The following is a 57,671-nucleotide window of genomic DNA, read 5'->3' as shown; positions in this document are numbered from 1 at the left end:
TGCATGGAAATGCCCTTGCGCCCTTGTGCGAAGACAGCATGGAGCAAGGCCCTGGGGCCGCGGATGGCAATCTCGTTGCCCTTGCGCGACAAGGTCGAGGCCTTGCCGTAGACCTCCTGCAGGTGGGTCGTGCGGGCATCGAGCTTGCGGGCATCGGAGGAGCCCAGAAGCGCCGCGTCGATGGTCGAGACCTCCTTGACGCCGCGCACGGTGCGCTCGAATTCGAGGTCGCCGTTTTCCAGCACCTTGCCGACCCAGCCACGCTCGAAATCATCGGCGAGAATGTCGAGACGCCGGGCGATATAAGCCGCGGCGTCATTGGCCTTTTCGCGGTCGCGCAGCACCTCGTCGTTGAGCGCGCCGGCAATCGCCGCCTGCTCCACCACGTCACGGTCGTAGCGCGCGTGCAGGCCGTCGAGCACATAGGCCACCTGGCGGGCGCGCTCGACCACGTCGTGCAGATCGGCTCCGGTGCGCACTTCGCCGTTTGCCAGCGTCAGCGCGCTTTCTTCAAGTCCGCCGTCGATCAGGTAGCGCTCCAGCGCCTCCTGATCCTTCAGGTACTGCTCGGAGTTGCCGCGCTTCACCTTATAGAGCGGCGGCTGGGCGATATAGATATAGCCCTGCTCGATCAGATCCGGCATCTGGCGGAAGAAGAAGGTCAGCAGCAGCGTGCGGATGTGGGCGCCGTCGACGTCGGCGTCCGTCATGATGATGATCTTGTGGTAGCGCAGCTTCGCGAGGTTAAACTCCTCCTTGCCGATGCCAGTGCCAAGCGCCGTGATCAGCGTGCCGATCTCGTTGGAGGAGAGCATCTTGTCGAAGCGGGCCCGCTCGACGTTGAGGATCTTGCCGCGCAGCGGCAGGATCGCCTGATTCTCACGGCTGCGTCCCTGCTTGGCGGATCCGCCAGCCGAATCGCCCTCGACCAGGAAAAGTTCGGCCTTGGACGGATCGCGCTCCTGGCAGTCGGCAAGCTTGCCCGGCAGCGAGGCGACGTCGAGCGCGCCCTTGCGACGGGTCAGCTCACGCGCCTTGCGGGCGGCCTCGCGGGCGCTCGCGGCTTCCACCACCTTGGAAACGAGGATACGCGCAGGGGCCGGATTTTCCTCCAGCCACTCCGACAGCGCCTGGCTGATCGCGCTCTCGACCACCGGGCGAACCTCGGAGGACACGAGCTTGTCCTTGGTCTGCGACGAGAACTTCGGATCCGGCACCTTGACCGACAGCACGCAGGTAAGCCCCTCGCGGCAGTCATCGCCGGTCAGCGAGACCTTTTCCTTCTTGAGCAGGCCCGACTGTTCGGCATAGCTCGTCACCTGTCGCGTCAGCGCGCCACGGAAGCCGGCCAGATGGGTGCCGCCATCGCGCTGCGGGATGTTGTTGGTGAAGCACAGAACCTGCTCGTGATAGCTGTCGTTCCACCACATCGCCGCCTCGACGGTGATCCCGTCGCGCTCGACGCTCATCGTCACCGGCGCCTCGATCAGCGGATGCTTGGCCCGGTCGAGATAGCGCACGAAGGCTTCCAGACCGCCCTCATAGAAGAGCTCGACGGCATTCTCCTCGACGCCACGACGGTCGGTCAGCAGAATCCGCACGCCGGAATTGAGGAAGGCGAGTTCGCGCAGCCGATGCTCGAGCGTGCCGAAGTCGAACTCGATCCTGGTGAAGGTCGCCGGCGACGGCAGGAAGGTCACTTCGGTGCCCTTGCGCCCCTCGCTCGGGCCGACGACGGCGAGCGGCGCCGCTGCGTCGCCGTCGTAAAACCGCATCTTATGCTCGAACCCGTTGCGCCAAATCCGCAGGTCGAGCCAGGTCGACAGCGCGTTGACGACGGACACGCCAACGCCGTGCAGGCCGCCCGACACCTTGTAGGAGTTCTGGTCGAACTTACCGCCGGCATGAAGCTGGGTCATGATGACCTCGGCCGCCGAGACGCCCTCTTCCGGATGCAGGTCGGTTGGAATGCCGCGCCCGTTGTCGGTCACGGTCACCGAGCCATCGGCGTTCAGCGTCACGGTCACACGGTCGGCGTGACCGGCCAGCGCCTCGTCGATGGCATTGTCGACGACCTCATAGACCATATGGTGGAGGCCCGAGCCGTCATCGGTGTCGCCGATATACATGCCCGGGCGCTTGCGCACCGCGTCGAGCCCCTTCAGGACCTTGATCGAGCCGGCGCCGTATTCGTCGGCGCCCTCGGACGATTGCGGATTGGGCTCGCCGGTCATCGGTGTGTCACTCATTCGAATCAGATGCTCGCTGGGTCTCGGGTGTCAGACTGTTATACGGGGTTGAACGGCACGTTCAACCAACCGTCACGAAGCGTCCTGGCCGCGGGTTTCCGCACGCCCCTGCGGGATCGCCGCCGCGCCTCGCGCGCGGCGCCAAAGGCGAACCCGTGCTTTGCTTGTCGCACGGCTTTCGGGCATTTTTTAGCGCGCGGCGATCGCCACCGCCGCGCCCGCCATCATGGTTCCGGCACCGCGGTTCAAAAGGCGCACCGCGCGCGGGCTGGCAAAGAGTTTGCGTGCCCGCTCGGCCGCCACGCAATAGCCGCCGAGCACCACCGCCAGCACCGAGAAGGTGACCAGGCTAAGCTCGAGATAGCCAAGCACTGTCACCGTCTCGAGCGCGATGATGTTGGGCAGCAGCGCCAGATAGAAGACCATGGTCTTGGGGTTGCCGAGCGTCAGCGCAAGACCGGCCAGCGTGAGGCGCAGGTCGCTCTCGCGCGGTCCCGCGGGCACATCGGTGCGAATGCCGGCCGCCGGGGCGCGCCACATCTTCCAGGCAAGCCAGACGAGATAGGCAGCTCCCAGATATTTCACCAGCAGGAAAACCGTGCCGAACGCCTTGGCGACGACGGCAAGTCCGGCCACGGCAAAGCCGAGCCAGACCAGATCGCCAATGACGATGCCGAAGCAGAAGGCGGCAGCGCCCTCGCGACCGCGCGCAAGCACGCGCGCGACGATGGCGGCGACGCCCGGACCGGGAATGACGGCGGCCACGAAAAGGGCGCCGGCGAAGAACAGAAGAGGAGCGAGATCCATGCGGGAAGGAACCTTGAAACGATCAGCCGGCACCATACTCCGAAACGCCGGCATTGGCGACATGTAGAAGCATGCTTCCCGCCGGAAGATCGGCGAAAAGCTGCGGATCGGTGCCGGTCATCAGCACCTGCAGGGAGAGGTCGTGCAGCCTGGCGAACAGCGCCCGGCGGCGGTCCGGGTCGAGATGGGCGGCCACCTCGTCGAGGAGCAGCAGCGGCGTCATGCCGGCGGTTCGCGCCGTCACGTCCGCATGCGCCAGAATGAGGCCGATCAGCAACGCCTTCTGTTCCCCGGTCGAGGCCATGGCCGCCGGCATGTCCTTGGCCAGGTGGGTGACCACGAGGTCGGAGCGATGCGGCCCCATGAGCGTGCGCCCGGCGGCGCGGTCCCTGTGGCGCGAAGCCGCCAGCGCCTCGCGGTAGCGGTCCTCCAGGTCTCCGGCGGCCAGGCCCTCGGCCTCCTCCTCGAAGGCGCCGGAAAGCACGACGCCGGCCTGCGGAAACGGCAGTCCGAGTTCCGCCTGGGCGATGATGCGGGCGGCGAGAAGCGACACCGTCTCACGCCGGGCATAGCTGACGGAAATCGCCAGCGGCGCGAGCTGTGCCTCCAGCGCATCGAGAAAGCCTGCAGCCCCGCCTTCGTCGAGCAGTCGGTTGCGCGCGCGCAGGACCTTCTCCAGATCCGCCACCCGCCGACCGTGACCCGGATCAACCGCGAGCACCAGACGGTCGAGAAAGCGCCGCCGGTCGCCCGCCGGCCCGGTGAAGAGCCCGTCCATCGCCGGCAGCAGCCAGAGCACCCGCAGATAGTCGAGAAGCCGGTCGGAGCCGCGCACGTCCTCGCCGTCGATGCGCACGCGCCGGCCGGTGTCCTGCGGCCCGTGGCCGACGCCAAGGCGCGTCTCGCCCGCCGGACCCTCGAGCCTTGCCGACACCGCGAAGCCGCCTTCGCCGCCCTTGCGGATGATGTCGTCAAGCTGCGCCCGTCGCAGGCCGCGACCGGCGGTCAGCAGCGACACCGCCTCAAGCAGGTTGGTCTTGCCAGCGCCATTGGCGCCGACAAACGCGACGAGCCCCGCGCCGAGACGCAGGGAGAGGCTTTCGTAATTGCGGAAATTGGACAGGTTGAGGCTGCGGAGCGCAACCCGCACCGGCTCGCTCATCGCGGTGTCGCCTTCCTGTGGCGGCCCGCCCGGTCGCCCGGCCGGGCCTGCCCGTCGCATGGGATCTCGCTGTCGCCGCGACGTCAGACGCGCATCGGCATCAGAACGTAAAGCGTGTCCAGCGACCCCTTGTCCTGGATCAGCGTCGGCGCGCCGGCATCGGCGAAACGGAATGTGGCCGTGTCGCCGCGAAGCTGGCCGGTGATCTCCAGCAGGTAGCGCGAGTTGAAGCCGATCTCGAGCGGATCCGCATCATAGTCGATCGCCAGTTCCTCGGTCGCGGAACCGGAATCCGGGTTGACCACGGTCAGGATCATCCGCCCCTCGGACATGGCGAGCTTCACAGCGCGGCCGCGCTCGGAGGAGATCGTCGAGACGCGGTCGACCGCGGCCTTGAACTCGTCCCGGTCGACAAGCATTTCCTTGTCGTTGTTCTGCGGGATGACCCGGCCGTAATCCGGGAAGGTGCCGTCGATCAGCTTCGAGGTCAGGACGACATCGCCCGTGGTGATGCGGATCTTGGTGTCGGAGATCTCGACGCGCGTCTCGGCGTCCGGCGCCTCGAGCAACTTCTGGATCTCGCCGACGGTCTTGCGCGGCACGATGACGCCGGGCATGCCCATGGCACCCGCGGGAGCCGGCACCTCGGCACGGGCCAGACGGTGGCCGTCGGTGGCGACGCCGCGCAGCCGGTCGCCGTCCTCGCCCGCCACCGCGTGCAGATAGATGCCGTTGAGATAGTAGCGCGTTTCCTCGGTGGAGATCGCGAACTGGGTGGCGTCGATGATGCCGCGCAGGTCGGACGCCGGCAGCGTGAAGCCGTGGGTGAACTCGCCGGCGGTGATGTCGGGATAATCCGCCTCGGGCAGCATCTGCAGCGCAAAGCGCGAGCGCCCGGCGCGGATTTCCAGAGTGGCGTTGTCCGACGATGTCTCGAGCGCCACCTGCGCACCCTCGGGCAGCTTGCGCACGATGTCGTAGATCATGTGCGCCGGCACGGTGGTGCCGCCGGGCTGCTCGACGAGCGCGGCGACGCGCTCGGAAATCTCCAGATCGAGGTCCGTCGCCTTCAGCAGCAGCTGGCCGCCTTCGCAGCGCAGCAGGACATTCGACAGGATCGGGATCGTGTTGCGGCGTTCGACGACACGGTGAACATGGGTCAGGGACTTCAGGAGGTCGGTCCGCTCAAGAGTCACTTTCATTGCGTCGTCCATTGTCGAGAAAAAGGGCACGAAAGCCGGAAATCACGCGAAGTTACGCGACTGCGAAATGGGCGATGACACTGCCCCGTGAAACATCAAAATGCAAGAGGCCGGACACGGTTCGCACCCGTTCCGGCCCCGCCTGGATGGTGGATTGCGGGGGCGAGGCACGCCTCGCCCGCCGGCATGCGCCGATCAGCTGTCGAGCATCCGCTTCAGCAGATCGAGCTCCTGCGCCAGCGCCGCGTCGTTGCGCGCCAGATCCTCGATCTTGCGCACCGCGTGCAACACGGTGGTGTGGTCGCGGTTGCCGAAGCGGCGGCCGATCTCCGGCAGGGAGCGCGGCGTCATCATCTTGGCGAGATACATCGCGATCTGGCGCGGACGCACGATGGTGCGGGTGCGCCGGGCAGACAGAAGATCCGCCTTCGAGACGTTGTAGTGCTTCGAGACGACCCGCTGGATCTCCTCGATCTTGACCCGGCGCGGCTCGGTGTTGCGCACCAGATCGCGCAGCGTGGTCTCTGCCATCTCCTGGGTGATGGGCTGGCTGGTCAGCTGGTTGTGCGCCATCAGCCGGTTGAGCGCGCCTTCCAGATCGCGGCCGGAATTGCCGACGTTGCGGGCGACGTAGTCAAGCACGGTCTCGGGCACCGCGAAGCCGGGATGATTGCGGCGCGCGACGTCGATGCGGCTGGTCAGGATGGCGCGGCGCAGCCCGAAGTCCGGCTCGGAGATGGCGACAACCAGGCCGCCGGCAAGGCGCGAGCGCATGCGCTCGTCGAGCGTCTCCAGATCCGCCGGCGGACGATCGGCGGCGACCACCACCTGACGCGCGCCGTCGATCAGCGCATTGAGCGTGTGGCAGAACTCCTGCTGAACCTGCTTGCCGTGCAGGAACTGCATGTCATCGATCAGCAGCAGATCGATCTTGCGCAGCGTGTCCTTGAAGGCGAGCGCCGACTGCGCCTTGAGCGCGGCCACGAAGCGATACATGAAATGCTCGGCGGTCAGATAGAGCACCTTGCGCCCGGCCGCCTTGGCGGCGCTGGCGATCGCCTGCATCAGATGCGTCTTGCCGAGGCCGACCGACGCATGAACGTAGAAGGGATTGAAGGTGACGCTTGCGGCGGTCGCCACCTGGCGGGCAGCGGCCAGCGCAAGCGCGTTGGACTCGCCCTCGACGAAGGAGGTGAAGGTGTACTTCGGATCGAGCGCGGCGCCCTCCAGGCTGTCCTCGCTCTCACGCATGCCCTGAGCGGCGGAGGGCGTCATGGCCTGGCCGGCCGCGCTCTGGCGCGGCTCACCCTTGGCGGCGAAAGTGTTGTCGACGATCTTCACCGGCGCGGACGCCGGACGCGCGGCGGCGGTGCGGGCCGCCGCAACGCTTGCCGGACGGGCGCGCACGGCACCGCGAACGGTCAGCTCGATGCGGTGCACATCCTCGCACTCGCGCTGCCACAGCCCCATGAGGCGATCGCGGTAATGCGACTGGATCCACTGCTTGAGGAACCGGGTCGGCACGGAAAGGCGCACCGTGCCATCGATGTGATCCTCGAGATCAACGCGGGCGAACCAGCTGCTGAAGACATCCTCGCCAAGTTCGGCGCGCAGCCGCTTCTTGACGCGGGTCCATTGGTCGATGCCTGCGGTCTCGGGTGCCGGCAGTTCCTGCAAGTTCATCGTGATCGCCTCCAAAAAACCCACGGAACCGTCCGCCGCCGCAGCGCCCGTGGCTTTTGTCCTGTTATCCGGTCGTAAGACCGGTCTTTTGTTGTTCGGCCTTTTGACCGTTGTCGCGTTCCCGACCGCCGGGCGGACGGGACGCAAAAGCCCTGCTCCGGGGCGCAAGCGAATGCGTCCCGTTTCGTCTTCCGGCATCTGCTGGCCTGTCGGTATTGCGCCGGCGTCTTCCGCCTCGCAACCGCAGGCTCGCGAGAATGCGGAACCCTCGATTGATTTTTGAGAACCCGCTCCCGGCGATGCCGTGAGCGGCTGGCGCGGTCGGGGTCAGAGCGCCTTGCGCCCACCACCCCATCGCGCCGGAGCGGCACAGAAAGTCGATTGTGCTCCCATCGTCAAGCCCCTCAATCCCGTCTTCTTCACCCCACAGCCGGACTGTGTCGGCGCGACCACCCTGGAACCGCCGATTTGTGCCATCGACAGCGCTCTCACCACTCCGCCCACCGGCGGCGTCGGAGCTCACCTGGGGCCAAAGGCCGCAAGCCGCGCCGACACGACATCACATGGCAACAGACAAGAACTTCCCTCACCGCCGATCTTCATCGACAGCTATTCATGCCTGCGATTTGCCGGATTTCGCTACTCTTTACTCAAGAGTACAAAGTCTCTCGACGGAAGAAACAGTGGAAGCGACAAAGCCGCCTGGCACAAAGCGCCTATATCTGTCCAACACCATATTTTGGCGCAAATATACCATCGCTCTACAAGAGGCCCTGTCGTTTTTGTTTTCCGATTTAGTCAGGCGGGCGCCTGATGAAGAGACCATACACAGGGGCCATGCGGCCCGCAACATGGACTCTCGCCATTTCGCAAGGCCGCTCCGCCGCAGGCCGAAGCCGCCGCAAGGGAATGCCCGGCGGAGCCGTTTGGAAGGCGTTTTGACTCAACGTGTTTTGCCGACGGAAGAGGCGTGAATACCCAATTTGCTGTGCACGAAAAAAAATTTTTACCCATCAATCTTGACAAGCGCCAACGGCGAAGACAATCCGCTCGAGCCTTCCAACATGACGCTAGATTATTGTTTTTAATAAGATTTTCGTGCCATGAGGCCGACCGCGGCAATTTCTCGAATCATGCCTAATTATTAGTCGGATGGGCGCCGCGCATGAGTACGGCGGCTAAAGAAAAACCCGACCAAAAGGCCGGGTTCTGTAGCTCGCAACAGATCCTGAAACGGATCTCGTCAGGCACTCAGCGCCTTCACCCGCGCGTTAAGGCGGGAGATCTTCCGGGACGCAGTGTTGCGATGGAAGACGCCCTTGGTAACAGCGCGCATCAGCTCCGGCTGCGCAACCTTGAGTGCTTCGCCCGCTGCAGAGTGATCGCCGGAAGCAATCGCTTCCTCGACCTTGCGCAGGTGCGAGCGCACCCGGCTGCGGCGGGCCTTGTTGATGGCCGTGCGACGCTGGATCTTCCGCGCCGCCTTCTTGGCCGAAGGGGTGTTGGCCATGGTGGTTCCTGATCGGTTATGTGAACAGTCCGCTCGCCGACATCTCGACAACCGCGGCTGTCCCAGTCAAACGAAAGCGGCGGCGGAACGAGCCGCCACCGGTCGATGAGGTTTATAATCGCCGCCCCTCGCCCCGTCAACGTGAAACTCGCAGTTTTTCGGGGATCGACACGGACGACCTGTTCAGCGGTTCTTGAACTGGGGCGCACGCTTCTCGACGAAGGCGGTCATGCCCTCGCTTTGATCCTCGGACGCGAACATGGAGTGGAACACGCGGCGCTCGAAACGCACGCCCTCGGCGAGCGTCGTCTCATAGGAGCGATTGACGCTTTCCTTGGTCATCATCGTGATCGGCATCGAGAAGTCGGCGATCTTTTCCGCCACCCGCAGCGCCTCGTCGACCAGGTCCGCGACCGGCACGACCCGGCTCACAAGCCCGGAGCGCTCGGCCTCCTCGGCGTCCATCATGCGCCCGGTCAGGCACATCTCCATCGCCTTCGACTTGCCGACGAAGCGGGTGAGGCGCTGGGTGCCGCCGGCACCCGGCATCACGCCGAGGGTGATCTCGGGCTGGCCGAACTTGGCATTCTCCCCGGCGAGGATGAAATCGCACATCATCGCAAGTTCGCAGCCGCCGCCCAGCGCGTAGCCGGCGACGGCAGCGATGATCGGCTTGCGGAAGCGCGACACCTGATCCCAGGAGGTGATGAAGTCCTTGGTGTAGGCTTCGATATAGGAGAGCGAGCTCATTTCCTTGATGTCGGCACCGGCCGCAAAGGCCTTCTCCGATCCGGTCAGAACCACGCAACCGATCTTGTCGTCCTTCTCATACTGCGCCAGCGCTTCGTTCAGTTCGGCGATGAGCTGCGAGTTGAGAGCGTTCAGTGCTTTGGGACGATGCAGGGTGATCAGGGCAACCCGACCACGCTTCTCGACCTGAATATTCTCGTATCCCATGGGACCTCCCCCGAGAGACTGGCAATGCGCGTTTCGGCCGCGCCGCCTTCCGGGATCAAGGCGTAGCCGAAGCGACAGCCCCCCGCAACCGGGCATTCCTCCCGCCACCGGCAGCCCGCAGGGGTTGCCACGCCGCCCGACTGCTATTTCTGGCAGCGCGGGCAGTGGAAGGTCGAGCGCCCGCTCTGGACGATGCGCGCGACGGCGGCGCCGCAGCCAGGCGTGCGGCACGGTTCTCCCTCGCGGCCATAGACGGAGAAGGAATGCTGGAAATAGCCAAGCTCGCCATTGGCCTGGCGATGGTCGCGCAGGGTCGAGCCGCCGGCGGCGATCGCCTCGTCGATGACCGAGCGGATGGCGTCCGCCAGCCTTTCGGCGCGCACACTCGCCCGCCCCGCCTTCGTGGCGATCGTGCCGGCCGGCGCCACCGGCGACAGGCCGGCACGGTAAAGGGCCTCGCAGACGTAGATGTTGCCGAGCCCGGCGACCAGGCGCTGATCGAGAAGCGCGGCCTTCAGCGGCGCCGCCTTGCCGGCAAAAAGCCGGGCCAGCAGATCTCCGTCGAGCGCGTTTCCGGCCGGTTCGACTCCGAGGTTCCTGAAATAGGGGTGGCTGGCGATCGCCTCGCGGCGAACCATGGTCATGAAGCCGAAACGGCGCGGATCATTGTAGACGATGCGCATCGGCACACCGCCGGCGGCGGCCTTCAGGCGGAAGACGACATGGTCATGGGCCCGGGCTTGCGAGCGCGGATAGACAAAGGCGTGCGCGGCGACGGTTTCCGCCTCGCCTCCCACGGCCTCGCCGTCCGTCTCGATGCGAAAGGCGCCCGACATGCCGAGATGGGCGACAATCACCTCGCCATCGTCGAGATCGGCAAGCAGGTACTTGGCGCGCCGTCCGAGCGAAAGCACCCGGCGCCCGGCGACGCGCTCGGCGAACCGCTCGGGGAAGGGAAAGCGCAAGTCCGGGCGGGCGAGGTCCAGCCCGAGAATCTCGGCGTTCTCGAAGACCGGCGCAAGGCCGCGCCGGACCGTTTCCACCTCGGGAAGTTCAGGCATTCCGCGTTTCTCCAGGGTCAGTGAAATCGCGGCAGCGCCGCCCAGACGGTCTTTGCAGCCGCACCGTCTTTCGTCAATGGCACCCCCTCCCCCGACCGATTGCCGCATGCCCGTGCAGGCGGGCGCTGTGACCGTGACCTGCCTGCGAAAATGCTGTAAGGCAACAACCGAACGCGACCAGCGCGCGCAAGCGAAACGGAGACGGACATGACCGGCAGCACAGGATCGGATCGGGCACGCACGCAAGGGCCCGAGATGGCGACGAGCTTCGGCTTCCGCAACGTTTCGGAAGGCGCCAAGCAGCCTCTCGTCAACGACGTCTTCCATCAGGTGGCGCGTCGCTATGACCTGATGAACGACCTCATGTCAGCCGGCATGCACCGGGTGTGGAAGGATGCGATGATTTCTGTCCTCGCCCCCCCGCGCAGCGACGCGCGCGCCTACAAGGTGCTGGATGTGGCGGGCGGCACCGGCGACATCGCCACGCGCATCGTCAACCGCAGCGGGGCGCGCACCGAAGCCGTCGTGTGCGACATCAACGGCTCGATGCTGGCCGTCGGCCGCGAACGCGCGGAAGCTGCCGGGCTCGGCGAGCGGCTCACCTTCATCGAGGGAAATGCCGAGGACCTGCCCTTTCCCGACCGATCCTTCGACGCCTACACGATCGCCTTCGGAATTCGCAATGTGCCGCGGATCGACAAGGCGCTGAGCGAGGCGCGCCGGGTGCTGAAGCGCGGCGGCCGGTTCCTCTGCCTCGAGTTCAGCCAGGTCGACGTCGCCGGGCTCGACCGGGTCTATGACGCCTTCTCCTTCAACGCGATTCCGACCATCGGCCGTTTCGTCACCGGAGACGGCGAGCCCTACCGCTATCTGGTGGAATCGATCCGCAAGTTCCCCAATCAGGAACGCTTCGCGGAAATGATCCGCGAGGCCGGCTTCTCGCGTGTCGACTATCGCAATTACACCGGCGGCATCGCGGCGCTTCATTCCGGCTGGGCGATTTGAGGACCTGATGGCCGTCGTTTCACTCTTCCGGCTCGCGCGCGCCGGCTTCGTCATGGCGCGCGAGGGCGTGTTCGGCATCGTCGACCTGCCCGACCTTCCGCCGGCGCAGAGGCTTGGCGTTCGCCTCGTCAGACTGTTCGAGCGGCGCGCCGCCAAGACCAAGGCTGCCGACAAGCGCCTTTCCGACGCGCTGTCGCGGCTCGGCCCCTCCTACGTCAAGCTCGGCCAGTTCATGGCGACCCGCCCGGATGTCGTCGGCCGTGAAATGGCCATCGACCTCACCGCCCTGCAGGACCAGATACCCTCGTTCCCGATGGAACAGGCGCGCAAGGTGGTGGAAGACCAGCTCGGACGGCCGGTGGAGGAGATCTACGAGAGCTTCGGCGAGCCTGTCGCCGCCGCCTCCATCGCCCAGGTCCATCCGGCAACGCTGCGTGATCCCGACGGCACACTGCGCAAGGTCGCGGTGAAGGTGCTACGCCCGGGCGTCGCGGAGCGGTTCCGGCGCGACCTCAAGAGCTACTATCTGATCGCACGGCTGATCGAGCGCTTTCACCCGCCCTCCCGCCGGCTGCGGCCGGTGGCGGTGGTCGACACGCTCGCCCGCTCCGTCGAGCTGGAAATGGACTTCCGCCTGGAAGCGGCCGCTCTGTCGGAAATGGGCGAGAACACCGCCGACGATCCCGGCTTCCGCGTGCCTGAGGTCAACTGGCCGCGCACGGCCAAATGCGTCCTGACGATGGAGTGGATCTCCGGGCGCAAGCTCTCCGACGTTGCCGGCATCGAGGCCGACGGGCACGACCTGCCGGCGATCGGCGCAACCGTGATCCAGTCGTTCCTGCGCCATGCGGTGCGCGACGGCTTCTTCCACGCAGACATGCACCAGGGCAACCTGTTTCTCGAGCCGGACGGCACGCTCGTCGCGGTCGACTTCGGCATCACCGGCCGTCTCGGACGGGCGGAGCGCCGCTTCCTCGCGGAAATTCTCTTCGGCTTCATCACCCGCGACTATCGACGGGTGGCGGAGGTGCACTTCGAGGCCGGCTACGTGCCGGCGGATCAGGATGTCGAGGTCTTCGCGCAGGCGATCCGCGCCATCGGCGAGCCGATCCACGGACACGACGCTTCCGAAATCTCAATGGCCCGGCTGCTGACCCAGCTTCTCGAGGTCACCGAGCTCTTCAACATGCGCACCCAGACACAGCTCATCATGCTGCAGAAGACCATGGTGGTGGTCGAGGGCGTGGCGCGCACGCTTAACCCGCATCTCGACATGTGGCGCACCGCCGAGCCGGTCGTTCGCCAATGGATCGAGCGCAACCTCGGACCGGCCGCGCGGCTGCAGGATGCGGCAGGCGGCCTTGGCGCGCTCGGCCGGCTTGCCGCCGACCTGCCGCTGATGGCCGAACGGGCGCAACGGCTTTCGGGTGAGATCGAGCGCATGGCGGAACACGGCCTGCGCTTCGACCGGGAAACCGCCGAGGCCATCGGCCGGGCGGAAGCCCGCCATACCCGCTCCGGAAGGCTGGCGCTGTGGGTGATCGCCGCCCTTCTCGCCATCGCCATCTTCACCTGAGACCGCCCGCACCTGGGATGTGACGCCTCAGTCGGTCACCCGGCGCAAGGTCAGGTTGAGACGGCCGTCGTCGCGCAGGAGCGTCGAACTGCCGGCCAGGATGCGGTCTATGCCGTGATAGGCGAGCCGCGCCGCGCCACCCAGAACCACGACATCGCCGGACGCCAGCCGCAGCGATCGGGTGCGCGCCTTGCGCGTCGTCCCGCCGAGGCGGAACATTGCCGTGGCGCCGAGCGAAATCGAGATGACGGGAGCGGAGAAGTCCGCCTCGTCCCTGTCCTGATGCAGGCCCATGCGCGCTTCGGGACCGTAGAAGTTGACGAGACAGGCCTGCGGGTCCCTGGCGCCCGGGGCAAGCGCGCGCCAGAGCGCCAGCAGCGTGTCCGGCAGTGCCGGCCATGGTCTGCCGGTGACGGGATGCGCCGGCTGATAGCGGTAGCCCGAGACATCCGAAACCCAGCCAAGTGGCCCGCAATTGGTCATGCGCACGGAGAAGGGCCGGGCCGTTCCCGGCATCACCGGCGTGAAGAGCGGCGCCTCAACCACGACGGCGCGGATCTCGTCGAGAAGCGCCTGCTGGGCGCTCCTGTCGAAATGGCCAGGCAGCAGCCGGAAGCCCTCCGGCGCAACAAAGCCGCCAGCGCCCTCGCCGTTTCCCGCCGCCCGCGTATCGTTCATCGCCTCTCCCCGCCGTGCCTTTCCTGCCTCGCGCGGGCTCCCCGCCCGCCTGCCTGCCTGCCTTGGTCAGAAGCGTGCGCCCGCGCATCTAGCGAATGCCACCCGAAAACGGAGAAAGGCGGGCAAATGCCCGCCTTTTCCGAAAACCGTCGTCCACGCAAGGCGTCGTTCAGACGCGGCGCTCGACCATCATCTTCTTGATCTCGGCGATGGCCTTGGCCGGATTGAGGCCCTTCGGGCACGCCTGCGAACAGTTCATGATGGTGTGGCAGCGGTAGAGGCGGAACGGATCCTCGAGGTTGTCGAGACGCTCGCCAGTGGCCTCGTCGCGCGAATCGATCAGCCAGCGATAGGCCTGCAGAAGCACGGCCGGGCCGAGATAACGGTCGCCGTTCCACCAGTAGCTCGGACAGGAGGTCGAACAACAGGCGCACAGAATGCACTCGTAGAGACCATCGAGCTTGACGCGGTCCTCGTGGCTCTGCAGCCACTCCTTCTCGGGGGCCGGCGTCGTCGTCTGCAGCCACGGCTCGATCGAGCGATGCTGGGCGTAGAAGCGCGTCAGGTCCGGCACGAGATCCTTCACCACCGGCATGTGCGGCAGCGGGTAGATCTTGACCACATCGCCGGCGACCTCATCCTCGCCCTTGGTGCAGGCGAGCGTGTTGGTGCCGTCGATGTTCATGGCGCAGGAACCGCAGATGCCCTCACGGCACGAACGGCGGAAGGTCAGTGTCGGGTCGATCTTGTTCTTGATGTAGATCAGCCCGTCGAGAACCATCGGCCCGCAATCGTCCATGTCGACGAAATAGGTGTCGATCCGCGGGTTGCGGCCGTCGTCAGGGCTCCAGCGGTAGATCCGGTATTCCCTGAGGTTGGTCGCTCCGGCCGGCTTGTCCCAGACCTTGCCCTTTCCCACCTTGGAATTCTTGGGAAGCGTCAGCTGTACCATCTCTCGTCGCTCCGCTTTCTGGAACCGGCCCGCTTGCCGCCGGCTCCCTCGGGGTCGTCAAGCACTGCGCTCGAAGACCGTGTTGTCACTGGTCGCGCCGACGGCGCGGTAACCGAGATCGGCAAGGACGGCAAAGCAGTCCGTTTGCCAATGATCCCGGCAATTGGTTTCGATCATGATCGCCGACGGCCGAAGCTCGGGCCCGGTCGTCGCGAGATAGGGAATGAGCGCGCGGTCCTCGAAGCCTTCCACGTCGACCTTCAGAAGGTCGACCCGGCCGATCTCGCGCGCCGACAGAATGTCCGCCAGAGGGCGCACTTCGACGTCGCGCGGCAGCCAGTCTCCCGCCCATTCGCCGGTGGTCAGCTCCGGCAGGAGGGTGGCGAAGCCGCAGTTGGTCGGTTCGGACCAGAGCTCGAGCCGCCCCGCCTCGGCTCCGACGGCGACACGCACGATCTCGACGTTGTCGAGGCCGTTCGCGGCGGCGTTGAAGGCGAGCCGGTCGGCCGTCGCCGGATTGGCCTCGATGGCGATGACCCGCGCGCCGCGACTGGCGGCGACGAGCGCATGGCTGCCGACATTGGCTCCGACATCGACGAAGATGGCACCATCCCACAGATAGGGCGCGACCAGACGGTGCTCGGCCCGCTCCGGAAGGCGCCCCTTCGCCAGGATCTTGCGATCATCGTAGTTCGACCCCGGATAGAGGCGAAACCGCAGCCCTTCGGCTTCCGCGTCATAAGGCCCGGCGAACCGGCGGGCGACGAGCGCCCGGAGCCTGCGCCGCAGCGCGACGGCAAGCTCGTGCCGGTCGGCAAGCCTCCAGAAGAAGCGCGACACCGCGTTCGCACGGTAGGTGCCGAAGGGAGAGGTCAGGTCGGGGAGCGCCACGGATGTCATTCCCCCCTCCCCGGCATGAGCGCGACCGTCGCTAATGCACGCACGATCCCCACGGCCGCGGAGACTTCCGCGGCCGGCACGAGGCGGGACATCTTCGCCGCAGTGGCGGAAGGCCTGCCTTGTGGACGGGATCGCACCTGCATCATCGCCGTCCGATCAGTAGACGCGCGCCTTGGGCGCGATCTTCTTCGGGTCGATGCCGCCTTCCTCGAAGGTGGTCAGCGGTTCGGTCACCACGGGACGGTAGTCGAGCGTCACCTTGCCGGCATCGTCGACCCAGGCAAGCGTGTGCTTGCGCCAGTTCTCGTCGTCGCGGCCACCGAGCGGCCCGTCCTTGTAGTCCTCGCGGGCATGAGCGCCACGGCTTTCCTTGCGCGCCTCGGCGCCGAAGACCGTGGTGATGGCGTTGGCCATCAGGTTCTCCAGCTCCAGCGTCTCGACCAGGTCGGAGTTCCACACCATCGACCGGTCGGTCACCTTGAGATCGGGAAGCTCGCCCCAGATGTCCGTCAGGCGCTTGCAGCCTTGCTCCAGGCTTTCCTGGGTACGGAAAACGGCCGCGTCCTCCTGCATCGCGCGCTGCATCTTCTCGCGAAGAGCCGCCGTCGGCGTGCCGCCGTCGGCATGGCGCAGGCGGTCGAAGCGGGCCATGATCTTGTCGCAAGAGGCCTCGTTCGGCGTCGGAATCTCCGCCTTGCGGTCGATGACCTCGCCCGCCCTGATCGCCGCCGCACGTCCGAACACGACGAGATCGATCAGCGAGTTGGACCCCAGGCGGTTGGCGCCGTGGACCGAGGCGCAGCCTGCCTCGCCAACGGCCATCAGACCCGGCTGGATGCGGTGCGGATCGTCCTTGGTCGGCGCAACGACCTCGCCCCAGTAGTTGGTCGGGATGCCGCCCATGTTGTAGTGCACGGTCGGCAGGACCGGGATCGGCTCCTTGGTCACATCGACGCCGGCGAAGATCTTCGCCGATTCCGAGATGCCCGGCAGACGCTCTCCCAGGATGTCAGGATCGAGGTGATCCAGATGCAGGAAGATGTGGTCCTTGTCCTTGCCGACGCCCCGACCCTCGCGGATCTCCATGGTCATGCAGCGCGAGACGACGTCGCGCGAGGCAAGGTCCTTGGCCGACGGCGCATAACGCTCCATGAAGCGCTCGCCCTCGGAGTTGACCAGATAACCGCCCTCGCCACGCGCGCCCTCGGTGATGAGGCAGCCGGCGCCGTAGATGCCGGTCGGGTGGAACTGGACAAATTCCATGTCCTGCAGAGGAAGGCCCGCGCGCGCCACCATGCCGCCGCCGTCGCCGGTGCAGGTATGGGCCGAGGTCGCGGAGAAATAGGCGCGTCCGTAACCGCCCGTCGCCAGCACCACCATCTTGGCGGAGAAGCGGTGGATGGTGCCGTCGTCGAGGTTCCAGGCGATGACGCCCTGGCAGACCCCGTCATCGGACATGATCAGGTCCAGCGCGAAATACTCGATGAAGAATTCCGCGTTGTGACGCAGCGACTGGCCGTAAAGCGTGTGCAGGATGGCGTGACCGGTGCGGTCGGCGGCCGCACAGGTGCGCTGCACCGGGGGGCCTTCGCCGTAGTTCTGCATGTGGCCGCCGAAGGGACGCTGGTAGATGCGCCCGTCCTCGGTGCGCGAGAAGGGCACGCCATAGTGCTCCAGCTCGTAGACCGCCTTCGGCGCCTCGCGGGCGAGATACTCCATGGCGTCGGTGTCGCCGAGCCAGTCGGAGCCCTTCACCGTGTCGTACATGTGCCACTGCCAGCTGTCCGGCGTCATGTTCTGCAGGCTGGCGGCAATGCCGCCCTGCGCTGCCACAGTGTGCGAGCGCGTCGGGAACACCTTGGTCACGCAGGCCGTGCGCAGCCCCTGCTCGGCCATGCCGAGCGCGGCGCGCAGACCCGCGCCACCGGCGCCGACTACGACCACGTCATATTTGTGGTCGACAAACGAATAGGCTTTTCCTGCCATCGGTTCAGCCTCCGAAGCTGATCTTGAGGACGGCGAAGACCGACGCGAAGCCGATGAAAGCCGAGAAGAAGGTGTTTGCCATCAGCGTCAGGAACTTGAGGCCCTCTCCATGCACGTAGTCCTCGATGACCACCTGCATGCCGAGCTTCATGTGATAGACGCAGTTGACGATCGTCAGCAGCAGCACGATGGCGACGAACGGATTGCCCAGCGCGGCGACAACGTCCGCCTGGTCGCTGCCCTGCAGGGATACGACGAGGATGATGAAGAAGATCATCAGGAAGACGTTGGCCACAGCGGTGACCCGCTGACGCCAGAAATGGGTGGTGCCGTCGCGGGCGGACCCGAGGCCGCGAACACTGCCGAGCGGCGTGCGCATGTCAGTCATGATCGTGCTCCCTCAACGCACAGCGTAGCCGACGATCCAAAGCAGGATCGTCACGCTCACCGAACCGATGATCGTTGCCCGCGCGAACCACTCGCGCGCCTCCCGTCCGAAACCGTGCCCCATGTCCCAGACGAAATGGCGAAGACCGCCGAGCATGTGATGAACCAGTGCCCAGGTGAAGCCGAACAGCACCAGGCGGCCCAGAATCGACCCGTAGACGGCGTTGACGAACGCGAAATAGTCCGGTCCGGCAGCGGCGGCGACGAGCCACCACGCAACAAGGATCGTGCCGAAATAGAGCGCGCATCCGGTGATGCGGTGCAGGATCGACATGATCATGGTGAGAATTGGCTTGTAAATCTGTAGGTGCGGCGAAAGCGGCCGGCTGTTTTTCATCCCGACATCCGACATGGCGCGTCTCCTGTCTCCCTCGCCATAACGCTTACGTAAACGTCAGGCATATCAGGACCTTGTCCTGCTGCCTTCTAGCGCCATCGCGCCGGCACGTCAAAGTATCCTATAGGCCGATGCTGAATGAAAGGTACCGGAGACGCGTGTCGATCAGTTGCGGACGCGCAGACCTGACGTAATGGTAAGCCGCTTGTGCAGGTGCACCATCATCACCGTCGCGAAGATCGGCGTCAGCAGATTGAGAATGGGCACGGCAAGGAAACCAGCGATCAGCAAGCCAGCAAGAAACACCGTTGTTCCATGCGCCTTGCGGAACGCGCGCGCTTCCTCGGGTGGACGAAACCGCATCGCCGCGAACTCGAAGAACTCGCGTCCCAGCAGGTAGCCATTGACCACGAAGAAGGCGACGAGATTGATGCCCGGCACCAGCAGGAGCAGCAGCGCCAGCAGGTTTCCCAGGATGACGATGCCTGTGAACTTGATGGCCTGGGGAATGGACTGGCCGAGCGGCATCGCCCTGCCGGGCGGATCGGCGGGATAGTCCGACCGCTCGACCACCTCGGCGATGTCGTCCTGAAGAAGGCCGGCGATGATCGCCGTGACCGGCGCCACGAGAAACCCGAGCAGGAAGACCGCGCCGATGCCCGTCAGCAGCGTGAGCGCGGTCTCGAGCCAGGGATAGGGCAAGACGACGAAGCCGGAAACCGCGCCGTTGAGGCCGAGCCAGACAAGAAAGAGCAGCAGCAGCGTGTAGCCGAGCGTCTTCCAGAAAATTGCCCTGAGCGGCGGTTCGAAGATCTGGGTGAGTGCGCGCAGCGCGGATGCGATCATGGGCTCCGTGGTCCGGTTCGGCGTTTCTTCCCTCTCAGGTAGGCACCGGCGCGGCGCGGCGCAAGCGCCGATGCCGGACCCCTCCGCCCCGGCCTGGCGGGCGCCTCAGGCCCCCTCTTCCGCCCAGGTCCGGATCAGCCAGTGGGCGATGGACAGCGCCGGCGGCACCTTCACCCCGTCGGGATGCCGGTCGGCGAGCATGAGGCGCACCTCTTCGCGCGTGAACCACCGGCAGTCGTCGAGCTCGGTCGCGTCCATGACGATCTCCCGGCTCCTGGCCCGGCCGTGACAGCCGATCATCAACGAGGCCGGAAACGGCCAGGGTTGGCTGGCCATATAGGTGACTTCGCCAACATGGATACCTGCCTCCTCGAAGACCTCGCGGCGCACCGCCTCCTCGGCGGTCTCCCCCGGCTCGATGAAACCGGCAAGCGTCGAGTAGACGCCTTCCGGCAGCCGGGGCGAGCGCCCCATCAGGCAGTCCTCGCCATCAGTGACGAGCATGATCGCCACCGGGTCCGTGCGTGGAAAATGCAGGGCCTCGCAGGAGGGACAGTCGCGGCGATAGCCGCCCTGGGTCATCTCGCTCCTTGTCCCGCAGCGGGCGCAGAAGCGGTGCGTCGCGTGCCAGTGCAGCAGGCTGCTGGCCTGGGCAAGCAGACCGAGGTGTCCCGGCGCGACACGCCCCTCGCGCGCCAGCGTGCGCAGGTCTATCGCCACGAATTCGGGATGCGCTGCCTCGAGATCTTCGACGTTCCGGGCGAGCGGCGCGGCAAAGATGGGTGCCCGATCATGGTTGCGAAAACCAAGAAGCACCATCTCGCCCGCGTCCGCGCCCAGCGCATCGGCGGTGGCGCGCTCCAGAAGGAACTCGGTTTCCGCGCTGCCGGCCTTGACGGTCAGCACACGCCCTTCGGCGAAGATCACGAAACGGGCCGCCGCGCTGTCACGGTGCGCCGCGAGCCAGACCGCGTCGCCCCGATGCTCCGATTCGCGCTCGAGAGGGTTTCCGGTGAAGGCGAAGCCGGGATGGGCCTCGAAAAGGGGATGGTCGCTCATGCAGTGATCCGTGTTTTCGTTGGAACGCTCCGCGGAGCCGGGCGCGGGCAAAAGAAGCAAGAAAGCGGGGCGGACGGACAGGAGCGGGTCACGCGCCGCCCCGGCCGGCGATCACGGTCTCGATACCGCCCGCAATCAGACGGGCAAGCGCCTCGGCATTGCCGCGCGAATAGGGCTCCGCCCGGCCGTTGCCCCAGACCGGGCCGGGCCATGCCGCATCGCCCACCTTGCGGGCAATGACATGCACATGCAGCTGGGAGACCATGTTGCCGAGGTTGGCGACATTCAGCTTGTCGCAGCCGGTCGCCGCCTTGAGTGCCTCGCTGACGAGGGCGATCTCCTCCATGAGGACGGCGCGCTCGGCGGCATCGAGGTCGACAATTTCCGTAAGCCCGTCGCGGCGCGGCATCATCAGCAGCCAGGGGAACCGCGCGTCGCGCATCAGCCTGACCGCGCACAGCGGCAGGTCGCAGACGGAAAGGCTGTCCTCCTCAAGCCGGGGATCGAGATCGAAACCGGTTTTCGCCACTGTATCGCTCCCTGTTTCGCGGCCCGGGCATCGGCCGATCGACCGCACTATAGCCGCGACAGCGCGTCGCACCAGCCCCGCCACCAAACCGCGTTCGGCGCTTTTAGCGTTGACGTTGCAGGGGAGCCGTTGCAATCGGAAAGCGGGAGACATCAAGGGAGGACGCACGATGCTGCCATCGGCGGAAAGCTATGACGAGCTGTGCGCGGCATTTCGCTGGCAGGTGCCCGAGCGCTACAACATCGGCCACGACATCTGCGACAAGTGGGCGGAACGCGACCCGGCACGCATCGCCCTCGTCTGCATCGCGGAGGACGGCACCCGCGAGGAGGTGAGCTTCGCCGAGTTGAAGGCGCTCTCCAACCGCATCGCCAACCTCTTCGCACGTGACGGCGTTCGCCCCGGCGACCGGGTCGGCGTGCTGCTGCCGCAGGCGAAGGAAACCGCCGCCGCCCATATCGCGGCGCTGAAGCTCGGGGCCATCGCCATCCCGCTCTTCATGCTCTTCGGCGCGGAGGCGCTTGCCTTTCGTCTTGCAGACAGCGGCGCGCGCGCCGTCGTGACCAATGCCGGCGGCGCGGCCAAACTGGCGGCGCTCAGGGGCGAGCTTCCCGACCTCGCCCATGTCTACTCGATCGACGGCCCGGCTGCGGATGTCCACGATCTGCACGCAAGGCTTGGTGGAGAAAGCACGGATTTCACCGTCGCCGACACCGCCGCCGACGACCCGGCGATCCTGATCTACACGTCCGGCACGACCGGCCAGCCCAAGGGCGCGCTTCACGCCCACCGCGTTCTTCTCGGCCATCTGCCCGGCGTCGAGATGAGCCACGACCTCTTCCCGAAGCCCGGCGACCGAATCTGGACGCCGGCCGACTGGGCCTGGATCGGCGGCTTGCTCGACGTGCTGATGCCGGCCCTTCACCACGGGGTGACGGTGGTGGCGCGCCGGTTCGCGAAATTCACCGCGGAGGGCGCGTTCCGGCTGATCGCCGAGGAAAAGATCCGCAACGCCTTCCTGCCGCCGACGGCGTTGAAGATGATGCGCGCCCACGGCGCCCCGCCGGATGGGCTCTCCTTCGACATGCGGACCATCGCAAGCGGTGGCGAGACGCTGGGAACGGAACTGCTCGACTGGGGGCAGGCGGTCTTTGGCGTCACGATCAACGAGTTCTACGGTCAGACCGAGTGCAACATGATCGTCTCCTCCTGCTCCGCGCTGATGCAGGCAAGGCCCGGCATCATGGGGCGGGCGGCCCCAGGCCACGATCTGGCGATCGTCGACGTCTCCGGAACTCCTGTCCCCGACGGCACGCCCGGCATCGTCGGCGTGCGCAAGGGCGACCCCGTGATGTTCCTGCGCTACTGGAACAACGAACCAGCGACACAGGCGAAATTCGCCGGCGACCACCTGCTGACCGGCGACATGGCCGTGCGCGAGGCGGACGGCTGGCTACGCTTCATCGGGCGCGATGACGACGTCATCACGTCAGCCGGATACCGGATCGGCCCCGGCGAGATCGAAGATTGCCTGATCGGACACCCCGCGGTCGCCATGGCCGGCGTCATCGGCAAGCCCGACCCGCAGCGCACCGAGATCGTCATGGCCTATGTGGTTCTCGCCGAGGGTGTCGAACCCTCCGACGATCTTGCCAGGGCCTTGCAGGAGCACGTCAAGACACGGCTCGCGGCGCATGAGTATCCCCGCGAGATCGCCTTCGTCGAAACCCTGCCGATGACGACGACAGGCAAGATCATCCGCAAGGAGTTGCGGGCCCGCGCAGCGGGGACAGCTGGGACGGTTTGAGCGAAGGCGCGGATTTTTCCTTGCATCGGCGCGCGAGAATCCCGATATAGGGCGCGGGAGGTTGGTGGTGGACGAGCCACTCGCCAACCGGGTCAGGTCCGGAAGGAAGCAGCCCCAACGAGTCGCGGCACGGGTCACCGTGCCAGCCTCCCACCCTTTCCCTTCTCATCGGCGCTCTCGCGAAACTCCCATTTTCGCGAATCCCCTTGGCATCGCCCGGGGGAACGTGTCGTTGCGGGCAGGCTGTCCCCCGCTTGCGGGGAAATCTCGCCTCAGCGCGCGAATGCCCCTCAACATCGGCGGCCCGGGCCGCTAGTCTTGCGCCCATGGACGACGGTCTCACCACATCCGACGCGGCTCCGGCCGCCCCCGCCACCGGCTCCGCAAGGGATCCCGGCTATCAGGTGCTTGCGCGCAAGTACCGGCCGCAGACCTTCGACGATCTCGTCGGCCAGGAGCCGATGGTACAGACCCTGCGCAACGCCTTCGAGACCGGGCGCATCGCCCAGGCCTGGATGCTGACCGGCGTGCGCGGTGTCGGCAAGACGACGACGGCACGCATCCTGGCGCGGGGGCTCAATTACGAGATCCCAGGAGAGGCCGACCGGCCAACGGTCCGCCTGGACAAGCCCGGCCTGCACTGCGCCGCGATCATGGACGGGCGTCATGTCGACGTGATCGAGATGGACGCCGCCTCGCACACCGGCATCGACGACATCCGCGAGATCACCGACGCGGCGCGCTACCGGCCTGCGTCGGCGCGCTACAAGGTCTACATCATCGATGAGGTGCACATGCTCTCGAAGTCCGCGTTCAACGGACTTCTGAAGACGCTCGAGGAGCCGCCGGAGCATGTGAAGTTCATCTTCGCCACCACCGAAATCCGCAAGGTGCCGGTGACGGTGCTGTCGCGCTGCCAGCGTTTCGACCTGCGCCGCATCGATGCGGACAAGCTTGTCGGCCTGCTGCGGCGCATTTCGGACGCCGAAGGCATCGACATCGCCGACGAGGCGCTGGCCCTGGTCGCCCGCGCCGGCGAAGGCTCGGCCCGTGATTCGCTGTCGTTGCTCGACCAGACGATCGCGCATGGCGCCGGCAGTTCGGGCGGCGCCATCGACGCGGAGGCGGTGCGCTCGATGCTCGGCCTTGCCGACCGGGCGCGGGTGATCGACCTCTTCGAACACCTGATGAAGGGCGACGCGGCCGCGGCCATGGCCGAGTTCCGCGCGCAATACGACGTCGGCGCAGACCCGGTCGTGGTGCTCTCCGACCTGGCCGAATTCACCCATCTCGTGACCCGCCTCAAGATCGTGCCTTCTGCCGGCGACGAGGCGTCCGTGACGGAAAGCGAGCGCATGCGCGGGCGAGATCTCGCCAGCCGGCTGTCGCTGCGCCTCCTGTCGCGCACATGGCAGATGCTGCTGAAGGGCATCGCCGAGGTGCAGGCCGCGCCCAAGCCGCAGCTCGCCGCCGACATGGTGCTTGTCAGGATCGCCTATGCGGCGGACCTTCCCGACCCGGAAGATGCCCTGAAGCTGCTGCGCGGCGGCCAGACGCAGGCACTCGCGGCAAGCCTGCCGGAAGGTGCCGCCCCGCACGGCGCGCAAAGCAACGCCCCTGCCGGGGTTCGGGCCCCGACCACAGCCGCCGCCGACCATGGCGGCGGCGTGACGGCGCAGGGCCGCTCCGCGCCGTCCCCGGCCGCCTTCCCCGCATCACCGTCCGCCTCATTGCAGGAAGCGCCGACGACCGGCGCGACCGCCGACCGGCCGCCGCAGGGCTTCGAGCCTTCCGCCGCGCCCCGCTTCCAGGTTGTGGGCGGACGCGAGGCCGGCGGCGCAATGGCCGCGCGCACTCAGGAGATGGCGCAGCCGCAACCGCAGCCGGAGCTCCGAGCGGTGCCCCAGGCACCGCCGGCCGTGCAGCTCGCCTCTCTGGCGGATTGCGCGGCGCTTGCCGCGGAACGGCGCGATATCCGGCTCAAGGTGGATATCGAGCGACGCATGCGGCTCGTGCGCTTCGAACCCGGGCGCATCGAGTTCCAGCCAGCCGGCGATTCCGATCCCGATCTCGCCGGCCGCCTCGGCCGCAAGCTTTCCGAATGGACGGGCATGCGCTGGATCGTCAGCGTGTCGCGCACGCAGGGCCGGCCGACACTGTACGAGGAACGCGAGGCGAACCGTCACCAGCTGGTTTCCGACGCCAAGGCCGAACCGGCGGTTGCCGCGCTTCTGTCCGCCTTTCCCGGCGCCAAGGTTGTCGACGTGCGCGTGACCGCGATGGAAGAAGAACCGCTCGGTCCCGGCCTTGACACGGACGCCGGCGAGGACGACATCGACCCCGACATGTGATCGACCGGCCAAGCGCGCTGGCCGCAGGAAAACAGGAACCGGCACCCAGGAGGCCGGCGAAGGAGACGTCCGATGGACATTATGAAGATGATGAAGCAGGCGAAGCAGATGCAGGAGCGCATGGGCTCACTGCAGGAAGAGGTCGCCGCCCTCACCGTCGACGGACAGGCCGGCGCCGGCATGGTCACCGTGACGCTCAACGGCAAGGGCGAACTCAAGGCGGTGAGAATCGATCCCTCGCTCGCCAAGGAAGACGAGGTCGAGATCCTCGAGGACCTGATCCTCGCCGCCCATCAGGACGCCAAGGCCAAGGCCGACCAGATGATGCAGGAAAAGACCCAGGAACTGATGGGTGGCCTCGGTCTGCCGGCCGGCTTCAAGCTGCCGTTCTGAGCCAGCCGAGATGGTCAATCGCGCGGTCGCCGGTCCGGAAGTCGAGAAGCTGATCCAGTTGCTTGCCAGGTTGCCCGGGCTCGGTCCCCGCTCGGCGCGTCGCGCCGCCCTGCACCTGATCAAGAAGAAGGACCAGCTGCTCGTGCCGCTGGCCCAGGCGATGGGCGTTGCCGCCGACAGGGTCACCGTGTGCTCGACCTGCGGCACGGTCGACACCATCGACCCTTGCACGATCTGCTCGGACCCGCGCCGCGACGGCACGACCATCGTCGTCGTCGAGGACGTTGCGGACCTGTGGGCGCTCGAGCGCGCCAGCGCGCTCGACTGTCGCTATCATGTGCTGGGCGGCACGCTGTCGCCGCTCGACGGCGTCGGCCCCGACGATCTTACCATCGACAAGCTGATCGAACGCGTTGCCCATGGCGGCGTCAGTGAGGTGGTTCTCGCGGTGAATGCCACGGTCGAGGGTCAGACCACCGCGCATTACATCACCGACCGGCTGCGCGGGCTCGACGTCAAGGTCACCCGTCTTGCCCATGGCGTGCCCGTCGGCGGCGAACTGGACTATCTCGACGAGGGCACTCTCACCCAGGCCCTGAAGGCGCGTACGACCTTCTGACGGCAGGTTTGCCCGCTCCCCCCCTTCATCGGCGCCGGCGGCGCGGCTAGACTGGCCGAGCCAAGGCGCGCGCCCGCGTGCCGCAGACCGGAGACGCCATGCGCCCCCTTGCCCCGCTCGCCCTTGCCGCGATCCTCGCATTCGGCCTTGCCGCTGCCACGGCGCAGGCACAGTCGGGCCCGGACGCCGGCTTCAACGCGTTCCTCTCTCGAAAGATCGTGCCGGCGGCGCGCAAGGCCGGCGTGCCGGCCGGGGTCATCCAGCGCGAGCTTGCCGGACTTTCCCCCGACACCTCGCTCCCGGGCCTTGGCGACCCCGACAAGCCCGAGCGGCCGGCGGCAGTCAACTACCAGTCCGAATTCCGTGCGCCCGGCGGGTATTTCCGTGACAGCCAGTTCAACGCGCTGGTAGCCCGGGGGCGGGCGCTGGCCTCCCAGCATGCGGCGACGCTCCGGCGCATCGAGGCGCAATACGGCGTGCCGGGACGCATCGTGCTCGCGATCTGGGCGCGCGAGTCGGGCTACGGCGCGGCCAGGATCCCCAAGGACGCGCTGCGCACGCTCGCCACGCGCGCCTATATGGGCGAGCGGCGCGACCTTTTCGCCGAAGAGACCGTCGCTGCCCTGCGGATCCTCGCCGAAGGCCATATTTCTCGCGCCGAGATGAAGAGTTCCTGGGGCGGCGCGCTCGGCCAGCCGCAATTCCTGCCCTCCAGCTTCCTGCGTCTTGCCGTCGACTTTGACGGCGACGGCAAGCGAGACATCTGGCGCTCGGTGCCCGATACGCTCGCCTCCATCGCGAATTATCTCGCCTGGCACGGCTGGGTGAGGGCGCGCGACTGGGGCTATGAAGCGGTCGTGCCGCCCACCGTCTCCTGCTCTCGCGAGGGCCCCGACCGGGGCCAGCCGATCTCTGCCTGGGTGGCGGAGGGTGTCACCCGCGTGAAGGACAGGCCCTTCCCCGCGCCCGAGCTGTCTCAGCCGGGTTTCCTCCTGATGCCGGCCGGGCGCTACGGCCCGACCTTCATCGCCACAGACAATTTCTACGTGCTCAAGGCCTACAACGAATCCGACGTCTACGCCCTGTTCGTCGGCCATCTCGCCGACCGCTATGGCAACAATGCGAGCTTCGTGCAGGGCTGGCGCGCGGTAAAGACGCGCTCACGCGGCGCGGTGCGCGATCTCCAGCTCGAACTGGAGAGGAAAGGCCATGATGTCGGTGGCGCGGATGGGCTCATCGGCTTCAAGACCCGCCGCACGCTCGGGCTGGAACAGGAGAAGGCCGGGAAGTCGGCAACCTGCTGGCTGGAGTGAACGGTTCACACCGTCGGTGCTTGTGCCGCAATCGTGTTTGGGTACGATGTGGGTGCTTCACGTCCATTCAGGGGGGTATTCATTGTGAAAATTATTGGGATCCTGATTTGCAGCCTTCTGGCTCTCGCCTCTTTCGACGCCGCGCAGGCCGCGCCTGCCAGCATCAAGAGGCAACAGTGCCAGAACTTCTTCGACGGCCAGTACAAGGGCGCACGGAGGCCGAAGGCATTTGCCCTGAGCGCGGACGGCATGCGGTGCGGGGCGGCCTGGGGCCACCTTTCCAAGCAGGTGTCCCAGAAGGAAGCCCTGAGATACTGCACCTCCGAAGCGAAAAAGCACGGCGGCGGCAAGTGCAAGGTCATCGACATCCAGTGATGCCCTGACCTGTTTTCTCCGACACGAGAGATCCGCAGCGAGTGAGGGCGTGCCTTACGACCTCACTCGCTCACAATGCCCGTATCCGCCGCCTCAAGGCGGAAGGCGGCCGCCATCAGTGCCTTGGTGTAGTCCGTCTTCGGCGCATCGAAGATGTCGGCCGAAGGACCGGCCTCGACCACCTTGCCGGCGCGCATGACGATCACCTCGTTGGCGAGGGCGCGCACCACCTTCAGATCGTGCGAGATGAAGAGATAAGCCAGGCCGTGGCGCTTCTGCAGGTCGCGCAGGAGATCGACCACCTGTGCCTGCACACTCATGTCGAGCGCCGAGGTCGGCTCGTCGAGCATGACGAACTTCGGCTGCAGCACCATGGCGCGGGCGATGGAGATGCGCTGGCGCTGGCCGCCGGAGAACTCGTGCGGATAGCGGAAGCGGGTGTCCGCGTCGAGACCGACTTCCACAAGCGCCGCCGCGACGCGGGCGTCGCGCTGTTCCGCGGACAGATCGGCGTAGTGAACGGCAAGCCCCTCGCCGACGATATCGGCAACCGACATGCGCGGCGAAAGCGCGCCGAACGGATCCTGGAAGACAATCTGCATGTCACGGCGCAGTGGACGCATGTCCTTCCATGACAAGGTGTTGATGTCCTGCGCGCCGAAGCGGATCTGGCCGGTGGAGGAAATCATGCGCAACAGCGCCAGACCAAGCGTCGTCTTGCCCGATCCGGATTCCCCGACGATGCCGAGCGTCTGGCCCTCGCGCACGGTCACATCGATGCCGTCGACGGCCTTGACGTGGTCGACGGTGCGCCGGAGCAACCCGCGCCTGATCGGAAACCAGACCTTCACGTCCTTCGCCTCGACAACGACCGGGCGCGTCTCGTCGGTGACCGGCGGCTGGCCCTTCGGCTCGGCCGCCAGGAGATGCTGCGTATAGGGATGCTCGGGCGCGGTGAAGATGCGCTCGACCGGACCGCTTTCCACGATCTTGCCCTTTGTCATCACGCAGACCCTGTCGGCGATCTTGCGCACGATGCCAAGGTCGTGGGTGATGAACATCATGGCCATGCCGACGTCGCGCTGAATTTCCTTCAAAAGCTCCAGGATCTGCGCCTGTACGGTCACGTCCAGCGCCGTCGTCGGCTCGTCGGCGATCAGCAGGTCCGGTTCGTTCGCGAGCGCCATGGCGATCATGACACGCTGGCGCTGACCGCCGGAAAGCTGGTGCGGGTAGCTGGCGAGACGGGTTTCCGGATCGCGGATACCGACCTGGTGGAGCAGGTCCAGAACCCGGGCGCGCGCCTTGGTCTCGCCCATGCCGCGGTGGACCTTGAGCACCTCGGCAATCTGCTTTTCCACCGTGTGCAGCGGATTGAGCGAAGTCATCGGCTCCTGGAAGATCATCGAGATTTCGTTGCCGCGGATCTTCCTGAGGTCCGTCTCTCCGGCCTTGAGCACGTCGCGGCCCTTGAAGAGGATTTCGCCCGACGGATGCGACGCGGCCGGATAGGGCAGAAGACGCACGGTCGACAGCGCCGAGACGGACTTGCCCGAACCGCTCTCGCCGACGATCGCCAAGGTCTCGCCCTTCTCGATATCGAAGGAGATATGGTCGACAGCGGTCACGGTCGCGCCGTTCTGCGTGAAAGCCACGGAGAGGTCGCGTACGCACAGCAGCGGCTTTCCGCCCGCGGTCGCCTTGGTCGCAGTGGTGTTTTCGGTCGTCATGTCGGGCCTCACGAGAAGCTCTTGCGCGGGTCGAAGGCGTCGCGCACGGCCTCGCCGATGAAGATCAGAAGGCTGAGCATGGTCGAGATCACGATGAAACCGGTGATGCCGAGCCAGGGAGCCTGAAGGTTGTTCTTGCCCTGCGCCAGCATCTCGCCGAGCGATGCAGATCCGGGCGGCAGGCCGAAGCCGAGGAAATCGAGCGCGGTGAGCGTCGAGATCGAGCCGTTGAGGATGAAGGGCAGGAAGGTAAGCGTCGCCACCATCGCATTGGGCAGCAGGTGGCGCCACATGATGGTGCCATTGCCAACACCGAGGGCGCGCGCCGCCGTGACGTATTCGAAGTTGCGGGCACGCAGGAATTCGGCGCGTACCACACCGACAAGCGCCACCCAGGAGAAGGCGAGCAGGATGGTGAAGAGCGTCCAGAAGCCCGGGATCAGCACCGAGGACACGATGAGGATCAGGTAGAGCGTCGGGATCGCCGTCCAGATCTCGATGAACCGCTGGAACAGCAGGTCCACCCAGCCTCCATAGAAGCCCTGCACCGCGCCGGCGGCAACGCCGATGAACGAGGAAGCTATGGTCAGCGCCAGGCCGAAGAGCACAGAGATGCGGAAGCCGTAAACCAGCCGGGCGACCACATCACGTCCCTGGTCATCGGTGCCCAGCCAGTTCCAGTTGCCCATGACGCAATTGGGATCGTCGGCGCCCATGGGATAGCGGCTGCAGCGCTCGGCCTTGTCGAGCATCCACGACGGAGGAGCGGGCGCGGGCACCGGGATCTCGTTGTTGACCGTCCGGTACGAGTAGCGCACCGGCGGCCACAGCATCCAGCCGTTGGCGTTGATCTCGTCCTGGATAAAGGGATCGCGGTAGTCGGTGACGGCAAGGAAGCCGCCGAACTTCTCCTCCGGATAGTCGACGAAGACCGGGGCCAGAATCTCGCCGTTGTAGGAGACGAGGATCGGCCGGTCGTTGACCAGAAACTCCGCAAGGAGTGACAGGACAAAGAGCAGCAGGAACACCCAGAGCGACCAGAAGCCGCGCCGGTTCGCCTTGAAGTTCGACAGCCGCCGGCGGTTGATCGGCGAAAGCCAGCCGCGCTTCGGCAAGCGCACCGAAGCCGCCGCCGCGTCGGGCTCGGCGCCAATGGGCTGCGGCGCCGTGTCGGACATGTTCCGGTCCATCGGCTCAGACCTCCCTGCTCTCGAAATCGATGCGCGGATCGATCCAGGTGTAGGTCAGGTCGGAGATAAGGTTCACCAGCAGTCCCATGAGCGAGAAGATGTAGAGCGTGGCGAAGACCACCGCATAATCGCGGTTGATCACCGCCTCGAAACCAAGCAGGCCGAGCCCGTCGAGCGAGAAGATCGTCTCGATCAGCAGCGACCCGGCGAAGAAGGAGGAGATGAAGGCGCCGGGGAAACCGGCGATAACGATCAGCATGGCATTGCGGAAGACGTGGCCATAGAGCACCTGGCGCTCGCTCAGGCCCTTCGCCCGCGCCGTCTGGACGTATTGTTTGCGAATCTCGTCAAGGAACGAGTTCTTGGTAAGCAGCGTCACTGTGGCGAAAGCGGACAGCACCATGGCCGTGAGCGGCAGCGCAAGGTGCCAGAAATAGTCGAGGATCCGCGCCGGCCAGGACAATTGCTCCCAATTGTCGGACGTCAGGCCGCGCAAGGGGAACCAGTCCAGAAACGAGCCGCCAGCGAAGAGCACGATCAGCAGAACGGCGAAAAGGAACCCCGGGATGGCGTAGCCGACGACGATCACCGCCGATGTCCAGACATCGAAGCGGCTGCCGTCCTTCACCGCCTTGCGGATGCCGAGCGGAATGGAGATCGTATAGGAGATCAGCGTCATCCAGAGCCCGAGCGAGATCGAGACCGGCATCTTCTCGAGGATGAGGTCGAGCACGCCGATGTCGCGGAAATAGCTCTCGCCGAAGTCGAAGCGGGCGTAGTTCCAAAGCATGCCGAGAAACCGCTCGAGCGGCGGCTTGTCGAAGCCGAACTGCTTCTCCAGATCCTTGACGAACTCCGGATCGAGCCCCTGCGCGCCGCGGTACTTGGACGTGACCGAAGTGTCGCCACCCGCCTGCGCGCCGCCGCCGGAGAAGTCGCCGCCGCCGCCCGAGATGCGGGAGGTGGCGGACACGTCCGTGCCCTGTAGCTGGGCGATGACGCGCTCCACAGGTCCACCCGGCGCGAACTGGATGATGAGGAAGTTGATCGCCATGATTCCGATCAACGTCGGCACGATCAGCAGGAGCCGCCGCAGGATATAGGCGCCCATCTTATTGGCTGTCCTCGTCTAGCGTTTCGCTCCGGCGCAGGGCGCCGGTTGCACGGAAGGTCAGGAGCGGTCGGGTCACTCGACACCGGCCGCCTTGGCCCGCGCGCTGTCGTACCACCACTGCGCCTCGGGGGCGAAATCATATGCCGGCGGCTCGGCCACCCGGTCGAAGGCATCCCATGTGGCAACCGTATGAACGGGCTTGTACCACTGGGGAACCCAGTAGTAGCCGGCGCGCAGCACCCGGTCGAGCGCACGCGCGGCGATCTCCATTTCGTTGCGCGTCGGCGCATTGAGGGCGATGTCGATCAAAGCGTCGACCACCGGATCCGAGATGCCCGCGAGGTTGCCGCTGCCCGGCGTCGTCGCCGCGCTTGAGCTCAGCAGATCGCGGATCTCCTCGCCGAGCGTCGCACTCAAGGCGAAGCGACGGCCGACCATGTCGTAATCATAGTCGTTGATGCGCGACTGATACTGCGCGGGATCGACAACCCGGTAATTCGCGGTGATGCCGAGGCGTGCAAGGTTCTTGACGAAGGGCAGAGCCACCCGCTCGAAGGCCGTCGTGTTGGACAGCATCTCGAAGGTGAGGGGCTGGCCGCCGGGAAGCAGAAGCGTGCTTCCATCCCGCGTGCAGCCCGCCTCGCGCAGCAGCCTGTCCGCCTCGCGCAGCATCGTGCGGTCCTGCCCGGATCCGTCGGACACGGGCGCCATGACGGCCGGCCCGAAAGCGGCGGCGGGGATCTGCGAGCGGAACCGCTCCAGCAACACCATCTCCTCCGGCGTCGGCTCGCCCTGCGCAAGCATCGGCGAGTTCTGGAAAAACGACTGAGTGCGTGTGTAGGCACCATAGAAGAGCGCCTGATTCGACCATTCGAAATCGAAGACGAACCCGATCGCCTGGCGGATGCGCGGATCCTGGAACATCGGCCGACGGGTGTTGAGGAACCAGCCCTGTGCGCCGGCTGGCCGGCCGTCGGGAATTTCCTCGCGCGTCACCCGTCCATCCTCGACAGCAGGGAAATTGTACTCGGTCGCCCAGGTGCGGGCGGTGAACTCCTCGCGATAGGTGGTGACGCCCTTCTTGAAGGCCTCGAAATCCACCTGCCGGTCGCGGAAGAACTCCAGCCGGATGACATCGAAATTGAACATCCCGCGCGAGACGGGCAGGTCCGCTGCCCACCACGTCTTGACCCTTTCGTATTCGACGAAGCGGCCAACCTCATGCCGCCCGACCTTGTAGGGCCCGGAAGACAGCGGCGGGGTCAGCGTCGACTGCGCGAAATCGTAGCGTGTGTAATAGGCCTTGGAGAGGATCGGCATGCCTGCGACCGTCAGCGGCGCCTTGCGCGCCTGCCGTCCGGAGAAATGCACGGCCACGCGCGCGGTGTCGAGCGCACCCGCGCTCACCATCTCCGACAGCGCCTGGCGGATCGAGGGGTGCCCCATTTCCTTCAGCGTCGTCAGCGAAAAGGCAACATCCTCGGCCGTCAGCGGACTGTCGTCGTGAAACCGCGCTTCGGGGCGGATGTTGAAGACGTAGGTGTTGCCGTCGTCGGAGATCTCCACGCTTTCGGCGACAAGGCCATACATCGCGTCGGGCTCGTCGAGCGCGCGCACCATCAGCGTGTCGAAGCACAGCTCCATGCGCGGCGGAGCGTCGCCCTTCAGGATGAAGGTGTTGAAGGTGTTGAACGTCTGCGGGTTCTGGTTGAAGCCCCAGGAGGGCGCCGAAAAGACGAAACGGCCGCCCTTGGGCGCATCGCGCCCGACATAGTCGAACGCCTCGAACCCGGGCGGGTATTTCAGATCGCCGAAGACCGACAGGCCATGCACGGCCTTGCCCTGTTCAGTGGCGCGCGCCCGCCCGCCCGGCAGCATCAGCGCCACCGAAAGCGCCGCGGTGCCTGCAAGCAGCGTACGCCGATCGATCGTCGCACCATCCTTCATGCTGCTCGTTCCCTTCATCCCTTGTCTCCGATTCGTGCGGCCTTTTCGGCATCCCACCACCAGATTGAGGGAAAACCATGCGTGAATTCCGGCAATTTCGCAGGATGTGCGAACCTGTCCCAGCGGGCCGTGCGGTCGACGTCGGAATAGAACTGCGGCACCACATAGTGGTTCCACAGAAGGACACGGTCGAGCGCATGGGTCGCCGCCACAAGCTCCTCGCGGTCCTTGGCGAAAATGACGCGCTCGATCAGCTTGTCGACGGCCGGGTTCTTGATGCCCGCGTAGTTCTTCGATTGCGGCCGGTCGGCGGCATCCGAGCCCCAGAAGTCGCGCTGCTCGTTGCCGGGCGACAGGGATTGCGCCCAGACCAGCGTGGCCACGTCGAAGTCGCGATTCTGCACGCGGTTGATGTATTGCGGCACGTCGATGAGCCGGAGCACCGTCTTGACGCCGATGTTCTCCAGGTTCTTCGTGTAGGGAAGAAGCCCGCGTTCGGCCGAGCGATCATAGTAGATGAACTCGATCGAGAGCTGCTCGCCGGTCTTCTCGTCGACCATGCGCCCGCCGTCGAGCTTGTAACCCGCCTCGCGGAAGAGCCGCACCGCCTGGCGCAGGTTCTCGCGCACGTTCTGCGGGCTGCCGCCGACCGGGTTTTCATAAGGCTTGGTGAAAACTTCAGGCGGCACCTCGTCGCGCACCGTCTCCAGGATCTCCAGCTCCTTGCCAGTCGGCAGCCCTGAAGATGCGAGTTCCGTGCCGGCGAAATAGGAGCCGATGCGCTTGTGCAACCCCGCGGAGACGACGGCATTGGTCGTCTCGAAATCATAGGCGTAGTTCAGCGCTTCGCGGACCCGCGGGTCCTGAAATTTCTTGCGGCGCAGGTTGGGCACATAGGCCTGCATGCGTCCGACCGCCCGGCTCGGAAACTCCTCCAGAACCACATGCCCCTCGCGCACGGCGGGGAAATCATAGGCCTTGGACCAGACATTGGCGCTCGGCTCATCCCGGAAGTCGTACTGGTCACCCTTGAAGGCCTCCAGCTCGACGGCGGAATCGAGGAAAATATCGTAGCGAACCACGTCGAAATTATAAGACCCGACGCGCACCGGATGGTCCTTGGCCCAATAGTCGTCGACGCGCTCGTAGACGATGTTGCGCCCGGGATCGACGGAACGAATCCGGTAGGGGCCGGAGCCGAGCGGCGGCTCCAGCGTGCCGCGCGCGATGTCGCGCTTCGCGCCGCTGGCGTCCGTTCCCTCCCACCAGTGCTTCGGCAGCACCGGGAGCTGGCCGACGATCTTGGGCAGTTCCCGGTTGCCCGGAGCGTCGAACGTGAAGCGTACGGTGCGCTCGCCGACCTTCTCCAGGCTCTTGACGTGCCTGTAATAGAAGCCCTGGCTCGGATTGACCTCGATGAGCCTGTTGAAGCTCCAGATGACGTCGTCTGTGGTCACCGGCTCGCCATCATGCCAGCGCGCGCGCGGGTCCAGGCGGTACTCCGCCCAGGCATAGTCCTGGGGATAGCGCAACGCCTCCGCCAGCATACCGTAGTCGGCGTTGATGTCGGCCTCGTCGAGCGACGGCTCGAGCAGCGAATCATACATCAACCCGAGACCGGGCGCCGGATTGCCGCGCGACAGGATCGGATTGAGGGAATCAAAGCCCGTCGAAGCCGCGAGCCGCACCCTGCCCCCCTTGGGGGCATCGGGATTGACATAGTCGAAATGCTTGAAGCCCTCGGAATACCGAGGCTCGCCGGTCAGCGCCGCTGCATGCCGCCATGCCGGTTCTTCTTCGGCACTGGCCGAAGACGCAATCAGGCTCAACGAGAGGGCAAGCGCCGCGCAGGCGGCGACCCCGGTCCGGCGAAGGAAGGCATCGAGGCGCGGAGCGAACGGAAATGTCAGAGGATGCGGCATGGCGATGGGTAGGGTCCCCTTCCTGTGGGCCTGCCCCGACCGGCGCGGCGGCCGGGGGGCGGGTCCTCGCGTCACGAGCTTTGCTATCGTTCGAGTGTAGGGATTTCAGGCGCGCACCGACAGCGCCGAAACGAAAGATGACCAAAGTTTAATCGAACCAACGCGATCGAAACACTCTGGCGCGGCCCGCCTGCCCCCGGTCAGGCCGCGTTGCTCTTTTCGAGATACATGCGCCGATCGGCGAGTTCCAGGATCCCCGAGATGGTTCCCGCGTCATCCGGATAGCCGGCGAAACCAACGCTTGCACGGACCGTGATGCGCTTCTCACCGACAACCACCGGCTCGCAGACGACGTCGCGCAGGCGCTCGGCGACCGACTTCGCCTTGAGCTCGGCAAGATTGCCCGGGACCACGACCACGAACTCATCGCCGCCAACGCGCGCGACCGTATCGGTCTCGCGCGTGAAAACACTCAACCGCCGTCCAATCTCGCGCAGCAGCGCATCCCCGACCGCATGGCCATGGGTGTCGTTGATCGGTTTGAAGTGGTTCAGATCAACGAAGAACACGCAAAAGCCCACGTTCGTGCGCTCCCTGCGCGCGGCAAGATGGTGCAGCCTTTTCTCCAGGAAGCGTCGGTTCGGCAGGCCGGTCAGCTCATCCTGGTGGGCCATGATGCGCGCGCGCTGCTGGGCAAACATCGCAAGGCCCGCCAGGAGCGCCATCACGCCAGTCGCGCCGCCACCCGCGATCAGGGCCAGCACACGGTCGCGCGACATGGTCGGCCAGCCGCCGGCAGGTGTTGCGGCAAGCTCCCAGTCGCCAGCAGGCGACGCAACGGCGAGACGTACCGCGTCGGCGTCGAACAGCGCGGCGTCGCCCAGAAGCACCGTGCCACCCGCCAAACCGGTCTCTCCGCCATTCGCGATCACGGAACGGATCGCCACCTGATAACCCCCGTCCTCGGCGCGGATGCCGGCGGACGTCAGGATGCCGTCGAAGTCGACCATCACCGTCGCAACGCCCCGATAGGCGCGATCGACCCAGAGCAGGGAATCATCCTCGGCGACAAGGATCGGCGCGCGGGCAATGATCGTCCGGCTGCCACCATCCAGCGAATAGGGCCCGGAGATCAGCGCCTTGCGTCGGCGCGACGCCTCCTCGACCGTCTTGAGGTCGAGGGGATCGGACGTCAGGTCGCGGCCAAGCACGTCGAGGTTTCCGTAGAGCGGATAGGTGAAGCTCACGACATTGTCGGGCGCGAGCGTCATACGGCGCACATTGCTGTTGAGCGCAGCCGTCTCCTCGGCGAAACGGCGGAACTGTCCGGGCGAAAGATCGCCATTGATCGCGGCGAAACTCGCAAGCCCCTGGGCGATGTAAAGAGTGCCGCTCAGTTCACCCTCAAGGCGCGCGCGCAATTCCGAGAGGCGCGCGAGCGTCTCGTGCTCCATGCGCTCGCGCTCCGTCACGCCGAGCAAGTGTGCGACATAGCCCGTGACGGCAATGCCGATCGCAGCCACGACAAGAAGCACGGCGACAAGCGGAATATGCTTGCAGGCGCCCCTGCCTGACACTCCGATAACGGAGTGACGCTTCATCTACCCCTCCCTTGACGCGCATGCTCCTGCAAACCTCGATGCGCCGGGTCCTGCCCAGACCCGGATTGCACGATGGCGCGTCCCAAAACTGACGCCGAGACAAAACACCAGAAACCGGTGTTTCAGCGATCAGGCGTCCCCACACAATAGTTTGTCAAAATAGCTTGCAATCAAGTTTACGCAGCGTCCTCCTCGCCGCTTCCCACCAACGGCAAAGCCGCCGCATTCAAAAAAAGGCCGGGGCATGCCCGGCCTTTGTTCTGCATATCCAAGAGACTGATCTGGCCTTACTGGGCCGGAGCGGTCTGGGTCTCGCCGGCAGGGGCTTCCGTGGCGGGTGCTTCGGTAGCAGGAGCCTCGGCAGCGGGGGCTTCGGTAGCCGGCGCCTCGGTAGCAGGAGCTTCGGCTGCAGGAGCCTCGGCAGCCGGCGCCTCGGTAGCGGGGGCTTCAGCTGCAGGAGCCTCGGCAGCGGGAGCCTCGGTAGCCGGCGCGGCGGCTTCCGGCTCGGGCAACGGCTGCGGATTGTCGCTGAGCGTGCGCAGATAGGCGATCAGGTTGGCGCGGTCGCCCGGCTTGCGCATGCCGGCATAGCCCATGGCGGTGCCGGGAACGAGATCCTTCGGCTTCGTCAGGAAGTGATCGAGCTCATCGTAGGTCCACTCGCCGACTTCATCGCCATAGGCGACCATGGCGTTGGAATAGCGGAAGCCCTCGCGGCCACCCGGCTTGCGACCGAGAATGCCCCACAGCTCCGGGCCGACCTTGTTGGGGCCGCCCTTGGAGAAATCGTGACAGGCGGCGCAGGCGCGCGTTAGCTTCTCGCCGTCCTCGGCGGAGGCGCTGGCCAGGCGAACCGCGATCGGCTCAACCTGAGGCTCGTCCGCGGCGGGAGCACCGCCTTCTTCTCCACCAGCCTCGGCGACGACAATCTCGAAGCCCGGCTTCTCCGGCTCATGCCGCTCGAAGAGGATTTCCGAGAGAATGCCGAGTCCCATCGTCAGGAGAAGGACGAAGAGGACCGCGCCGGCGATCGTGTTTAGCTTGGCAGAGTTCATTCCCGCTGGCTCCAACTCTAGTCTATTGCGGCGCGGCCACGTTCAGGGACCCCTGTCAGGCATGCCCATGACGAGAGGGCCCCGCGCAACGCAGCGCGTGGTGAAAAAGTCGCCGGAAACTACAAAGTTTTTGACGCCCGTGTCCATAGCTTTAAAAGAGCAATCGATGATACAAATGATCGCAGCTGATTTTCCCGGGAAAGTCACGTTTTTCGCACCTTTCCCGGCGCCCGCCGAGACCGCTTCCCCGATGCCCCCCAAGCGGCGGGCGCGGGTGGGTTTTTCCGTGCCTGCTGCGATGTCGTCCACCGTGAAGGAACTTTCGTGATCCGAGCCCTTGTCGTCATTCCGGCGCGAATGGCATCGTCGCGTCTTCCCGACAAGCCTCTCGCCGACATTGCCGGGAAACCGATGATCGCCCATGTTCTCGCGCGCGGCGAGGAGGCCGGGATCGGCCCGGTCGTCGTCGCCTGCGATGACCCGCGCATCCGCGATGCGGTGGAAGCGGCGGGCGGGCGGGCCGTGCTGACCGATCCCGACCTTGCCAGCGGCTCTGATCGCGTCTGCGCCGCCGTCCGCAGCATCGACCCGGACGGTGAATTCGACGTGGTGCTGAACCTGCAAGGGGATGTTCCCCTGATCGATCCCGAAGCGATCCGCGCCACCTTCGCGCCGCTGCGGGACCCAGCCGTCGATATCGGCACGATCGCGACCGAAATCCGCACGGAGGCGGGCCGCACCGACCCGGGCATGGTCAAGACCATCGGCACGCCAGTCGACGAGAACCGCCTGCGGGCGCTCTATTTCACCCGCGCGACGGCGCCGAGCGGACCGGGGCCGCTCTACCAGCACATTGGCCTCTATGCCTATCGCCGCGCGGCGCTGGAGCGCTTCGTCGCACTGCCGCCCTCCACCCTCGAGCGCCGGGAGAGCCTGGAGCAGCTGCGTGCGCTGGAGGCGGGCATGCGCATCGACGTCAGCCTGATCGACTCGACGCCCATGGACGTCAACACGCCTGCCGACCTCGACGCCGTGCGCGCCGTCCTCGGTCACCGCACCACCACCCGACACTCCTGACAAGCTGGTCCAACCCGATGTCGAAACAGAAGAAGATCGTTTTCCAGGGCGAATACGGTGCAAACTCGCACATGGCATGCCGCGACGCCTTTCCGGATTGCGAGCCGGTGCCCTGCGCGACATTCGAGGACTGCTTCACCGCGCTGGAGAATGGCGAGGCCGATCTTGGAATGATCCCGGTGGAGAATTCCGTCGCTGGCCGGGTCGCCGACATCCACCATCTGCTGCCGCGCTCCTCGCTCAACATCATCGGCGAGTATTTCCTCCCCATCCGCTTCCAGCTTATGGCGCTTCCCGGAGCGCGGATCGAGACGCTCAAGAGCGTCCAGAGCCACATCATGGCGCTCGGCCAGTGCCGCAAGATCATTCGCGAACTCGGCCTGTCGCCGGTGATCGGCGCCGACACCGCCGGCTCCGCACGCCAGATCGCCGAGCGCGGCGACCTCAGCGCGGCGGCCCTAGCCCCCGAGATGGCGGCCGAAGCCTACGGGCTGGAAATCCTGCGCCGGGACGTTGAGGATGCCGCCCACAACACGACGCGCTTCCTCATCCTGTCGCCGGAGCCGGTCAAGGCGAGAAACAACGGCCAGCCGGTGATCACCACCTTCATCTTCCGGGTGCGCAACGTTCCGGCGGCGCTCTTCAAGGCGCTCGGCGGCTTCGCCACCAACAGCGTCAACATGACGAAGCTCGAATCCTACCAGCTCGAGGGACAGTTCTTCGCCTCCATGTTCTACGCCGACGTGGAAGGACATCCCGACGACCGCTCCGTCGCGCTGGCGCTTGAGGAACTCGAGTTCTTCTGCGCCGAACTGAAGCTGCTCGGCGTCTATCCCGCCGCCGCCTTCCGCGACAAGATCCGCGAGCCGGAAGCCAACCGGGCGCTTCGCCCGACCCCCGGGATCTGAACCCCGCCCATGGCCAGACCGCTTCGGCGCCCGGCCCGGATCCGACAAACGCCAATGCCGAGAAGAGGATTTTCGACACCAATGACCAGCCAGACCTTCGACGCTCTGTGCATCGGCAACGCGATCTGCGATGTCTTCGCCCATGTGGAGGAAGACTTCCTCGCCAGGGAAAGCCTCGTGAAGGGCTCGATGCGCCTGATCGACACCGAAGAGGCCGTCCGGCTTTACGAGAAGATGGGCCAGACGACGCGCATCTCCGGCGGCAGCGCGGGCAATACCGCCGCCGCCGTTGCCTCGCTCGGCGGCAAGACCGCCTATTTCGGCAAGGTCGCAAAGGATGATCTCGGCGACGCCTATCGCCACGACATGCGTGGCACCGGTGTCCACTTCGAGACCCCCGCCCTGATCGACGGCGTGCCGACGGCACGCTCGATGATCCTGATCACGCCGGACGGCGAGCGCACGATGAACACCTACCTGGGTGCCTGCATCGAGCTTTCGGAGAACGATGTCGATCCGCAGGTCGTGGCGGCCTCCGCCTTCACCTACATGGAAGGCTACCTGTGGGACCCGCCGGCGGCGAAGCGGGCCTTCCTGAAGGCTGCGGAGATCGCCCATGGCGCCGGCCGGAAAGTCAGCCTGACACTTTCCGACAGCTTCTGCGTCGACCGCTATCGCAGCGAGTTCCTGACGATGATGCGCGACGGAACCATCGACCTCCTGTTCGCCAATGAGCACGAACTGCGCGCGCTCTACGAAACCGCCGATGTCGATACGGCCATCGCCGCCGTGCGCGAGGACTGCGCGCTGACCGCGCTGACACTCGGCGCCGAGGGCGCGATGGCGATCTCGCGTGAGAAGACCGTGCGCGTCCCCGCACAGAAGGTCGACGAGATCGTCGATCTGACCGGCGCCGGCGATCTCTTCGCCGCGGGCTTCCTGGTTGCCCAGTCGCGCGACTACGACCTGTCCATGTCGGCGGAACTCGGCTGCCTGTGCGCCGCCGAAGTCATCGGTCATGTCGGCGCGCGTCCCGAGCGGGCGCTGCGCCAGATCGCCGCCGAGGGAGGCTTCAGCATCTGAAGCCCCGCCCTCGCGGAATGGGACGGACAAAAAAAGGCGCCGCGCGATCCCGCGCGGCGCCTTTTTCGTTTCTGTCCTCGAGCTCGCGAGGGGCTCGCAGTCCCGTCAGTCGGAGAGGTCCTGCACCGACGAGATCCGGCCGTCCTCGGTGAGCCGGTAGACGATCGGGACACCGGTCGCCAGCTCCCTCTTCAGGATCTCCTCCGGCGACAGACCCTCGAGTTCCATCACCAGCGATCGCAGCGAGTTGCCGTGCGCCGCGACAATGACGCGCTTTCCGGACAGAACCTGCGGAAGGATCTGCGCCCGGTAGTAGGGCAGAACGCGCTCGGCCGTCATCTTCAGGCTCTCACCGCCGGGGGGAGGCACGTCGAAGGAGCGGCGCCAGATGTGCACCTGCTCCTCGCCGAACTTCTCGCGCGCCTCATCCTTGTTCATGCCGGTCAGATCGCCGTAGTCGCGTTCGTTGAGCGCCTGATCGCGAATGGTCTCGAGCCCGTCCTGCCCCAGTTCGGACAGGATGAGATCCAGCGTATGCTGGGCGCGGGTCAGAACCGAGGTGTAGGCGACGTCGAAGGCGAGCTTCAGATCGCGCAGCTTGGCACCGGCCAGCTTCGCCTCCTCGATCCCCTTCTCCGTCAGGTCCGGATCCTTCCAGCCGGTGAACAGGTTTTTCAGGTTCCATTCGCTCTGCCCGTGACGGACGAGAACCAGAAGATGTTCCATGTCGCAGTGTCTCCAGTTGGAAGATCCGGGCGCGCCAGGCGCCAGCGGCGAAGCCTCCGCTGTCGATCAGTCGGAAAGGCCGAGAACGTCGTCCATCGTGTAGAAGCCGGGCTTGCGGCCCCGCGCCCAGAGAGCCGCCTTGATGGCGCCGCGGGCAAAAATCTGCCGATCCTGGGCGTGGTGGGAGAGGGTGACGGTCTCGAGCGGACCGGAGAACAGGACGCTGTGGTCGCCGATCACCGTGCCGCCGCGCAAGGTGGCAAAGCCGATGTCGCCGCGAGGCCTCTCGCCGGTGATGCCGTCACGCTGGCGCACGGAGCGGGTCGCCAGGTCGATGCCCCGGCCTTCGGCAGCCGCCTCGCCCAGCATCAATGCCGTTCCCGAAGGAGCGTCAACCTTGTTTCGATGGTGCATTTCCAGCACCTCGATGTCGAAATCCTCGTCGAGGGCCGCGGCCGCGCGGCGCACCATGGCGGCAAGCAGGTTCACGCCGAGGCTCATGTTGCCGGACTTGACGATACGGGCATGGCGGGCGGCAGGCCGAACGGCGTCCACATCCTCCTCGCTCATGCCGGTGGTGCCGATGACGTGAACGATGCGCGCCTGGGCGGCAAGCTCGGCGAAGACACGCGTGGCGGCAGGGGCGGTGAAATCGAGCACGCCGTCACAATCTGCAAAGACGCGAAGCGGATCGTCGACCACAATAACGCCGTTCGGCTGGAGCCCGGCGAGAACACCCGCATCCTTGCCGATCGCCTCGGCACCCGGACGCTCGACGGCTCCCGCGAGCTCGACGCCATCCATCTGCGAGATCGCGCGGACAAGCGCTCCGCCCATCCGCCCCGCGGCTCCCACAACGGCTAGACGCATTGCCGGCATATCGATTTCCGTCCCTTGCTACCGCCCTCAAGCTTTTCAGGTTTGCGGTATATCAGGTTGACCGGCGCGTGCAACGCCCGCGCCGGAAGCTCCCGTCGGCCGTCCATCCTCGACGGGAAGGTGGACAAAGTCCTTGCCGGCGTCCGGGTCCGTTAACGACTGAACGGCTATGCCGATAGATATCATCCTTGCATCGAACGATTCGCTGTTTCAGAATCGAACACGTCACGTCGAACCTTGGATTGTCGTTGTGCGCAAGAAAATCAAATGCACTCCGACGGTCGTGCTCGCTCTTCTGTGCATCCTGTTGGGCGGGCAATACCACCCGGCGGCCGCCCAACACATCGGCGGCGGCGCAATGAGCGGCAACATGCCGCTCAAGACTTTCCTCACGGAACATCCTGAAGAAAGCGCACTCAGCCTGCGCTTCTATGATCGCGTGTCGAAAAACGCCGTGCCGATCACCGGCGAAAAACGTCCGGTCCACATCGCCATCGTCACCTCACGCACCGAATATTCCGAACACTGGCGGCGCAGCATCGCCGCCCTGCGGGCCAGGCTCGGGGAACTGCAGGTCCCCTTCACCATCGCCGAGCGGAAGGCGCCGCAGGATCGAGACATGCGCAGGCAGACCAATATGGTTCTCGACGCGCTCGCGAGCGATCCAGACTACCTCATTTTCATGCTCGACTCCTTCCGTCAAAGGTCTCTCATCGAACGCCTCGTCAGCCGCAGCAGGCCCAAGGTCATCCTGCAGAACATCACGACGCCGGTTCGCGAATGGGGCAAGGCACAGCCATTCCTCTATGTCGGCTTCGACCATGAGGAAGGCGCCCGGCTTCTGATCGACCACTATGTGGAAAGCCGGCCGGAGCACGAGCGCTTCGCGATCTTCTACGGCGAGCCCGGCTTTGTCAGCCGCGCTCGCGGGGAGACCTTTCGCACGGCGATGCTCAAGCGTACGGACAAGACGCTGGCTGCCACCTATTTCGTCGGTTTCGACCGCGAAAAGGCCCGCACCGCGGCGCTCAGCCTTCTCGGACGCGACGACCGGATCGGTTTCATCTATGCCTGTTCGACAGAAATCGCGCTCGGTGTCAGCGAGGCGATCGAGCAACTCGGTCTCGTCGGCAAGGTTGCGACAAACGGCTGGGGAGGCGGCAGCGAGGAACTCGAGTTGATCGCCCGGGGACGTCTGACTGCAACCGCGATGCGCATGGACGACGACAGCGGCGTGGCGATCGCCGAGGCAATCGCGCTCGACCAGTCGGGACGGCGGGCTGAAGTGCCGCCGGTCTATGCCGGCACCTTCGCTTTGGTCACATCCAAGGATCCGCGACAACGGATCGAGCAACTGAAGCGACGAGCATACCGCTACTCCCAATGAAGAAAAATCGGAAGCACGAGATCAGCTTCAACAGTCTCGTCCTGGGGCTGTTCGCCATCGCACTTGTCGTCACGTCGACATTGCTGTTCTCGATCAGCTATGTGAGCAGCCTGTCGATCGCGGACCGTGAGGTCGAAAGGTTCGCGCGCAAGGAAAGCGCGCTCGTCCACCTCGTCTTCGAGCAGACGCTGTCGCGCCTCGACACCTTCCAGCGCCGGCTGGCAGGCGAGCCGGCCTTGCGCAACGCGCTGCGCGCGCGCGACAAGCGTGCGGTCGCGGAGCTGCTTGAGGACACCACCTGGCAGCGCATGGGGGCGCAGTTCGAGATGCTGATCGTCGACCTTCCCGGAGAGCCGGGCTGGGTGGACGCAAGCTATTCGATCTTCGACGTGAACGCGGTCCTTCCCGCCGCGGCCCGCGAGGCAATGGTCAACAGCTCGTGGGAATTTCATGTCGGCCGGCAAGACGGGGAGACGGTTCTGCTCGCTGCCGCGTCCATCCCTGTCGTCGACAATGAGGACGGGCAGGTGCTCGGCCATCTCGTCGGGGCATATGTTTTCAACGACAGCCTGCCGTTCATGGTGGACATCACCAATGCCCTCGACACGGAGCGGGTCACGCTCATTCATCGCGACAGCATCATCGCTCAGTTCGGCGCGCCACGCGGCGAGAAGCTGCCTGAGGATGCCCTGAGTGCGCTGGCGACCACCGACCACGTTATCGAGAACCAGCGCCTTTATGTGCGCAGCAGCCTGAGCACGGCCGGAGAGATGGATGAAGCCTATATCGTCTCCAGCCGCCCGAACGAGACGCTCCGGAACGTGCAGCAGACCTACAGGGAGATCTTTCTTCCCTTCCTGTTCTATCTGGTGGCCGCATCGCTGCTCGCCGCCTACACGCTGCACAGGTTCATGAGCCCTGCGCTCGAGCGGCTGCTCGGCTACGCGGCCCATATCCGCAAGGATTCCCGAGACCTGAACTATCGCCCCGGGCGTGTGGCTGAGTTCAACGAACTCGGCAAGGCGCTGCAGAATGTCTTCACGGACCTGCGAGACACCAACGCGCAATTCCGCTCCCTGATCGACAAGTCGCTGCACGGGGTGTGCATCTACGGCGGCGAGCGGATCCTCTACCTGAACGACGCGCTTCTGGAGATCCTCGGCTACGACAAGAGCGAACGTCAGAGTGTCACCGACATGTGGCTCACCGACCTGTTCCCGCCCGACGAGCAGGTTCGGCTTCTGTCCTACAATCAGGCGCGACGCGCGGGGGCCAGCGCGCCAAGCGTCTATGAGGCGCGCGCCGTGGGTAAGGACAGGCGCATCATCTGGATCGAGATGCACGTTCGCGAAACGCGCTGGAACGGGATAGACGCCTACTATGTGACCATCGCGGATATTTCCGAGCGCAAGCGGCAGGAGGAACTGATCGTCCGTCAGGCGAACTTCGACGGGCTGACGGGCCTGCCCAACCGCTATCTCTTCCGCGACCGCCTTGTGCAGGCGCTGGCACGGGCGGAATGGGAGAAGCAGTCGGTGGCGCTGCTCTTTCTCGATCTGGATCGCTTCAAGAACATCAATGACACGCTCGGCCACAGCGCCGGCGACGAGCTGATCACCGCCGCGGCGACGCGCATTTCGGCGGCTCTCGCCGAGAACGACACCGTTGCGCGCCTCGGCGGCGACGAGTTCGCGGTGATCCTGGCCCACGCGCGGGACCTTTGGGACATCGAGGAGACCGCCTCGCGGATCCTCGACACCCTCGCCCGACCGATTGTCGTGGGGCGCGGCGCGGAGGTCTTCTCCACCGCCAGCATCGGCATCACCGTGTTTCCGGCCGACGGCCGCGACGCGGACGGACTTCTGCGCCAGGCAGACACCGCCATGTATCACGCCAAGGCCGACGGCGGGAATGCGGTGCGGTTCTTCTCGGCGCACATGAACGAGCAGGCCGCGCAGGCGATGGAGATTGAAAGCGCGCTGCGGCGGGCAATCGACCGCCAGGAACTCCAGCTTCACTACCAGCCCGTCATCGACGTCGTCGCCGGACGTGTTGCCGGCTGCGAGGCGCTTGTGCGCTGGACGGACACGGACAAGGGCGAGATCCCTCCGAAGGATTTCATTCCCATTGCAGAGAACACCGGCCTGATCGTGCCGCTCGGCGCCTTCGTGCTGGAGACGGCCTGCCGTTTCCACCAGGCCTGCCGCACGGAAGGGATCGACCTGCCGATGCTCAGCGTCAACGTCTCGCCCCGCCAGTGCCGCGACGAACGCTTCCTCGATCTGGTCCGCAGCGCGTTGAACACGACCGGCATGCCGCCCGAACAGTTGCATCTCGAGATCACCGAAAGCGTGATGTTCGACGAAACGGGCAGCGACCCGGTGCAAACGCTGAGTGCCCTCCGCGCGCTCGGCGTCCGCCTGTCTCTTGACGATTTCGGCACCGGATATTCCTCGCTGAGCAATCTCAAGCGGTTCCCGATCGACACGCTCAAGATCGACCGCTCGTTTGTCCGCGACCTGGAAAGCGACCTCGACGCGCCGGCGCTCATTGAGGCGATTGTCGCGCTCGCGGGAAGCCTCGGGCTCGACGTCATTGCCGAGGGCGCGGAGACGGAAGGGCAATGCGAGGCCCTGACCGCCCTCGGCTGCCGGCTGATCCAGGGGTTTCACCTGGGACGACCGATGCCGGGCGATGCGTTCCGCGCCTTCGTGCGCGCCCACGACACGCTTTCCGCCTCGCGCTCGGCGATACCGCTCTAGAAGAGCCTGATCGACAGGACAGAGGGCATAAAACAAAGGGGCCGGCGCATCGCGCCGGCCCTTTCCTGTTTCCTCAGCCGCGTTTCCGCGGAAAAGCCGGCGCCTAGATCAGGCGTCCGCCTCGAGCTCCTTGCCGGTCTCCTGGTCGACAACCTTCATCGACAGGCGAACCTTGCCGCGCTCGTCGAAGCCCATGAGCTTGACCCAGACCTTGTCGCCTTCCTTGACCACGTCCGTGGTCTTGGCAACCTTCTGCGGAGCAAGCTGGGAGATGTGGACCAGCCCGTCCTTCGCGCCGAAGAAGTTGACGAAGGCACCGAAGTCCACCGTCTTGACGACGCGGCCCTCGTAGACCACACCGACTTCCGGCTCGGCGGCGATGGAGTTGATCCAGTTGATGGCCGCCTGGATCGCCTTGCCGTCCGACGAAGCGATCTTGACGGTGCCGTCGTCCTCGATGTTGATCTTGGCGCCGGTCTTCTCGACGATCTCGCGGATCACCTTGCCGCCCGAACCGATCACTTCGCGGATCTTGTCCACCGGGATCTTCATCACCTCGATGCGCGGCGCGTATTCGCCAAGCTCGGTGCGTGCCTCGGAAAGCGCGCTGGCCATCTCGCTCAGGATATGAATGCGGCCGTCGCGCGCCTGCGCCAGGGCGACCTTCATGATCTCCTCGGTGATGCCATCGATCTTGATGTCCATCTGCAGCGAGGTCACGCCCTCAGCCGTGCCGGCCACCTTGAAGTCCATGTCGCCGAGGTGATCCTCGTCACCGAGAATGTCGGAGAGGACCGCGAAGCGCTCGTCTTCCTTGATCAGGCCCATGGCGATGCCCGCCACCGGAGCCTTGAGCGGAACACCGGCGTCCATCAAGGCAAGCGAGGTGCCGCAGACGGTTGCCATCGAGGAGGAACCGTTCGACTCGGTGACCTCGGACACGACGCGAAGCGTATAGGGGAACTCGTGATGCGGCGGCAGCAGCGGATGCACGGCGCGCCATGCGAGCTTGCCGTGTCCGATCTCGCGGCGGCCGGGCGAACCCATGCGGCCGGTCTCGCCGACGGAGTACGGCGGGAAGTTGTAATGCAGCATGAAGGTCGCCTTGTAGGTGCCTTCCAGCGCATCGACGAACTGCTCGTCGTCATTGGTGCCGAGCGTGGCGACGACAAGAGCCTGGGTCTCGCCGCGGGTGAAGAGCGCCGAACCGTGCGCGCGCGGCAGGATGCCCGCTTCCGACACGATCGGGCGAACCGTCTTCAGGTCGCGCCCGTCGATGCGCTCGCCCTTGTCGAGGATCGCGCCGCGCACGATGCCAGCTTCGGTCTTCTTGAAGAGGTCGCCGAACACAACCTTCTCGAGACCGGCCTCGCCCGCCTCGGCGGACATGGTCTCGAAGGTCTTGGCCTTCACCGCGTCGATGGCATTGCGGCGCTCGGTCTTCTCGCGGATCGCATAAGCGGCGGTCAGCTCTTCGCTGGCTAGCTCCTTGACACGGGCGGCAAGCGCGGAGTGATCCGGCAGGTTCAGCTCGCGCGGCTCGCGCGCGGCCGTCTCGGCCAGCTTGACGATGGCGCCGATCACGGTCTGGAACTGCTGGAAGCCGAACATGACGCCGCCGAGCATGACATCCTCGGCAAGCTCCTTGGCTTCCGATTCAACCATCAGAACCGCTTCGGTGGTGCCGGCGACGATGAGGTCCAGCGAGGACTCCTGCATGTCGTCGATCAACGGGTTGAGCACATACTCGCCGTTGATGTAGCCGACGCGCGCGCCACCGATCGGCCCCATGAAGGGGATGCCCGAAATGGTGAGCGCGGCCGAGGCTGCGACCATAGCCAGGATATCGGGAGCGTTCTCCAGATCGTGCGACAGGACGGTGATGATCACCTGGGTGTCGCACTTGAAGCCGTCGACGAACAGCGGACGGATCGGGCGGTCGATCAGACGCGATGTCAGCGTCTCATGCTCGGACGGGCGCCCCTCGCGCTTGAAGAAGCCACCGGGGATCTTGCCGGCTGCGTAGGTCTTCTCCTGGTAGTTCACGGTCAGCGGAAAGAAGTCCTGGCCCGGCTTGGGCGACTTGGCGGCGACGACCGTGGCAAGGACCTTGGTCTCGCCGTAGGTGGCAAGTACTGCGCCGTCAGCCTGGCGGGCAACCTTGCCCGTCTCGAGGGTCAGCGGGCGTCCGCCCCAGTCGACTTCCACGCGATGAATATCAAACATGTCTCTTCCTAACTTGAGATCGCCCGCGCCGCGCTGCTGGCGCCTGTCGCGGGTCGGTCTGTGGGAACCTCGCCGACACCGCGCACATCATGCGCGGCTCGGGCGGGTCGATCCCTTGTGGCAACAGCCTCGCCTTCTCGGACAGCCATCGCCTGTGAACGACGCGCCACGGGCAAGACACCGGGGGGCTCGGAGGTATTCCAGGACACGCCCGGAAAGCTCGCCAAGCCACCTGCTATCCTGCCCCATGACCGCCAAGAGGCCGTGTCTGCGGCCTTCCTCGCGGCTCCGGTCGCGCATCCCTCGAGACGCGCCGCACCGGCACCGAAGACAGAAGGCGCGACGCCCTTGCGGACGCCGCGCCCTTCAACTCGTTAGCGACGCAGACCCAGACGCTGGATCAGGTTCTGGTAGCGCGCCACGTCGGTCTTCTTCAGGTAATCCAGGAGCGAACGGCGCTGGCTCACCATCTTCAGGAGGCCGCGGCGGGAATGGTTGTCCTTGCCGTGGGTCTTGAAGTGGTCGGTGAGGTTGACGATCCGCTCGGTCAGGACAGCGACCTGCACGTCGGCAGAGCCGGTGTCGCCTTCCTTGATCCCGTATTCCTTGATGAGTTCCGCCTTGCGTTCCGCGGTAATCGACATCGGTCAGTCCTTTCCTGAGACGTCACGGATCCTCAAAGGTCCGCGAGATTAAAAACGCGCCTGGGCAGGAGTTCCCCGCGTTCCACCTCGCCAATGGCCACCAGCTCGCCTTGAGCCGTGACCGAGACCGGCCCGGTAAACACGGGGGCATCGCGCCCGCGCAGCAATACGCCCTGCCCCTGTCGGAGACGGGCGGCATCCTGCCTGCTCACGGCCAGCGCCGGGATGTCGTCCAGCGCGGTCTGAACAGGCATGATGAAGCGTGCGTGGTCCTCGTCGAGGCCCTCGCCGGGCGCACATTGCCCCAACTCCTCCAGAGTTTCCAGCGGAATCATGTCATCCTCGCCGAAGGGGCCGACGAGGAGACGCCGCAATTCGCTCACGTGTCCGCGGCTGCCGAGACGCTCGGCGATGTCGCGGGCGAGCGAGCGAACGTAGGTCCCCTTGCCGCATTCCGCCTCGAGAACGGCATGGTCGGTATCCGGGCAGTCGACGAGATCCAGCCGGTGGACGTCGATCTCGCGCGCAGCAAGCTCGACCTCCTCGCCGCCACGGGCCAGGTCATAGGCGCGCGCGCCGTCGACCTTGATGGCGGAGTATTTTGGCGGCACCTGCGCGATCGTTCCGGTGAATTCGGGCAGAACGGCGCGGATGGCGGCTGCGTCAGGGCGCACCGGGGACGTGGCAATCACGTCGCCCTCGGTGTCGTCTGTCGCCGTCGCCTCGCCCCAGCGCACGGTGAAGCGGTAGACCTTTCGGCCGTCCATGGCGAAGGAAACGGTCTTCGTCGCCTCGCCGAAGGCAATCGGCAGACAGCCAGAGGCGAGCGGATCCAGCGTGCCCGCGTGTCCAACCTTCTCGGGATGAAAGATCTTCTTCAGCCGCGTCAGCGCATCGTTGGACGACAGGCCGACGGGCTTGTCGAGCACCAGCCAGCCGTCGATGCGGTTGCGGTTCGCTTTCCTGCGTCGAGCCATGTCAGGTCCGGTCGTCGGTCTCGGAACCGTCGCCGGCCTCGTCCGCGTCGATATCGCGGCGCACGTCGTCGCGATTCAGCAGCGTGGTGATCCGGTCGTCGTCGTCGAAACGGGTGTCGAGAACGAACCGCAGGTCGGGAAGGAACTTCATGGTCATCCGGCGTGCGAGGTCGCGGCGAATGACACGAGCGCTGCGGTTCAGCGCCTCCACCACCTTGTCGCCGTCCTTGCCACCAAGCGGCATGACGAGGCAGCTCGCCAGACGCAGGTCCGGCGTCATGCGCACTTCCGGCACGGAGATGATGGTGCCGTCGAGGACGGGATCCGCAAGCGTGCCGCGCGACAGGATGTCGGAGACTTCCTTGCGCACAAGCTCGCCGACGCGCAACTGGCGCTGCGAAGGCATTCCGGCCGGTGTCCGGTTCGAATTCGACATGGGTAAGATCCAGGCGTGAGGTCGGGGCGAAGCGGCGGAGCCGCCTGACCGGCGCGAAACGCCCCGGCCAAACGGCAAAACCGGCGGGAGAAGACCCGCCGGCGCCTGTCAGATTTCGCGCCGCCGTGGTTACAGCGTGCGGGCCACCTCTTCGACCCGGTAGCACTCGATGACGTCGCCGGGACGCATGTCCTGGTAGCCGACGAAGTTCATGCCACATTCCTGGCCGGACTGAACTTCCTTCACCTCGTCCTTGAAGCGCTTCAGCGTGCCGAGCTTGCCTTCGTGGATCACCACATCGTCGCGGATGAGGCGCACTTCCGCGCCACGCTCGACAGTGCCCTCGGTGACGAGGCAGCCGGCGACCTTGCCGACCTTGGTGATGTTGAAGATCTCGCGCACTTCCGCGTTGCCGAGGAAGGTCTCGCGACGCTCCGGCGACAGAAGGCCGGACATGGCTGCCTTAACGTCATCCACGAGATCGTAGATGATGTTGTAGTAGCGGATCTCGATGCCCTCACGCTCGGCCGCATCGCGCGCCTGCTTGTTGGCGCGGATGTTAAAGCCGATGATCGGGGCATTGGAGGCCGTGGCAAGCGTCACGTCGCTCTCGGTGATGCCGCCAACACCCGAATGGATGATGCGGGCCTTGACCTCGTCGGTACCAAGCGCGTCGAGCGCTCCGACGATGGCTTCGGCCGAGCCCTGCACGTCGGCCTTGATCAGGAGCGGGAACTCCTTGTGACCGGTTTCCTGCAGGCGGTTCATCATCTGCTCGAGCGAGCCGCGGGCGCCGAGTTCGCGCACGCTGGTCTTCTCGCGCAGCAGACGCTGGCGATAATCGACGATCTCGCGGGCACGGGCCTCGTTCTCAACGACGGCGACCATGTCGCCGGCCGCCGGGGTGCCGTTGAAGCCGAGGACCTCGACCGGCTTGGACGGGCCGGCTTCCTTCTGCTGCTGGCTGTTCTCGTCGAGCATGGCGCGAACGCGGCCCCACTCGGAGCCGGCCACGAGGATGTCGCCGACCTTGAGCGTGCCCTTCTGAACCAGCACCGTTGCGACCGGGCCGCGACCCTTGTCGAGCTGGGCCTCGATGACGATGCCCTCGGCAGTGCGATCCGGATTGGCCTTCAGCTCGAGAACCTCGGACTGAAGCAGGATCATCTCGAGCAGCTTGTCGAGATTGGTACCCTTGAGTGCCGAGACCTCGACCTCGATGACGTCACCGCCCATCGATTCCACGACGATCTCGTCGCGCAGAAGCTCCGTGCGGACCTTGGTCGGATCGGCGCCCGGCTTGTCCATCTTGTTGATGGCAACGATGATCGGCACGCCGGCAGCCTTGGCGTGGCTGATTGCCTCGCGGGTCTGCGGCATCACGCCGTCATCGGCGGCAACCACCAGGATGACGATATCCGTCGCCTTCGCGCCACGGGCACGCATCTGCGTAAAGGCAGCGTGACCCGGGGTGTCGATGAAGGTGATCTTCTGACCGTTCCGCTCGACCTGATAGGCACCGATATGCTGGGTGATGCCACCGGCCTCGCCCTGCACGACCTTGGAGCGACGCAGCGCGTCAAGCAGCGAGGTCTTGCCGTGGTCGACGTGACCCATGATCGTGACGACCGGTGGGCGCTGGACCAGCGTCTCATCGGCATCAGCCAGCGAGAACAGTCCGTCCTCGACATCCGCCTCCGAGACACGCTTGACCTTGTGGCCCATCTCCTCGGCGATCAGCTCGGCCGTGTCGGCGTCGATCACGTCGTTGATCTTCATCATCTGACCCTGCTTCATGAGCAGCTTGATGACGTCGACGGAGCGCTCGGCCATACGATTGGCGAGATCCTGAATGGTGATCGCCTCGGGAAGAACCACCTCACGGGAGATCTTCTCGCGCGCCACCTGCTGGCCTGAGCGACGCTCCTTCTCGCGGCGACGACGCAGTGAGGCGAGCGAACGGCTGCGCCCATCCTGATCGCCGGTCGCCGACGAGATCGTCAGCTTCGAGCGGCGACGGTCGTCGCCGGCACCGCGCGCCGGGGACGGCGTACGCTCGGGAGTGACAGCCTTCGCGCGCTTCGGCGCCTTGCTGACGGTCTTGCGATCATCACCGGCAGGCGCTGCTGCGCCGGCACCGGGCTTGCGGGCGGGGGCCGGGCGCGCATCGGCGCGCGGCGCCTGTCCACCTTGCTCGGCATTGCCGCTGTCGGACACGACAGCACCCAGCGCGGCCGCTGCATCGGCGGCGGAAACCTTTTCGCGCGGCTCTTCGACCTGCGGACGCGCGGCCTCCTCGGCAGCACGACGGGCGGCCTCCTCGGCCTCCAGACGCGCACGCTCCTCGGCCTCGGCCTTGCGCTTGGCTTCTTCCTCGCGACGACGAACCTCTTCCTCGGCGCGCCGCTTCTGATCCTCGACCTCGCGGACCTGCGCTTCACGCAGAGCCACCTGGCGGGCAGCAGCCTCGTCCTGGGTCAAAGTGCGCAGGATATTGCCGCGCGGACGCTGACCGGACGCAGCCTGACGCGCCGGGGCCGCATCGGCCTGACGCCGCTCACGGGAAGCCGTGGAGGGCTGCTGCGGCTGGGGCTGCGGCGCCTCGACTTCGGTCTTGGAAGTCTCGCCCGGCACAACGACGCGGCGCTTCTTCTTCTCGACCACAACCGCCTTGCTGCGCCCATGGGAGAAGCTCTGACGCACTGTGCCCTGTTCAACGCCGGAGCGTTTCAGGCCCAGTGTCTTGCGCTCCATACTGATCGTCTTGTCGCCGGGATTCTTCGTTTCGCTCATATCGCCTTCAGTCCTGGGTCACCGCATCACTTACACCGCTACCTGACGCCTCTAGGAAGCCGGCCGGAAAACCGGCGCGGAACCGCTCCAGATCTGCGATCCGGGCAAGCGCGTTCTCGCCTGCTCGACCTGCAAGCAGTGCAGCATGTATCACATTTGACCGACCCAATGCCAAATCCAATTGAGTCGATGCAAAACAACCGATCAGCCGGCACCCGCCGGTATCGGAAAAACGTGCCCGCGCAATCGACGCGAGCTTGCTGGCTCCATCCTCGCCGCCGCCGGCGGCATGAACGAGCCCGATCACTTTTTCGCCGCGCAACACAGCCTCGACCTTAGCGAACCCCGCCACGACCTCACCCGCCTTGCGCGCGAAAGACAGCGCATCCAGCGCGGCCCGCTCCAGAAGGCGCTCGACCTCCTCGGCCAGATCGCCCTCGACGCGCACGCCGCTGTCCTTGAGGGCGCGCGCGAAAACCTTTTTCTTCTGCGCCATCTCGACGCTTGCCCGATCAGCCGTAACCCAAACGCCACGGCCGGGAAGCCGGCGACGCAGGTCCGCCACGATCGTTCCGTCGGGCGCCGCAACGAAGCGGATCAGATCCGCCACCGGACGCACCTGGCGCGACACCGCGCAGCTTCGTTCCAACGGCTCGTTTCGCTTCGGCACCGCGCCACTCCGGGGCGGCGCGCGCCCGTCGGGCACAGCGCATCAAGCCCCTTGTTCGATCACCACGCCGGCACTTGCGGAAGGATCCCCCCTCCGCCCGCACCGCGCGGCCATGATGTCGTCGGCCCGCGCGCCAGTCCGCCCCGCCTGAGCGGGAAAGCCGGCGCGAGATGCGCTCAAACCTCGTGAACGACCCCGGTTGCGACGACGCCCTCGGCCTCGTCCTCACCCGCTTCGTCCGCCTCGCTGTCCCCGTCGGTCTCCTCGACCTCCGGCTCCAGCTCTTCCGGGCTGATCCAGCCCGCCGCGACACGCGCAGCCATGATCATGGCCTCGGCGTCGGCGCGGGAAACGTCATGGGCGCTCAGGGCACCCTCGTGACGCTGCACCTCGCCATTGGCGCGCTCGGTCCAGCCGGTCAAATCGTCGGTGGCACATCCCGCAAGATCTTCCACCGTCCGGATCTCGTCCTTGCCGAGCGCCACCAGCATGGCGGTCGTCAGCCCCGGGATGGCGCGAAGGTCATCGGAAACACCCAGCTCGCGGCGCTCGCCGTCGAGCTTTGCCTCGACCTCTTCCAGATATTCGCGTGCGCGCGCCTGGATCTCGTCGGCCGTATCTCCGTCGAAGCCCTCGATGGAGGCCACCTCGTCGCGTTCGACATACGCCACTTCCTCGACGGAGGCAAATCCTTCGGACGCAAGCAGCTGTCCGACGACCTCGTCGACGTTGAGCGCATCCATGAAAAGCTGGGTCCGTTCGGCGAATTCCTTCTGGCGGCGCTCCGACTCGTCGTGCTCCGTCATGATGTCGATTGCCCAGCCGGTCAGCTGGGAGGCAAGACGCACATTCTGGCCGCGACGGCCGATGGCGAGCGACAGCTGCTCGTCGGGAACCACAACCTCGATGCGCTCCGCGTCCTCGTCGACCACCACCTTGGCGACCTCGGCCGGCTGCAGCGCATTGACGATGAACGTCGCCTCGTCCGCGCTCCACGGAATGATGTCGATCTTCTCGCCCTGAAGCTCGCCGACCACCGCCTGGACGCGGCTGCCACGCATGCCGACGCAGGCGCCGACAGGATCGATCGAGCTATCCTTGGAGATGACGGCGATCTTGGCGCGCGAACCCGGATCACGGGCAACCGCCCGGATCTCGATGACATTGTCGTAGATCTCCGGCACTTCCTGAGCGAAGAGCTTCGCCATGAACTGCGGATGGGTGCGTGACAGGAAGATCTGCGGGCCACGCTGCTCCCGGCGCACGTCGTAGATATAGGCACGCACGCGGTCACCGGTGCGGAACTGCTCGCGCGGGATCAGCTCGTCGCGCCGGACAATCGCCTCGCCGCGACCGAGATCGACGATCACATTGCCGTACTCGACGCGCTTGACGACGCCATTGACGATTTCGCCGATGCGATCCTTGAACTCGTCGTACTGGCGATCGCGCTCCGCCTCGCGGACCTTCTGCACGATCACCTGCTTGGCCGACTGAGCGGCAATGCGGCCGAAGTCGAGCGGCGGCAGCGGCTCGGCGATGAAGTCGCCAAGCTGGGCAGCGGGGTTGCGCACCAGCGCATCCTTCATGCCGATCTCGGTCGAGGTGTTCTCGACCTCATCGACGACCAGGAGCAGACGCTGCAGCTTGATCTCGCCGGTGCGCGCGTTGATCTCGGCGCGGACCTCGGTCTCGGAACCGTAGCGGGAACGCGCGGCTTTCTGGATCGCGTCCTCCATCGCCGCGATGACGATGCTCCGGTCGATCGTCTTCTCGCGCGCCACAGCGTCCGCGATCTGCAGAAGCTCGAGCCGGTTCGCACTGATTGCCATCCCAGTCCACTCCTCTGGCGCCGTCCTTCCGGCGCATGTCCTTGGCCTTTGCCGGATGGATCCGGCGCCACTTCATGTTTCTCGCCGGCCGAAACCGGCGCAAAGGCAGCTCAATCGCCGCCGATATCATCCCCGGCATCTACGCCCTTGGGAGCCTTCTTGGCCTTGCGCCGCGCGGATTTCTCGGCCTTCAGGGCAGCCTCGACCAGCGCGTCGGTCATGACCAGGCGCGCTTCAGCCATATCCGCAAAGGAAAGGCGCACGTCCGGCACACCGTCATCGGGCAGATCCTCGAGCCGCAGAACCAGATTGCCATCCTCGACACCGCGGATCTCGCCACGAAAGCGCTTGCGGCCATCGAGGGGAACCTCAAGCTCGAGCTTGACCAGATGACCGCGCCAGCGCCGAAAATCCTCGGGCCGCACCAGCGGCCGGTCGACGCCCGGCGAGGAGACCTCCAGATGGTATTCCTGGTTGATCGGATCCTCGACGTCGAGCACCGGAGTGATGGCGCGACTGACGCTCTCGCAATCGTCGACGGTCATGGTTCCGTCGGGCCGCTCGGCCATGAGCTGGAGGGTCAGGCCATTAAGGCCGGACAGCTTGATGCGCACAAGGCGGAAGCCGAGATCGGTAATGGCCGGCTCGACCATCGCCGCGATCCGCGCCTCAAGTCCGTTCTCTCGTACGATCCGCGTTTCCCGTTCCTGCACCCGTTCCTCTTAACTCTTGGTCCCGGTTCCCCGAGGTGGATCCCCCTGGAACGCACGCCGGACCGTCTGTCGGCTCGTCCAAAACAAAAAGAGCGGGTCCTTGCGGGGCCCACTCTCGTACTGCTCACGCGAGCCATAGAGATTGAATGCTTCCGACTATAGCGATGAGGGCCGCCAAAGCAAGAAGATTCCACC

47 protein-coding genes and 1 other RNA gene (1 of these 48 running past the window's edge) are annotated in these 57,671 nt (G+C 65.8%); 14 read left to right on the top strand and 34 right to left on the bottom strand.

Going from position 1 to position 57,671, the window contains the following annotated elements:
• The 8 genes from gyrB to mutM form a co-directional block, all read right to left on the bottom strand.
• On the bottom strand, window positions 1–2,249 hold the 5' portion of the coding sequence (gene gyrB / locus ACN0WF_RS06130; protein WP_417771918.1) for a DNA topoisomerase (ATP-hydrolyzing) subunit B. Its footprint begins 205 nt before the window's first position; the window shows 2,249 of its 2,454 coding nt (coding positions 1–2,249); the start codon lies at window positions 2,247–2,249; its stop codon lies beyond the left edge, outside the window.
• A 189-nt stretch (window positions 2,250–2,438) separates the two neighbouring features.
• On the bottom strand, window positions 2,439–3,056 hold the full coding sequence (locus ACN0WF_RS06125; protein ID WP_417771917.1) for a LysE family translocator: 618 nt from the start codon (window positions 3,054–3,056) through the stop codon (window positions 2,439–2,441).
• Between the two features lie 22 nt (window positions 3,057–3,078).
• Window positions 3,079–4,218, bottom strand: a complete 1,140-nt coding sequence (recF, locus tag ACN0WF_RS06120; protein WP_417771916.1) for a DNA replication/repair protein RecF — start codon at window positions 4,216–4,218, stop codon at window positions 3,079–3,081.
• 83 nt (window positions 4,219–4,301) lie between these two features.
• Window positions 4,302–5,420 (bottom strand): DNA polymerase III subunit beta, encoded by a 1,119-nt coding sequence (gene dnaN / locus ACN0WF_RS06115; protein WP_417771915.1) that lies wholly within the window; start codon window positions 5,418–5,420, stop codon window positions 4,302–4,304.
• Between the two features lie 195 nt (window positions 5,421–5,615).
• On the bottom strand, window positions 5,616–7,103 hold the full coding sequence (dnaA, locus tag ACN0WF_RS06110; protein WP_417771914.1) for a chromosomal replication initiator protein DnaA: 1,488 nt from the start codon (window positions 7,101–7,103) through the stop codon (window positions 5,616–5,618).
• 1,243 nt (window positions 7,104–8,346) lie between these two features.
• A complete protein-coding gene (rpsT, locus tag ACN0WF_RS06105; protein ID WP_417771913.1) occupies window positions 8,347–8,613 on the bottom strand; it encodes a 30S ribosomal protein S20 in 267 nt (88 codons plus the stop codon).
• Between the two features lie 183 nt (window positions 8,614–8,796).
• Window positions 8,797–9,570 carry an enoyl-CoA hydratase gene (locus tag ACN0WF_RS06100; protein WP_417771912.1) on the bottom strand — a complete coding sequence of 258 codons (774 nt, stop codon included), beginning with the start codon at window positions 9,568–9,570 and terminating at the stop codon, window positions 8,797–8,799.
• Between the two features lie 143 nt (window positions 9,571–9,713).
• Entirely contained in the window at window positions 9,714–10,631 is a 918-nt protein-coding gene (mutM, locus tag ACN0WF_RS06095; protein WP_417771911.1) for a bifunctional DNA-formamidopyrimidine glycosylase/DNA-(apurinic or apyrimidinic site) lyase, read from the bottom strand.
• A 207-nt stretch (window positions 10,632–10,838) separates the two neighbouring features.
• On the opposite strand from mutM, the gene ubiE reads away from it, so the two are divergent.
• Window positions 10,839–11,636 (top strand): bifunctional demethylmenaquinone methyltransferase/2-methoxy-6-polyprenyl-1,4-benzoquinol methylase UbiE, encoded by a 798-nt coding sequence (gene ubiE, locus ACN0WF_RS06090; protein WP_417771910.1) that lies wholly within the window; start codon window positions 10,839–10,841, stop codon window positions 11,634–11,636.
• Between the two features lie 7 nt (window positions 11,637–11,643).
• On the top strand, window positions 11,644–13,212 hold the full coding sequence (ubiB, locus tag ACN0WF_RS06085; RefSeq protein WP_417771909.1) for a 2-polyprenylphenol 6-hydroxylase: 1,569 nt from the start codon (window positions 11,644–11,646) through the stop codon (window positions 13,210–13,212).
• Window positions 13,213–13,239: 27 nt separating this feature from the next.
• Here ubiB and ACN0WF_RS06080 read toward each other — a convergent pair whose 3' ends face one another.
• From ACN0WF_RS06080 to ACN0WF_RS06040, 9 genes are all read right to left on the bottom strand, one after another.
• Complete coding sequence (locus ACN0WF_RS06080; protein ID WP_417771908.1) at window positions 13,240–13,890, bottom strand: alpha-ketoglutarate-dependent dioxygenase AlkB family protein; 651 nt, start codon at window positions 13,888–13,890, stop codon at window positions 13,240–13,242.
• A 169-nt stretch (window positions 13,891–14,059) separates the two neighbouring features.
• Window positions 14,060–14,842, bottom strand: a complete 783-nt coding sequence (locus tag ACN0WF_RS06075; protein ID WP_417771907.1) for a succinate dehydrogenase iron-sulfur subunit — start codon at window positions 14,840–14,842, stop codon at window positions 14,060–14,062.
• Window positions 14,843–14,899: 57 nt separating this feature from the next.
• Window positions 14,900–15,742: an FkbM family methyltransferase gene (locus tag ACN0WF_RS06070; RefSeq protein WP_417771906.1), complete on the bottom strand. Its 843-nt coding sequence runs from the start codon at window positions 15,740–15,742 to the stop codon at window positions 14,900–14,902.
• Window positions 15,743–15,898: 156 nt separating this feature from the next.
• A complete protein-coding gene (sdhA, locus tag ACN0WF_RS06065; RefSeq protein WP_417771905.1) occupies window positions 15,899–17,728 on the bottom strand; it encodes a succinate dehydrogenase flavoprotein subunit in 1,830 nt (609 codons plus the stop codon).
• 4 nt (window positions 17,729–17,732) lie between these two features.
• Window positions 17,733–18,116, bottom strand: a complete 384-nt coding sequence (gene sdhD, locus ACN0WF_RS06060) for a succinate dehydrogenase, hydrophobic membrane anchor protein (protein ID WP_417771904.1) — start codon at window positions 18,114–18,116, stop codon at window positions 17,733–17,735.
• 12 nt (window positions 18,117–18,128) lie between these two features.
• Window positions 18,129–18,527, bottom strand: coding sequence for a succinate dehydrogenase, cytochrome b556 subunit (gene sdhC, locus ACN0WF_RS06055; protein ID WP_417771903.1), 399 nt, complete (start codon window positions 18,525–18,527; stop codon window positions 18,129–18,131).
• A 150-nt stretch (window positions 18,528–18,677) separates the two neighbouring features.
• On the bottom strand, window positions 18,678–19,358 hold the full coding sequence (locus tag ACN0WF_RS06050) for a sulfate transporter family protein (protein ID WP_417771902.1): 681 nt from the start codon (window positions 19,356–19,358) through the stop codon (window positions 18,678–18,680).
• A gap of 105 nt (window positions 19,359–19,463) precedes the next feature.
• The gene (gene nudC / locus ACN0WF_RS06045) at window positions 19,464–20,417 is read right to left on the bottom strand and encodes an NAD(+) diphosphatase (RefSeq protein WP_417771901.1); all 954 of its coding nucleotides are present in this window, start codon (window positions 20,415–20,417) and stop codon (window positions 19,464–19,466) included.
• A gap of 88 nt (window positions 20,418–20,505) precedes the next feature.
• A complete protein-coding gene (locus ACN0WF_RS06040) occupies window positions 20,506–20,946 on the bottom strand; it encodes an HIT domain-containing protein (protein WP_417771900.1) in 441 nt (146 codons plus the stop codon).
• 169 nt (window positions 20,947–21,115) lie between these two features.
• On the opposite strand from ACN0WF_RS06040, the gene ACN0WF_RS06035 reads away from it, so the two are divergent.
• The 7 genes from ACN0WF_RS06035 to ACN0WF_RS06005 all read left to right on the top strand — a co-directional run bounded on the left by ACN0WF_RS06035 (window position 21,116) and on the right by ACN0WF_RS06005 (window position 27,804).
• Window positions 21,116–22,753, top strand: coding sequence for an acyl-CoA synthetase (locus ACN0WF_RS06035; protein WP_417771899.1), 1,638 nt, complete (start codon window positions 21,116–21,118; stop codon window positions 22,751–22,753).
• Window positions 22,754–22,809: 56 nt separating this feature from the next.
• Window positions 22,810–22,907: signal recognition particle sRNA small type (gene ffs / locus ACN0WF_RS06030), an RNA gene on the top strand.
• 172 nt (window positions 22,908–23,079) lie between these two features.
• Window positions 23,080–25,104, top strand: coding sequence for a DNA polymerase III subunit gamma/tau (locus ACN0WF_RS06025; RefSeq protein WP_417771898.1), 2,025 nt, complete (start codon window positions 23,080–23,082; stop codon window positions 25,102–25,104).
• A 72-nt stretch (window positions 25,105–25,176) separates the two neighbouring features.
• Window positions 25,177–25,497, top strand: coding sequence for a YbaB/EbfC family nucleoid-associated protein (locus tag ACN0WF_RS06020; protein ID WP_417771897.1), 321 nt, complete (start codon window positions 25,177–25,179; stop codon window positions 25,495–25,497).
• A 10-nt stretch (window positions 25,498–25,507) separates the two neighbouring features.
• On the top strand, window positions 25,508–26,116 hold the full coding sequence (gene recR, locus ACN0WF_RS06015; protein WP_417771896.1) for a recombination mediator RecR: 609 nt from the start codon (window positions 25,508–25,510) through the stop codon (window positions 26,114–26,116).
• A gap of 98 nt (window positions 26,117–26,214) precedes the next feature.
• Window positions 26,215–27,429 carry a lytic murein transglycosylase gene (locus tag ACN0WF_RS06010; protein ID WP_417771895.1) on the top strand — a complete coding sequence of 405 codons (1,215 nt, stop codon included), beginning with the start codon at window positions 26,215–26,217 and terminating at the stop codon, window positions 27,427–27,429.
• A gap of 48 nt (window positions 27,430–27,477) precedes the next feature.
• Window positions 27,478–27,804 (top strand): hypothetical protein, encoded by a 327-nt coding sequence (locus tag ACN0WF_RS06005; RefSeq protein ID WP_417771894.1) that lies wholly within the window; start codon window positions 27,478–27,480, stop codon window positions 27,802–27,804.
• Between the two features lie 62 nt (window positions 27,805–27,866).
• On the opposite strand, the gene ACN0WF_RS06000 is transcribed toward ACN0WF_RS06005, so the two are convergent.
• The 7 genes from ACN0WF_RS06000 to ACN0WF_RS05970 form a co-directional block, all read right to left on the bottom strand.
• Window positions 27,867–29,534: an ABC transporter ATP-binding protein gene (locus ACN0WF_RS06000; RefSeq protein WP_417771893.1), complete on the bottom strand. Its 1,668-nt coding sequence runs from the start codon at window positions 29,532–29,534 to the stop codon at window positions 27,867–27,869.
• Between the two features lie 8 nt (window positions 29,535–29,542).
• Window positions 29,543–30,712, bottom strand: coding sequence for an ABC transporter permease (locus ACN0WF_RS05995; protein ID WP_417771892.1), 1,170 nt, complete (start codon window positions 30,710–30,712; stop codon window positions 29,543–29,545).
• Window positions 30,713–30,728: 16 nt separating this feature from the next.
• Window positions 30,729–31,835 (bottom strand): microcin C ABC transporter permease YejB, encoded by a 1,107-nt coding sequence (locus tag ACN0WF_RS05990; RefSeq protein ID WP_417771891.1) that lies wholly within the window; start codon window positions 31,833–31,835, stop codon window positions 30,729–30,731.
• Window positions 31,836–31,910: 75 nt separating this feature from the next.
• Window positions 31,911–33,803 (bottom strand): extracellular solute-binding protein, encoded by a 1,893-nt coding sequence (locus ACN0WF_RS05985; RefSeq protein ID WP_417771890.1) that lies wholly within the window; start codon window positions 33,801–33,803, stop codon window positions 31,911–31,913.
• Entirely contained in the window at window positions 33,800–35,707 is a 1,908-nt protein-coding gene (locus tag ACN0WF_RS05980; protein ID WP_417771889.1) for an extracellular solute-binding protein, read from the bottom strand. The genes ACN0WF_RS05985 and ACN0WF_RS05980 overlap by 4 nt, the downstream gene beginning before the upstream one ends.
• A 200-nt stretch (window positions 35,708–35,907) precedes the next feature.
• Window positions 35,908–37,308, bottom strand: coding sequence for a diguanylate cyclase (locus tag ACN0WF_RS05975; protein WP_417771888.1), 1,401 nt, complete (start codon window positions 37,306–37,308; stop codon window positions 35,908–35,910).
• Window positions 37,309–37,595: 287 nt separating this feature from the next.
• Window positions 37,596–38,363 carry a c-type cytochrome gene (locus tag ACN0WF_RS05970; RefSeq protein WP_417771887.1) on the bottom strand — a complete coding sequence of 256 codons (768 nt, stop codon included), beginning with the start codon at window positions 38,361–38,363 and terminating at the stop codon, window positions 37,596–37,598.
• A gap of 324 nt (window positions 38,364–38,687) precedes the next feature.
• Here ACN0WF_RS05970 and ACN0WF_RS05965 point away from each other — a divergent pair, with 324 nt between their 5' ends.
• From ACN0WF_RS05965 to ACN0WF_RS05955, 3 genes are all read left to right on the top strand, one after another.
• Complete coding sequence (locus ACN0WF_RS05965; protein ID WP_417771886.1) at window positions 38,688–39,440, top strand: 3-deoxy-manno-octulosonate cytidylyltransferase; 753 nt, start codon at window positions 38,688–38,690, stop codon at window positions 39,438–39,440.
• A 17-nt stretch (window positions 39,441–39,457) separates the two neighbouring features.
• Complete coding sequence (locus tag ACN0WF_RS05960) at window positions 39,458–40,348, top strand: prephenate dehydratase (protein ID WP_417771885.1); 891 nt, start codon at window positions 39,458–39,460, stop codon at window positions 40,346–40,348.
• Between the two features lie 81 nt (window positions 40,349–40,429).
• Window positions 40,430–41,431: an adenosine kinase gene (locus tag ACN0WF_RS05955; RefSeq protein ID WP_417771884.1), complete on the top strand. Its 1,002-nt coding sequence runs from the start codon at window positions 40,430–40,432 to the stop codon at window positions 41,429–41,431.
• 105 nt (window positions 41,432–41,536) lie between these two features.
• Here ACN0WF_RS05955 and ACN0WF_RS05950 read toward each other — a convergent pair whose 3' ends face one another.
• Together ACN0WF_RS05950 and dapB are read right to left on the bottom strand one after the other, a co-directional pair.
• Window positions 41,537–42,157 carry a 2,3-bisphosphoglycerate-dependent phosphoglycerate mutase gene (locus tag ACN0WF_RS05950; RefSeq protein ID WP_417771883.1) on the bottom strand — a complete coding sequence of 207 codons (621 nt, stop codon included), beginning with the start codon at window positions 42,155–42,157 and terminating at the stop codon, window positions 41,537–41,539.
• A 66-nt stretch (window positions 42,158–42,223) separates the two neighbouring features.
• Window positions 42,224–43,027 carry a 4-hydroxy-tetrahydrodipicolinate reductase gene (dapB, locus tag ACN0WF_RS05945; RefSeq protein ID WP_417771882.1) on the bottom strand — a complete coding sequence of 268 codons (804 nt, stop codon included), beginning with the start codon at window positions 43,025–43,027 and terminating at the stop codon, window positions 42,224–42,226.
• A gap of 379 nt (window positions 43,028–43,406) precedes the next feature.
• Here dapB and ACN0WF_RS05940 point away from each other — a divergent pair, with 379 nt between their 5' ends.
• Window positions 43,407–44,423, top strand: a complete 1,017-nt coding sequence (locus ACN0WF_RS05940) for a substrate-binding domain-containing protein (protein ID WP_417771881.1) — start codon at window positions 43,407–43,409, stop codon at window positions 44,421–44,423.
• Entirely contained in the window at window positions 44,420–47,185 is a 2,766-nt protein-coding gene (locus tag ACN0WF_RS05935) for an EAL domain-containing protein (RefSeq protein WP_417771880.1), read from the top strand. The genes ACN0WF_RS05940 and ACN0WF_RS05935 overlap by 4 nt, the downstream gene beginning before the upstream one ends.
• A gap of 108 nt (window positions 47,186–47,293) precedes the next feature.
• On the opposite strand, the gene pnp is transcribed toward ACN0WF_RS05935, so the two are convergent.
• From pnp to rimP, 8 genes are all read right to left on the bottom strand, one after another.
• Window positions 47,294–49,411, bottom strand: coding sequence for a polyribonucleotide nucleotidyltransferase (gene pnp, locus ACN0WF_RS05930; protein WP_417771879.1), 2,118 nt, complete (start codon window positions 49,409–49,411; stop codon window positions 47,294–47,296).
• Between the two features lie 374 nt (window positions 49,412–49,785).
• Window positions 49,786–50,055, bottom strand: a complete 270-nt coding sequence (gene rpsO, locus ACN0WF_RS05925) for a 30S ribosomal protein S15 (protein ID WP_417771878.1) — start codon at window positions 50,053–50,055, stop codon at window positions 49,786–49,788.
• Window positions 50,056–50,087: 32 nt separating this feature from the next.
• Complete coding sequence (gene truB / locus ACN0WF_RS05920; RefSeq protein WP_417771877.1) at window positions 50,088–51,032, bottom strand: tRNA pseudouridine(55) synthase TruB; 945 nt, start codon at window positions 51,030–51,032, stop codon at window positions 50,088–50,090.
• A gap of 1 nt (window position 51,033) precedes the next feature.
• Entirely contained in the window at window positions 51,034–51,468 is a 435-nt protein-coding gene (rbfA, locus tag ACN0WF_RS05915) for a 30S ribosome-binding factor RbfA (RefSeq protein ID WP_417771876.1), read from the bottom strand.
• A 129-nt stretch (window positions 51,469–51,597) separates the two neighbouring features.
• The gene (infB, locus tag ACN0WF_RS05910; protein ID WP_417771875.1) at window positions 51,598–54,261 is read right to left on the bottom strand and encodes a translation initiation factor IF-2; all 2,664 of its coding nucleotides are present in this window, start codon (window positions 54,259–54,261) and stop codon (window positions 51,598–51,600) included.
• Between the two features lie 7 nt (window positions 54,262–54,268).
• Window positions 54,269–54,931 (bottom strand): RNA-binding protein, encoded by a 663-nt coding sequence (locus tag ACN0WF_RS05905; RefSeq protein WP_417771874.1) that lies wholly within the window; start codon window positions 54,929–54,931, stop codon window positions 54,269–54,271.
• A gap of 176 nt (window positions 54,932–55,107) precedes the next feature.
• Complete coding sequence (gene nusA, locus ACN0WF_RS05900) at window positions 55,108–56,763, bottom strand: transcription termination factor NusA (RefSeq protein ID WP_417771873.1); 1,656 nt, start codon at window positions 56,761–56,763, stop codon at window positions 55,108–55,110.
• Window positions 56,764–56,873: 110 nt separating this feature from the next.
• Complete coding sequence (gene rimP / locus ACN0WF_RS05895; RefSeq protein ID WP_417771872.1) at window positions 56,874–57,476, bottom strand: ribosome maturation factor RimP; 603 nt, start codon at window positions 57,474–57,476, stop codon at window positions 56,874–56,876.
• Window positions 57,477–57,671: the final 195 nt, after the last annotated feature.

The organism is Stappia sp., assembly GCF_048268045.1.
GTDB lineage: Bacteria > Pseudomonadota > Alphaproteobacteria > Rhizobiales > Stappiaceae > Stappia.
This window is presented reverse-complemented; position numbering and strand designations above follow the sequence as displayed.

Coding starts and splice junctions, on each gene's coding strand:
- ACN0WF_RS05950 (WP_417771883.1), bottom strand. CDS start 42,157: ATGGAACATCTTCTGGTTCTCGTCCGTCACGGGCAGAGCGAATGGAAC.
- sdhA (WP_417771905.1), bottom strand. CDS start 17,728: ATGGCAGGAAAAGCCTATTCGTTTGTCGACCACAAATATGACGTGGTC.
- dapB (WP_417771882.1), bottom strand. CDS start 43,027: ATGCGTCTAGCCGTTGTGGGAGCCGCGGGGCGGATGGGCGGAGCGCTT.
- sdhC (WP_417771903.1), bottom strand. CDS start 18,527: ATGTCGGATGTCGGGATGAAAAACAGCCGGCCGCTTTCGCCGCACCTA.
- ACN0WF_RS06075 (WP_417771907.1), bottom strand. CDS start 14,842: ATGGTACAGCTGACGCTTCCCAAGAATTCCAAGGTGGGAAAGGGCAAG.
- ACN0WF_RS05940 (WP_417771881.1), top strand. CDS start 43,407: ATGCCGCTCAAGACTTTCCTCACGGAACATCCTGAAGAAAGCGCACTC.
- ACN0WF_RS06035 (WP_417771899.1), top strand. CDS start 21,116: ATGCTGCCATCGGCGGAAAGCTATGACGAGCTGTGCGCGGCATTTCGC.
- ACN0WF_RS05975 (WP_417771888.1), bottom strand. CDS start 37,308: ATGAAGCGTCACTCCGTTATCGGAGTGTCAGGCAGGGGCGCCTGCAAG.
- ACN0WF_RS06025 (WP_417771898.1), top strand. CDS start 23,080: ATGGACGACGGTCTCACCACATCCGACGCGGCTCCGGCCGCCCCCGCC.
- recF (WP_417771916.1), bottom strand. CDS start 4,218: ATGAGCGAGCCGGTGCGGGTTGCGCTCCGCAGCCTCAACCTGTCCAAT.
- truB (WP_417771877.1), bottom strand. CDS start 51,032: ATGGCTCGACGCAGGAAAGCGAACCGCAACCGCATCGACGGCTGGCTG.
- ACN0WF_RS05960 (WP_417771885.1), top strand. CDS start 39,458: ATGTCGAAACAGAAGAAGATCGTTTTCCAGGGCGAATACGGTGCAAAC.
- ACN0WF_RS05985 (WP_417771890.1), bottom strand. CDS start 33,803: ATGAAGGGAACGAGCAGCATGAAGGATGGTGCGACGATCGATCGGCGT.
- recR (WP_417771896.1), top strand. CDS start 25,508: ATGGTCAATCGCGCGGTCGCCGGTCCGGAAGTCGAGAAGCTGATCCAG.
- ACN0WF_RS06000 (WP_417771893.1), bottom strand. CDS start 29,534: ATGACGACCGAAAACACCACTGCGACCAAGGCGACCGCGGGCGGAAAG.
- dnaN (WP_417771915.1), bottom strand. CDS start 5,420: ATGAAAGTGACTCTTGAGCGGACCGACCTCCTGAAGTCCCTGACCCAT.
- dnaA (WP_417771914.1), bottom strand. CDS start 7,103: ATGAACTTGCAGGAACTGCCGGCACCCGAGACCGCAGGCATCGACCAA.
- ubiB (WP_417771909.1), top strand. CDS start 11,644: ATGGCCGTCGTTTCACTCTTCCGGCTCGCGCGCGCCGGCTTCGTCATG.
- ACN0WF_RS05935 (WP_417771880.1), top strand. CDS start 44,420: ATGAAGAAAAATCGGAAGCACGAGATCAGCTTCAACAGTCTCGTCCTG.
- ACN0WF_RS06010 (WP_417771895.1), top strand. CDS start 26,215: ATGCGCCCCCTTGCCCCGCTCGCCCTTGCCGCGATCCTCGCATTCGGC.
- ACN0WF_RS05990 (WP_417771891.1), bottom strand. CDS start 31,835: ATGGGCGCCTATATCCTGCGGCGGCTCCTGCTGATCGTGCCGACGTTG.
- mutM (WP_417771911.1), bottom strand. CDS start 10,631: ATGCCTGAACTTCCCGAGGTGGAAACGGTCCGGCGCGGCCTTGCGCCG.
- pnp (WP_417771879.1), bottom strand. CDS start 49,411: ATGTTTGATATTCATCGCGTGGAAGTCGACTGGGGCGGACGCCCGCTG.
- rpsO (WP_417771878.1), bottom strand. CDS start 50,055: ATGTCGATTACCGCGGAACGCAAGGCGGAACTCATCAAGGAATACGGG.
- ACN0WF_RS06100 (WP_417771912.1), bottom strand. CDS start 9,570: ATGGGATACGAGAATATTCAGGTCGAGAAGCGTGGTCGGGTTGCCCTG.
- ACN0WF_RS06020 (WP_417771897.1), top strand. CDS start 25,177: ATGGACATTATGAAGATGATGAAGCAGGCGAAGCAGATGCAGGAGCGC.
- nudC (WP_417771901.1), bottom strand. CDS start 20,417: ATGAGCGACCATCCCCTTTTCGAGGCCCATCCCGGCTTCGCCTTCACC.
- ubiE (WP_417771910.1), top strand. CDS start 10,839: ATGACCGGCAGCACAGGATCGGATCGGGCACGCACGCAAGGGCCCGAG.
- ACN0WF_RS06050 (WP_417771902.1), bottom strand. CDS start 19,358: ATGATCGCATCCGCGCTGCGCGCACTCACCCAGATCTTCGAACCGCCG.
- ACN0WF_RS05980 (WP_417771889.1), bottom strand. CDS start 35,707: ATGCCGCATCCTCTGACATTTCCGTTCGCTCCGCGCCTCGATGCCTTC.
- nusA (WP_417771873.1), bottom strand. CDS start 56,763: ATGGCAATCAGTGCGAACCGGCTCGAGCTTCTGCAGATCGCGGACGCT.
- rbfA (WP_417771876.1), bottom strand. CDS start 51,468: ATGTCGAATTCGAACCGGACACCGGCCGGAATGCCTTCGCAGCGCCAG.
- ACN0WF_RS05995 (WP_417771892.1), bottom strand. CDS start 30,712: ATGTCCGACACGGCGCCGCAGCCCATTGGCGCCGAGCCCGACGCGGCG.
- infB (WP_417771875.1), bottom strand. CDS start 54,261: ATGAGCGAAACGAAGAATCCCGGCGACAAGACGATCAGTATGGAGCGC.
- ACN0WF_RS05970 (WP_417771887.1), bottom strand. CDS start 38,363: ATGAACTCTGCCAAGCTAAACACGATCGCCGGCGCGGTCCTCTTCGTC.
- ACN0WF_RS06125 (WP_417771917.1), bottom strand. CDS start 3,056: ATGGATCTCGCTCCTCTTCTGTTCTTCGCCGGCGCCCTTTTCGTGGCC.
- rpsT (WP_417771913.1), bottom strand. CDS start 8,613: ATGGCCAACACCCCTTCGGCCAAGAAGGCGGCGCGGAAGATCCAGCGT.
- sdhD (WP_417771904.1), bottom strand. CDS start 18,116: ATGACTGACATGCGCACGCCGCTCGGCAGTGTTCGCGGCCTCGGGTCC.
- ACN0WF_RS05955 (WP_417771884.1), top strand. CDS start 40,430: ATGACCAGCCAGACCTTCGACGCTCTGTGCATCGGCAACGCGATCTGC.
- ACN0WF_RS06080 (WP_417771908.1), bottom strand. CDS start 13,890: ATGAACGATACGCGGGCGGCGGGAAACGGCGAGGGCGCTGGCGGCTTT.
- ACN0WF_RS06070 (WP_417771906.1), bottom strand. CDS start 15,742: ATGACATCCGTGGCGCTCCCCGACCTGACCTCTCCCTTCGGCACCTAC.